Genomic DNA, 57,671 nt, shown 5'->3' on the forward strand with positions numbered 1-57,671 from the left:
AGCCGCCGAGTTGCGCACGGAGCACCGTCTGGAAGCCGATCAGGTTCGGGTTCGCGGAATTGCGGTCCAGCCAGGTCATGGTCACCGTCGTGTGCAGATCCGTGTCGCCGGCCTTCACCACGGCCACCTCGCCGCGGTTCGCCTGCTCGCGCACCGCTGTCAACGGCAGCAGCGCGCAGCCCATCCCGGCCGCGACGCATGCGCCGAGGGTGCCGATGCTGGAGACCTCCGCGACCGGCTCCTTCGCGGCCACGGCCCCGAAGGCGCTGTCGAACATCTCCCGGAAGCCGCACCCCCGCTCGGTGGCCAGGAAGGGCTCCCTCGCGAGCTCCTCCAGACCGGCCTCACCGCGCTCGGCCAGGTGGTGCCCCGGCGGCACGATGACCGCCAGCGGCTCCTCGGCCAGCGTCTCGGCGCGCAGACTCGCATCGGCCGGCGGATTGCCGAAGGTCAGACACAGGTCCAGGTCGCCCCGGCGCACCGCCTTGTAGAGCTCGCCCCGGTTGTCCTGCGCCACCCGCACCCGCGCCTCCGGGTGCAGCGAGCGGTAGTGCGAGAGCACCTCCGGCAGCAGATGCAGACAGACGGTCTCCAGCGCGCCGACGGCGAGTTCCGCGCCGGGCCGTGCGACCGCCCAGCGCGCCTCCTCCATCAGCTTGAGGATTCTGTCCGTGTACTCCGCCAGCGCCGCACCCTGCGGTGTGAGCCGCACCCTGCGCTGCGACCTGTCGAGCAGTTCGACACCCAACTCGCGTTCCAGCGCCTGGATTTGATCACTGACGCTGGACTGTGCGTAGTGCAGCTCCTTGGCCGCCTGGGTGATGCTCAGTGTTCTGACGACCGTTTCGAACGTCCGAAGATGCCGCAGCTCCACGACGTTGACGCCCCCCTCACTGACCCATCGGCTGAGCCGATGGTACCCATAGGGGATCCCCTTCGTCACCACCCGCAATTGCCCTTCCGGCTCCGGTTGAATGGATTCCGCTGCCCTCAACAGCTTGATCTCGGCGGCAATTTGAGGATTCCGACACGAAGGAAAGAAACATGACCACGCACGCAGAACCGGAGCGGGATTCCGTCGCCGCAAAAGAGCGGACCAGTAAGCCGTCGCGCACGCTATTGATCGGGCTTTCGCTCGGCTACTTCATGGTGCTGCTCGATATGACGATCGTCTCGGTGGCGCTGCCCGCCATCGCCGGCGACCTGCACACCGGCCTGAGCGGGCTCCAGTGGGTCACCAACGGCTACACCATCACCTTCGCCGCCCTGCTGCTCACCGCGGGCTGGCTGTCCGACCGCTTCGGCGGCCGCCGGGTCTTCCTGTGGGGGCTCATCGCGTTCGGCGTGCTGTCCGGCGTCTCGGCAGTCGCGACGACCCTCGGCATGCTGGTGATTCTGCGGCTGGCCCTGGGCGTCGCCGGCGCGCTGCTGCTGCCGGCCTCGCTGGCCCTGATCGTCCACTCCTACAGCGACCCCGCCGAGCGCGCCCGCGCGGTCGGGGCCTGGGCGGCGATCACCGGCGCGGCGCTCGCCGCCGGGCCGCTGGTGGGCGGCATGCTCACCGACACGGTCGGCTGGCGCGCCATCTTCCTGATCAACGTGCCGCTGGCGCTGGTCAGTCTGGCCATCACCGCGCGGCTGGCTCCGGAGACCGCGCGCAAGCAGCGCAGCGGGCTGGACCTGACCGGGCAGCTCAGCGCGGTCGTCGCGCTGGCCGCGCTGGTGTACGCGCTGATCGAGGGCCCGGAGAAGGGCTGGACGGGCGCCGGGGTGCTCGGCGGCTTCGCGCTGGCCGCGGTCGCCGCGGTGGTCTTCGTCGTCGCCGAACTGCGCTCCGGCGACGCGGCGATGCTTCCGCTGCGGATGTTCCGCAACCGCAGCTTCTCGTCCGCGCTCGCGGCCGGTCTGCTCGCCAACTTCGGCCTGTCCGGTCTGCTGTTCGCGCTGTCGCTGTTCTTCCAGGACAGCCGCGGCTACTCGTCGTTCGCCGCCGGTCTCGCGTTCCTGCCGCTGACCCTGCCCACCGCCTTCAACCCGATCTACACCGGGCGGCTGGTCGGCCGGATCGGGCCGCGGCGCCCCGCCACCACCGGCTTCGTCCTCATGGGTGCCGGAGCGCTGATCCAGGCGCCGTTCACCGGGAACTCCACCGGGGCGCTCGTCGCCACGGTGGTGGGCCTGCTGGCGTTCGGCTTCGGTGTCTCCTTCGCACTGCCCGCCCTGGTCGCCGGGGTCGCCGGCTCGGTGCCGACCGAGCTGGCCGGCATCGGCGCCGGAGCGCTCAACTCCGCCCGCCAGGTGGGCGCCTCACTGGGCGTCGCCGTGCTCGGCGTGATCCTCAACCTGTCCTCGTCCAACGCGATCGGCACCCGCTGGGCGCTGGTCGTCGGCGGTCTGAGCCTGCTCGCCGGTGCGCTCATCACCGGCTCGGGGCTGCGTGGCCGCCCCGCCGCGGCTCGCTGACCGCTTCCCGACAGCGCGGCCCACAGCCGCCCTGCCCATAGGAGGAGCATTGACCATCACCGCACCGTCCGCCCGCCCCCAGGCCGGTCCACCGGCCCCGCGGGTGGACGGGGTCGACCACCTGGCCTTCGTCACCTGGAGGCCGCGTGCGACCTACGAGTTCTACACCCAGGTGCTGGGGATGCCCCTCGTGCACGCGATCACCGCGACCGGCTGGGTCACCGAGGACTACCCGGACTTCGTGCACTTCTTCTTCGACATGGGCAAGGGCAACCGGATCGCGTTCTTCTACTACTTCGGACTGCCGGAGGAGGAACCGCCGAGCGACCTCATGCACCGCTCCCGGCACGTCGCCTTCCATGTGGACACCGAGGAGGAGCTGCTGGCCTGGCGGGACCGGCTGAAGGAGCACGGGGTGCGGGTCACCCCGCCGCTGCCGCACGAGCTGATCGAGTCGATCTACTTCGACGACCCCAACGGCATCCAGCTGGAGATCACCAGGCCGCTGCGCGCGATGTCGGGGATCGACTCCCGGGACGCCGAGCTGACGCTCCGCGCGCTCTCCGATGTCGCCGAGTCGCCCCGCCCCTCCGCGCAGGCCCTGTGGCAGCGGAAGGCCGAGCTCCTTCGGAAGGCCGGGCTGATACGGAACGAGACGGAGGTGGCCGGGTCGTGACGCTCGCCCTGTACGTGCTCGACGTACCGGAGTTCGTCCCCGTGGTGCGTACCGCGAAGGCCGCCGGGATGAAGATCCGCACGACCGGTGACTACGTGGAGCTGACCACCACGGCGCGCGAGGTGGTGCTGCGCCGGGAGGTGACCGGTATGCACACCGCGGTCTGGCACGCCGCGCTGACCGGCGGCCTCGCGGGCCGCATCGTCGCCTTCACCCCCCAGACCCTGCACCTCGCGACGGAGGAAGCATGAGCGCAACCGCTGCCGGGCCGACGACCCGCCCTCCCGTGCTCGTCGTCGGTGCCGGTCCGGCCGGGCTGAGCGCCGCGCTGGCCCTGCGCGCGGCCGGTCTGCCCGCGGTGGTCCTGGAGCGACGCACCCGGGACACCGTCCGGCCGGGCAGCCGCGCCGCCTATCTGCACGGCACGTCGCTGCGCGAACTGGAACAGCTCAGCCCCGGCCTCGGGCACGAGATCGCCGGCCGCGGCCTGATGTGGGCCACCAAGAGGTCGTTCTGGGCGGGCAAGGAGATCTACACCCGGACCTATCCGCCGGCGGGCCGCGACGGGCTGCCGCCCTTCACCAGCCTTCCGCAGGTGCACACGGAGGACCTGATGGCCGCCGCCTGCCGGGAGGGCGGTGTGCAGTTCCACTGGGGCGTGGAGGTGCGGTCCGCCGAGAGCTCCCCGGACGGGGTACGGCTCACGGACTCCACGGGCAGGGAGTGGGAGGCGGACTATGTGATCGCGGCGGACGGGTCACGCTCGGCGCTGCGGTCCGCCGCCGGCATCCCCCTGGAGGGACCGCGCTCCCGCAACACCTTCGTGGTGGTGGACCTCGACGACGATCCGGCCCACCCGCTGCTGCTGGAGCGGGTCTTCCACTACAAGCACCCGCGGGTCGGCGGCCGGAACGTCCTGCTGGTGCCGTTCGCGGGCGGCTGGCGGGTCGACCTCAACCTCCTCGTGAACGACGACCCGGACCGGTTCACCTCCCCGGAGGGGCTGCGCCGCTGGATTCCCCGGGTGCTGCCCGCGTCGTACGGCGAGCGGGTGCGCTGGGTGTCGACCTACCGGTTCGCCCAGCAGGTGGCCGCCGACTTCACCGACGCCCACCGCCGGGTGCTGCTCACGGGTGAGGCCTCGCACCTGTTCGCCCCGTTCGGCGCCCGCGGCATGAACTCCAGCATCCCGGACGCGGTCAGGGCGGTGCGGGCGGCACAGGCGGCGCTGTCGGCCGGTACGTCCCAGGCGGCCGATACGGAGATCGTCCGGTTCGCCGCCGAGCGGAAGGAGGCGGCCACGTACAACCGCGCCTGCGCCAGTGCCGCCCTGGAGCACATGCTGGCCCACCGGCCTTCGGTCTGGCTGCGCCGGCGTGCCGCCGCGGCCGTGGCCACCGCGGGGAACAAGGCGGGAGCGTGGCTGGACTCCGCGCCGTACGGGCCGAAGCTGGCGGCACCCAGGGCCGCCCGGAACACCTACTGACCGGGCCGTCCCCGCCGTGCCGGACGAGGGCACGCCGGCCTCACGGCGGCGAGAGCGGTACGTCCTTGAGCGTGGCGCGGGCCGCCGCCCGCGCCGCGTCGACGACGGGTTCGCGCACCGAGGGCGAGAAGGCCAGATAGACGGGCAGCGGCTCCGGGGCCGGGCCGAGGGCGCCGAGGAGCGCGGGGCGCAGCGAAGGGTGGTTGTGGTGGGCGTTGGCGGGCAGCGCCGTATACGCCAGTCCCGCCTGGATGGAGGCCCGGACCGCCAGCGGGTCGGAGCACCGCGGGGCGGAGCGCCAGGCGACGTTGCGCTCGGCGAGCGTCTCGATGATCCGGTTGCTCAGCGCCGAGTGCTCACTGACCAGAGCCACCGGAAGCCGTTCGCCGGGGCCGGGTAACGCCTGCCCGAACCACGCCAGGCGGAGGCGCCCCAGGATCTCGCTGCGGGGCGTCTCCGTCCCCAGGAGTATGGCCGCCTCCAGCTCTCCCTGGGCGAGCTTGTCGGCGAGTGCGGCGCTGAGGCCGGTCGCCATGGCGCAGCGGAGTTGCGGCCGTTCCACGGCGAGTTGGGCGAGCATGGTCCGCAGCCCGTCGGCGAAATGGACCGAGCAGCCCATGCTGAACCATTCCTGGCTGCTGAACGCCGAAATCTTGCTGAGTACCTCGTTGTTGAGCAGGATCACGCGGCGTGCGTGCGCCATGACCTCCCGGCCTGCGGGAGTGAGTTGTAAGGGGCGTTTGGTGCGCTGGAACAGCGGCGCCTGGATGATGGTTTCCAAACGCTTGATCTGCTGGCTCACGGTCGGCTGGGTCACGTGGAGCGCCTGTGCAGCGCGGGCAAAACCATTCTGGTCGACCACGGCGACGAAAGTGCGCAGGAGTTTCACTTCTATATCGCGCTGCAATATCAACATGTCTCACACCTGGTCCCGGTAGACGTGGCTAGGGAAGGGGCTGCGGGTGTGGGGGGGGAACGGGGCGCGTTGGGGGCGCGCATGAAGGTGCTGGGCGTAGACGGGCCTTGAGCGAAGCACACCGGAAAGGATGATTCCGGTTTCCGGAGAGTTCACTCCGGGTGTGGCGAACGGGCCAATATTTACCACGCAGCTTCATGATCATTCGAACAAGTGCGGGAAGGTGTCCCGCACACACGGGCGTAATGTCCCGCTTGTCCAGCGGACTTGACCATTCCCATACCGACCCCGTGGGCGGGAACGGTCCAGCAGAGACCTGATGCTCCGTCAAGGCCATGGGTGCTACCCGAAACTGGGCCGTTCCGGGGCAGGCGCAGAGTGTTGTGCGGGCGGATGGCGGAAGGCGCCGGAGCATTCGGCGGGCGCGCATGCGCGGGCCGGCGCAACCGGAAAACGCCTGGAGCCTCCCTATGCGCCTTCGCCACTGTGCGCGATGCCGTGGCGGCGACTTGACTCCGGTCATGGCGATTCATTCCCAGTTGTTGGGTAATGACCTGTCCAGTTCCGGTATCACTGGATATGCCAACGTGTCACGTTGGCGGCAAGTGCTTGGAGGCGCACCATGGCCGCCCGACCCCTAGTCGCGCGTCAGATCAATCAGAGACTGCGGTCGCTCATCCAGGAGGCCGCGGTGTCCAACTCCGGTCTGGCCCGCCAGGTGAACGTCCTGGGACAGGAGCAGGGGCTGGATCTGCGGTACGACAAGACGTCCGTGAGCAGGTGGCTGAGAGGTCAGCGGCCGCGCGGCCGGGTACCGGCCATCATCGCCGAAGCGCTCAGCAGCAGGCTCGGCCGTACGGTGTCGACGGAAGAGATCGGCATGGCGAACGGCAACAGCGTGACGTGCGGGGTCGGGCTGCACTTCGGGGCGAGCGTCGAGGACGCGCTGGCGCAGGTACGCGAACTGTGGCACATGGACGCCGAGTCCAGGGAGGCGCTGTCCGGCGCCGCGATGGGCACCTCGGCGCTGGTCGAGCCCAGCAGGGACTGGCTGATCAGCTCCGTGGACCCAGGGGTGGCGCGCAGTCGGCGACTGGGGCCGCAGGCCGGTATGGCCGAGGTGGAGCTGGTGCGGACGACCACCGACGCGCTGGTGGAGCTCGACCACCGGATCGGCGGCGGCTACGTACGGCCGGTGGTGGTGTCCTGCCTCAACAGCGTGCTGTCCGGACTGATGACCGGGAGCTACGGCGAGGCCACCGGGCGCCAGCTGTTCGCCGCGGCCGCCCGGCTGACCGAGTTCGCCGGCTACACGGCGCTGGACACCGGTCAACCGGGCCTGGCGCAGCGGTACTACATCCAGGCACTGCGTCTGGCGCAGGCGGCGGACGACCGTTGCTACGGCGGCTACGTACTGGCGGCCGGACTGAGTCATCTCGCCGTCGACGCCGGGTGTGCGCGGGAGGCGGTGCAACTGGCGCGGGCCGCACAGGAAGGGACCCGGGGGCAGGCGCCGCTCGCCGCGCAGGCGCTGTTCTTCGTGGCCGAGGCCCGCGGGTACGCCCTGCTCGGGGACGCGCGGATGTGCGGAATGCTGGGCGACAAGGCCATAGAGGCGATGGCGCACGCCGAGCCAGGCGACGCCCCCGACTGGATCGCGCACTTCGACCGGGCCTACCTGGCCGACGAGTTGGCGCACTGCTTCCGCGATCTGCGGCAGCCGCGCCAGGCGGCCCGCCGGGCCACCGAGGCGCTGGCCCGGCATCCGCGGACCCGGGTGCGGCGCCGGGCGATCGATCTGCTGCTGCTGGCCTCGGCGCTGGTGCAGGCCGGTGATGTCGAGGAGGCCTGCCGGGCCGGCGAGCAGGCGGTGACGCTGCTCGCCAGGCTGCGGTCGGCGCTCGGCGAACGGTACTTGGAGATGTTCCGCACCGAGCTGCGGCCCTACGGGGACACCAAGCCGGCCAGCGACTTCGACGTCCTGCTGGAGGAGAGCGAGGTGCGGGTGCCGCTTCAGCGCTCCTCCACGTGATGGCGGGCCGTGCAGCGCCGACGGCCAGGTGGCTCGTCCCGTCCCGCGGGGGAGGTGGCGCGGAGCAGGTGCTTCCTGGCCGTCGGCTGTCGGGAGGCGGCTCCGGGCGGTGCGCGGAGCCGGGGAGGCGGGAGCGCTCATCGGGCGGCCGTCACGGCGGCGTGGCGCGCTCGGCGAGTACGCCGGCGGTCAGCGGCACCGATGCCCAGACGGCGCAGCCGTTGCCGGTGTCGGCCCTGCGGCCCCACTGCGCGGCGGACTTGGCGACGAGCTCCAGACCACGGCCGTGTTCCTGCCCCGGGCCGGTACGGCGCATCCGCGGCACCCACGGGGTGCCCCCGCGGTCGTGCACCTCGATGTGCAGGAGGTCCGCCGATCTCCGCAGCCGGCAGGTGATGCGCATGCTGGCGGAGTGCTGGATGGCGTTGGTGACGAGCTCGGACAGGACGAGCAGGACGAGGTAGCGGGTGTCCTCGGCGTGGATCCGCTGGCCGTCGAGCCAGGTGCGGGCCAGGGTGCGGCAGACCGGCACCGCCCGCTCCAGTGGTGGCAGGCCGATCGCGAGGTGTCCTGCCGAGCGCCATCTGTCCGATGGGATCAGCCCGTTCTTCGCGTCGGGCCAGGTGTCTATGTGCCGGGCTGTCAGTATGACTTCGGCCCCCTGCATGGTGGGTAACACGGCTACCCCTTTCTCAGGCCTTGCGGACCCCCGGTGTTGCTTGTGGAATTCCCCGGAAAACCGATGTGTTCGGAGATTCCTCTTCCCACTTTTCCTCATCCATTCAAGCAGCACGGAGACCCTTCCGGAAGGCGTACTGCGAAGCACTCAGCGCGGCCAGGAATGTTGGGAAGTGAAATACTATCAGCGCAAGAAAACCGTTGCGCATTTATCGGCGAGCATTGCCTGGTCAAGGAACATTGCCGAGTTATTGGTGCCAGGAATTGAATAATTGTGCCCGAACAGCGCTGCGTTCGGCGGGCACCCCCCTCGGGTGCCCGCCGAACGTCGGATGATGCGCGCCGGCCCGTCGGCGTTTATGTCGCGGTCAGCTCCAGCCCCAGCTGGTCCGCCACACCTGCGGTGAGCGCCGCGAGGGTGGGGTGCTGCCATACGAAGTCCCGCGACAGGGTCACGGCGAGCGAGCGCTCGATACGCGCGCGCAGCTCCATGGCCAGCAGGGAGTCGAACCCCAGTGATTTCAGGGGGGTCTGCGGGTCCAGGGAGCCGTTGCCCAGCCGGAGGACGGCGCGGACGTGCTCCGCCAGATGCTCCTCCAGTGCGGCCCTTCGTGCCAGGCCGGCGGGCAGGGCGTCGAGCCGGGCGCGCATGTCCTCGTTCTCGTCGGGGGCGGCGGCCCGCTCCGTCGTACGCCCCTCCCCCGCGACCGCGCTGAAGAACGGCAGATGCAGGCCCGCGGACGGCAGCCAGGTCTCCGGCGCCCCGGGAAGGACGCCGGTCTGCACCCGCCGGTGGGCCAGCAGACTCGCCAGCGCGGCCATGCCCTGATCGGTGGGGATCGTGCGGTAGCCGCGCCGGCTGAAGTCGGTGGCGACACCGGTCTCGCCCCAGGGGCCCCAGTTGACCGCGAGGGTGGGCAGGCCCTGGGCGGAGCGCCAGGCCGCGAAGCCGTCGAGCCAGGAGTTGGCCGCGGCGTAGGCGCCCTGACCGGGGTTCCCCAGCAGCGAGGCCATCGAGGAGAACGCCGCGAACCAGTCCAGCGGATGCCCCTCGGTGGCGCGGTGCAGATGCCAGGCGCCGACGGTCTTCGGCAGCCACACCCGCTCCAGTTGCTCGTCGGAGACGTTCGCGATGACCGCGTCGTCCAGGACCATGGCGCAGTGCACCACACCGCGCAGCCGGAACCCGTCCGTCGCCGCGGTGGCCACCAGCCGTTCCGCGGTGCCCGGTTCGGCGATGTCACCGAGTACCACCGACACCTTGGTGCTGTCGTCGTTCAGCGCGGCGAGCTGCCGTGCGGCCTCCGGGGAGGGCGCGGAGCGGCCGTTGAGGACGAGGTGTCCTGCGCCGTGCTCCGCGAGCCACTGTGCGGTGGCCAGCCCCAGGCCGCGCAGCCCGCCGGTGACGATGTAGGCGCCGCCCTCCTGTACGGGCAGGTCCATCTCGGGCAGCACCGCGGGGGCGTCCCCCGCGTGGGGCACGGTCAGCACGATCTTGCCCACGTGGTCGGCGGCCGCCATGGTGCGGAACGCCTCGGTCGCCTCCGCCAGCGGATACTCCGTGCAGTGCAGGGGCTTGAGCCGCTCCTCCTCGAACTCGTCCAGTACCTCCTGCCATACCGCAGCGAACACACCGGGGCGGCGGCGCCGCAGCTCGATCAGGTCGACGGTGCGCAGGGTGACGTTGTGCCGCAGCGGCAGCATGCCCAGCGGGGCGTCGGAGAGGATGTCGCGCACCCCGAGCTCCACGAAGCGGCCGAACGGGCGCAGCGTCTCCAGACCGGTCCGGATGGCCGCTCCGGACAGCGAGTTGAGGACGACGTCGACGCCTTCGCCGGTCACCTCGCGGGTCTGCTCGCCGAAGTCGAGTGACCGGGAGTCCATGACGTGGCGGATGCCCATGCCCCGCAGATAGCGGCGCTTGTCGTCGCTGCCGGCCGTGGCCAGCACCTCGGCGCCCAGCGAGCGGGCCACCGCGATCGCCGCCAGACCGGTGCCGCCGGTGGCCGAGTGGATCAGCACCCGTTCGCCCGTGGTGAGCCGGGCGACATGGCGCAGCGCGTACCAGGCCGTCACGAAGGCGATCGGCAGTCCGGCCGCGGCGACCGGGTCGACACCGAACGGGACCGGCGCCACCGTCTCGGCGGGAACGGTCAGGAACGACCCGAACGCACCGCCGCGCAGATCGACGGCGATCACTTCGTCGCCGACCTGGAGCCGGTCCACCCCGGCGCCGACCGCGCTGACGACACCGGAGCATTCGAACCCGATCCGGTAGCGGACGTCCTCGTCACCGGGGAGCAGGCCCATCGCCGTCAGCACGTCCCGGAAGTTCAGGCCGGCGGCGGTGACCCGCACCTCCACCTCACCCGGCCGGGGTGAGCGCCGCCCGGTGACCGCGTACTCCAGGCTCGACAGATCGCCCAGGCGGCCCGCGCGCAGCCGGAATCCGTCCACGCCGTACCGCACGGTGCAGGGGGTGGCGCCGCGGTCCTGCGCGGCGACCGGCGCGTGCTGCAACCGGGCCACCCACCGGCCGCCGGCGCGCAGCGCGACCTCGTCGTCGTCCGCGTCCGCCAGCAGTTCCAGGGCCACTTCCGTGGGGTCGGCGTCCTGCGGATCGGCGTCGACCAGCACCGGGCGCAGCTCCGGGTGCTCCAGCGCGCCGACCCGCACCAGCCCGCGCAGCGCGCTCTGCCCCACGTCGACGGTGTCACCGGCCTGCACGCTGCGGGCGCCACGGGTGACGACGTACAGCCGCGGCGAGGCGGCGGAGTCGGTGACCGCCTGGAGCACGGCGAGGAGTCTTCGGGTGCGCCGCAGCGACTGCTCGGCCGGTTCCCCGCCGTTCGTCCGGCCGGACACCAGCACCACCCCGCGCGGCGGTTCGAGGCCGGCGGCCAGCCGCTCGGTGAGGGCGTCGCGGAAGGTGTCCAGGGAGGTCTCGTCCAGCGGCACGTCCCACACGCTCGTACGGGCGCAGCGGGTGCGCAGCGCGGAGGCCAGCACCCGGGCCGCGCCGTCCTCCTCGCCCAGGATGAGCCAGCTGCCCGGGGTGTGGCCGCGCTCCGGCTTCGGACGGGGCGCGGACTGCCAGCCGACCTCCAGCAGCCAGTCGTCGACCACCGGGGCAGCGCGGACCGCCCGCCGGGCGAAGCGCACGCCGTTGACGGCGAGCACCACCGCGCCGCTGTCGTCCAGCAGCCGGACGTTCGCCACGACGGCGTCCGGCGCCAGCTCGCTGATGTGCGCATGGCAGTACGCGGCGCTCGCCGGGTCGCCCAGGACCCGCACCGCCTGCATGCCCACCGGCAGCACCAGCGCCTGGTCGTCCTCGTGCATCAGGGGCGCCACCGCGAGCTGGGCGCACAGGTCGATCAGCACGGGGTGCACCGGGAGGCCGGGCGCCGGGTCGGTCGCCTGCGGCGGCAGCACGATCTTGGCGAAGTAACTGTCGTGGTGGCGGACCGAGTGCAGCTCGGTGACGCCGGTGAAGGCCGGGCCGTGTTCCAGGCCCCGTTGGCGCAGGCTCGCGTAGAGATCGGCCGGTTCCAGCGGCAGCGGATGCCGCACCCGCAGCGCGTCGACGGATCTCGCCCGGGCCTCCGGCCGGACGCTGAGCCGGTGCAGCACCGCATCGGCCTGCCGCTCCCAGGCGCCGTTCCGGTCCCGGGTCAGGATCTCGCAGTGCGCCCGGTCCGGGGCCGTCATGGTGACGACGGTGCTGACCTCGGTGTGCGCCTCCAGCCGCAGCAGCTGCTCGAAGTGCAGGTCGGTGACCTCCACTTCGTCCGGAGCCGCCCCGAAGACCTCACAGGCGGCCGCGAGCGCGATACCGCAGTGGGCCGCTCCGGGAAGGACCGGGTTGCCGTGCACGCGATGGTCGTCGAGCCACGGCAGCGCCGCCGTACCGGCGTCGGCCCGCCAGCAGTGCCGCGCGGGCTCGCCGGGCACCTCGGTGTGCCGCCCGGGCAGCGGCGCCGCGGGAGCACCGGCCGCTTCCACTGGGCGGGTTGCGTCCGCCCAGTGGTCACGCCGGTCGAAGGTGAGGGTGGGGGCGTCGACGAGGGTTCCGCCGTCGTAGAGGCGCCGCCAGTCCACCGGTACGCCGGCGCAGTGCAGGGCGGCGAGCTGGGTGCGCAGCGTGGTCTGTTCGTCCTCGTCGCGGCGCAGCGTCGGCAGCACGACGGGGCCGGTGACCAGCCCCTCCAGGCTCCGTTCGACGGAGTGGGTGACCACGGGGTGCGGCGAGAGCTCGACGTAGACCTGGTGCCGGTCGGCCGCCGCGGCGGCCACCGCCTCGGCGAACCGGACCGGGCGGCGCAGGTTGTCGCACCAGTAGTCGGCGTCGAAGGCCGGGGTGGTGCCGGCCTCGACGACGGTCGAGTAGAACGGCACCTTGGACGGCCGGGGCGAGAGCCCGGACAGCGCCGTGCGCAGGGCCGGCAGGACGGGGTCGACCAGCGGGCAGTGGGAGGCGACGTCCACGGCGATCGGGAAGACCGGGATGCTCCGCGCCTCCCAGGCGGCGGCCAGCCGGCTCACCTCCGCGGTCCGGCCCGCCACGACGGTCGAGCCGGGCGAGGAGATCACCGCGACCGACACGGTCTCGGCCACGCTCTGCGCCAGCTCCTCGCGCACCGCGTCGGCGCTCAGACCGACGCTCAGCATGCTGCCCGTACCGGCGATATCGCTCAGCAGACCGGAGCGGCGGCAGATCACCCGCACCCCGTCGGCCAACGACAGGGCCCCGGCGACCACCGTTGCGGCGACCTCGCCCATGGAGTGGCCGATCACCGCGGCGGGTTCCACCCCGTACGCGCGCCAGGTGGCCGCGAGGGCGACCTGAAGGGCGAACAGCACCGGCTGTACGGTGCCGCAGCCCTGGATGGGTTTGCCGCCCCGCAGCGCATCGAGCACCGACACCTCGCTCTGCGCGCGGATGAGTTCATCGAGCTCGGTCAGCGCGTCGAGGAAGGCCGGCTCGGTCTTCAGCAGTCCGCGCCCCATGCCGGGCCACTGGGAGCCGTGGCCGGAGAACACCCACACCGGCTGCCGCTCCACCGCCGCGCCCACGGCGCCGGTGACCAGTGCCGCCGGCCGCTGCCCTTCGGCGAACGACCGCAGCGCACCGACGAGTTCGCGGCGCCCGGACGCCACCAGCCCCAGCCGGCCGCGGCCCGTGCAGCGCCGCAGGGCCAGGGTGTGCGCGAGGTCCCGCAGCGGTACGTTCGCGCCCTCGCCCTCCACCCAGTCCGCGAGCCGGCCGGCCGCGGCGGGCAGCACATCCGCCGATCCGGCCCCGACGAGGAAGATGTCGGGGGCCGCCGGGGCCGTCCGCCCGGGGCGCCGCGGGGGCGCCGGCTGCGGGGCCTGTTCCAGCAGGACATGGACGTTGGTCCCCGAGAAGCCGAACGAGGACACCGCGGCGAGTCGGGTCGGCGTCGGCAGGGGCCACGAGGTCAGCTCGGTGGGGACGAAGAAGCGGGTGTCCCCGGCCGAGATGGCCGGGTTCCAGCGCTCGAAGTGCAGGTTCGCCGGGATCGCGCCGCGCTGGAGGCACAGCACGCTCTTGATCAGCCCGGTGACACCGGCGGCCGGCTCCAGGTGGCCCACGTTGGTCTTCACCGACGTCAGCGCGCAGCGGCCCGGCCCCTGGCCGTAGACGTCGGCCAGGCCGGCGAACTCGATCGGGTCCCCGACCGGCGTACCGGTGCCGTGGGTCTCGACCATGCCCACGTCCCGGGGGTCGACCCCGGAGCGGGCGAGGGCCTCGCGGTACAGGGCCCGCTGGGCGTCCGCCGAGGGCGCCGCGAGCCCGTCGGACGAGCCGTCCTGGTTCGTGGCCGAGCCCCGCAGCACCGCCAGGATCCGGTCGCCCTCCCGCAGCGCGTCGTCGAGGCGCTTGAGCACCACGACACCGCAGCCCTCACCGCGGACGAACCCGTCGGCGCCGGCGTCGAAGCTCCGGCAGCGCCCGCTGGCGGACAGCATGCCCATCCTGGCGAAGGAGCGGGTGATCCGCGGGTGGAAGGTCAGTGTGACGCCGCCGGCCAGGGCCAGATCGCACTCGCCGGCGGCCAGCGCCTGGCGTGCCATGTGCACGGCCACCAGCGAGGAGGAGCAGGCGGTGTCCAGCGCCACGCACGGCCCGTGCAGCCCCAGCAGGTACGAGATCCGGCCGGCCGCGACACAGTGGCCGTTGGTCAGGATGGACCCCTCCAACTCCTGGGGCGAGCCGGCCAGATGGTCCATGTAGTCGCCGTAGCTGAGCCCGGTGAAGACGGCGGTCGGGGTGCCGTGCATCCGCTCCGGCGGGAGGCCGGCGTGTTCCAGCGCCTCCCAGGTGACCTCGAGCAGCAGCCGGTGCTGGGGGTCCAGGACGTCGGCCTCGCGGCCCGCGACGCCGAAGAAGGCGGCGTCGAACCCGGTCACCTCGCGCAGATAGCCGCCCTGCCGGGGGGCCGATGCCTCGGGGTCGCCGCGGCCGAGGGAGCCCCCGGGGGCGAGCCGGCGGCGCTCGGCGGGCAGGTCGCCCACCGCGTCGCGGCCTTCGGCCAGCAGCCGCCACAGGGCCGCGGGCGAATGGGTGTCTCCGGGCAGCCGGCACCCCATGCCGATCACGGCGATGTGCGCGGAGTCCGGGGTGGCGCCCGGCTCTGCGGCCGGGTCGTGTGTGTGGTTGCTCATCGCGTCTCCGTACGTTGCGTGGTCCGGCCGGGGTCACACGGCTCGCGTGCTGCCGAGGAGCATCGCGTTCTTCACTCCGCCGACCTGGTAGTTGAAGGTCAGCGCGTGGTCGAAGTCGAGCGGACGGGTCCGCACGCCGGGGACGGGGTCGAAGGGGAGCCCGTCGGCGGGCTGTTCGCAGTTGGCGGTGGGGCACACCTCGCCGCGCTCCATCATCATCAGCGTCAGGGCGACACCCACACAGCCGGCCGGTGCGCCGTTGTGGCCGAAGCAGCCTTCCTGGGACGTCATCAGCGGACGCCGGTCCCCGTAGAGCGCACGGATGGCGTTGGACTCGAAGGTGGTGACCACGATGTTGCCGTCGCTGCCGCCGTGGACGTACGGGATGTCGTCGATGCTCCACCGGTCGCCCAGGCAGCGGCGGACCGCGGAGACCAGCTCGCCGCCGGTGTCGTCGCACGCGAGCGGATTGGCCAGACCGTCCCGGGTCATGGCGGTGCTCAGCACCTGGCCGTAAACGTGCGCACCGCGCCGGACGGCGTGCTCCCGGCTCTCCAGGATCAGGGTGGCCGAGCCCTCGCCGTGGTTGATGCAGTCCGCCCTGCGGTCATAGGGCCGCATCAGGGAGAGGAAGGACGGCACCTGCTCCGGCATGTCCGGTGTGCGCAGCGCGTCGTAGGTCTGCTGGGCGCCGTGCAGCAGCCGCTGGATGTTCTGGATGAGCTGCATGTCGAAGACGTCGACGCCGGTCACGACGGCGATGTCGATCTCACCGCGGGCGATCATCCGCCGGGCGTTGGCGATCTGTACGGCGGACGAGGCGCAGCCGCACGAGACCGTGTAGACGGGGCCGTTGGAGCGGGTCACCGCGCCCTGGACCAGGGCGACGTCGGAGGGCGTCACGGCCTGCTGGGCCGCGACGAACAGCTCCATGGCTTCCGGTGCGGTGGTGGTGGCCGGATCGGCGCTCAGCACCGACAGGTAGCTGTCGACGTTCGCGTCGACCCCGCCGCGTCCCACCAGCACCGCGGCTTCGCTCAGCGCGCCGTCCCGGAAATTCAGCCCGGCGTCCTCACACGCGTGCGCCAGCGACACCAGGCCGTATCTGTGCGCCGAGGTGTAATGCCGGGAGAAGAATGGCGGAAGATCCGGGAAGTGCTCGTCGAACATTTCCTGGGTGAGCTTGACGGAGCCGTAATAGACCTCGTCGTACTCAAGGCAGGACTGGCCGTTGGCGGCGACGTCCCAGACCTCTTCGGCGGTGAAGACCGGCTTGGTGCGGCCGGGCAGACAGAATCCGGCGCCGGTCACCACGGTGCTCCGACCGGAATCGTACTCTCCGGAATTTTCAGCTTCTCGGTTCACGACAGGACTCCGTCCCTCATGAGGAAGATCATGTTCCCGCTCCTCTGGCGAACTGTTCTCTTCTGGGGCCGCACGGCGCCTACTCGGCGATGCTCGTGCGGTAATGCCAGCGATAGACGGGAACCGGCTCTCCGTCCAACTCCGCGTACTCGCCGTAGAATTCGAATCGCTCGTAGCCATTGCCGCGTACGAGCCTTACCGGGTCCCGGACGTCCTCGCGCGAGTTCTGCGGCAGGGCATTTCCCTCGGGCTCGTCGACGAGAATCACGATGCTTCTTCGCGCCATGCTGCACTCCGGTGTTCTGTGGGGTTTCTGAGCTCAGCCGGTTTTCCGGCCGATCCGGATTCAGAGGTGCGGCGGGGGAACCTGCGGGGAGGTCACCGCGGAGCGGCGGCTGCCGGGGGGGAGCAGTGCGGGCGGCCGGGGGGAGTGAGAACGGGCGGGCCTGCCGCACCCGGCAGGGCGGCCCCGGCGAAGTAGCCGTCGTCGGCAGCGGGTCAAGCGGCGGCCGCTGCGCTCGTGGGGGGGGAGAGTGGGACGGTCACACGAACCGCGACCGCCTGCTGGCGGCCGCGGCGGGGATCATGAATCGTGGGGCGGTACGGACTCGGCCGGCGCCGTCATGGCGCCCTGGCCGCCACCGCCGGACCGCGCGGGCTTCTGCGCTCTCCCGGCGGTGTCTCCGGCCGGGCGCCGGGCCTGCGGACTCCTGCGGCCGCTGCCGGGCCGGGCACTTGGCCGTGCGGCGCCACGGGCCGGGATCAGGGCACAGACGCCGCTGCCCCAATGGATGGCGGAAGTCGTTCGCATGACGCCCCCTCGCTCGAATGGTGGGGGGCCGATCAGCCGGTGCCGAAAACCGGCACCGGCTGACGGATCCAAAACCCTCTGCCGGGGACGCCCATACGGCATCACGGTCTGACCGCAACCAGGCACTGGGCCGGGCCAACGAGTAGGCCAGATGCCGCTCCCCGGAGAGGGTGGGCGGCCCACCGGTTGGATGCGACCAGTAATTCATGCACCACTGACGGGCTACAACAGTCAACCGATAAGGCCACCCGTTCGGAGCAGCGCGAAAAATGAAATCTCGTACCAACTTGCGCAGCAGCATTGGTCGATGCTTTTAATTCGCTCATGACTGATGAAGCGCCGACTTGCTCACTTCTCCTGCTCCGCCGCGAAATGGAGGCGTGTTCTCCGCAGCGAGCTGGCCGCTTGACATTCACGTACGGGGAGCGCAGCGCCGTCCGGTGATCCACCGCCGGACGGCGTTTGGCCCGCGGACGACGCCGCCACGATCCAACTCTGCCACATAGCATGCCCATTGAAGTGACCGCCGGCCCTCGACCGGTTCCGCGCGCACGAGAGAATCGCGCCCTCACTGACCGGACGGCCGATAACTCCCCCTCAGACAAGGGCTATTCGAGAATGAAGTTTGATTCCGTGTGCCGGTCTTCCGTTGCGGTCGACACCCACACGATGTCACTCGCCGAGTACGGGGAATGGCGGTGGTCGGCCGCGATGCACGGTCTGGACCCCATGACCATGTCCCCGTATCAGGCCGGGTGGCGGCTGCGCGTCCTCCCCAGCATCGGGCACATCCTCGTGCGGAAGATAGCCCGCCGGGTCGTCAACCGGGCGCTGCACTGCTGGATCGCCGACGAATGCGGTCTGTCGACGGTGAAGAACAGCCTCGCGGTGCTGGTGCGCGTCCTGGAACAGGCCGTACGGGACGGGTTGCTCGACGCCAACCCGGCCCGGGTCGCCGGCTGGCAGCAGGAGTTCCAGCGGGCCCAGACCGAACGCGCGGCACCGCGGTCACTGGCCCTGCCCGGCCCGGAGGCGCTGGACCGTCTGGCGGCCGCGCTCGTCCAGCGGTCCTCGGACGGCTACGAGGGGTGGGGGGACATCGTGCGCTTCGCTGCGTGGACCGGCACCCGCTTCGGCGAGGTCTCCGGTCTCCGGGCGCAGGACATCGACACCGACAGCTGGACCTGGCAGGTGCGTCACCGCACGGTGTCCGACCCGGGCGGCCTGACCGACTGCGCATGCCGGGGCCGGAGCCTGCGCGCGGTGCCGCTGCGCCCCGCGGCACGGATGCTGGTGTCCAGGCGGCTGGAGGCGGCGCGCGGCGCCCCGCAGGCACGGCTGTTCACCGGTCCGTCCCGGCGCCGGTTCTCCACCGCGGTCCTGCGGGAGGCGACCGACTGGGAGGACGTCGTGGTCGAACTCGGTCATGAGTACCTGCTGCGCCACGATCTGCGGCACACCGGGCTGTCGTGGATGGCGGACGCCGGACTTCCGCTGCCGGTGCTGTGTGACGTCGCCGAGCACCCTTCGGTGGACGCCGTCCGACGCTATCTGCCCCCGGGCGCCGTACCCCGTCAGTCCTCGGGCTCCGGCGTGCCCCGCCCGGGGTCCGGCCCCTACCCGTGAACGGGGCGGGGGCCGGACGGTCTGGCGGGCTCTCCTGCGGGGCGACGGCACCGTGCCGTTCGGTCAGGTCCGGTCAGGGCAGGACATCCCAGCCGCCCTGGAACCTGACGTTCCGGACCCGGGCCGCCGGCCCGGAGAGCCTTCCGTCACCTCACAGGTAGGTGAAGGATCCGGCGCTGGCCGTACCGCCCAGGGTCTGGACGGTCACCGCGACGTTCGACCCGGAGACGCCGGGCGGAACGGTGCCGGTGATCAGGGTGCCGCCCCCGCTCACCGTCACGGTGGCCGGTGTGCCCCCGAAGAGCACGGTCGCTCCGGAGAGGTTGGTGCCGGCGATGGTGAAGGTGGCACCTGCCGCCGCGGTGGCCGGCGACACCGGGACGGTGACCACCGGGACGGGCGGGAGGTAGGTGTATCCGCCGGGCACGGTGGCGGTACCGCCCGCGGTCGCCACGGTGACCGGGACGTTGCCGCCGCCGGCCGGTCCGGCCGGGGCGAGCCCGAACAGGATGGCGCCACTGGGGTCGGTGCCCAGCACGGTCGCCGCGCTGGTCCCGAAGGTGACGGTGGCGTTCTGAAGAGCCGAACCGAGGATGGTGAACGGGTTGCCGGCGGTGTTCGGCCCCGAGGAGGGAATGATCGCCGTGGCGGTGGGCGAGGCCGGCGTGGGCGCCGCCACGTAGACGTAGGTCACCGGGTTGCTGGTGCCCACCCCGGTGGTGGCGGTGACCTGCACGGCACCCGCGGCGTGGTTCGGAGCCTGCACCGTGACCGTCAGCCCGAGGGGGTCCTGCGCGACGATGGTGGCGTTGCTGCCCCCGAACGAGACGCTGGTGGTGCCCGCCAGGCCGAGCCCGACCAGGAGCACATTGTTCCCGCCCGTGGTCGGCCCCGAGCTCGGCACCACGGCAAGCAGAATGGGCCCGGGCAGCGCGAGATTCGGCTGCACGCCGGGCGGAGTCAGTTGAGGTGTGGGTGTGGACATGCAAGTCCTCCTGCTGTCTGCGGCTTGTTGCCCGGCTCCGCTCGCGACAGTCGCGGTCTACAAGCCGGAGTCCGAGCACTGGCAGCAGCCGGCCGTACGGGAGGACGGCGCAGACGGCGCACACTCCTGACCTGCTCGCACCTGGGAGGCACGAGGGGCCGTCGCGCTGCTGGGTCGTCCTTCACAGCCCCGTGCACAGAGGGCTGGCGGGCGGACCGGCTACCGAAGCCCGAGGGGGATGGACGGCCCACCGACCAGGCACGACCAGTAACCCAGACGAGTTGTCGCCGGACAATGCCCTTGACCCGAAGGCACCCGTTCGGCCCAGCGCGCGGTGCGGCGGAATCACAACCGTTATCCACAGGCTCCGCGGCGGGTCCCGTGGAACTCGTAGGCTTTCGGAATGGCTCAGGCGGACGTGGAAGTGGTCGTGGACATGGATGAGGAAGGCGCTTCGGAGGCGAACGAGGCGGTGCAGGTGCTGCGCCGGGTGTTCGGGTACGAGGCGTTCCGCGGCAGTCAGCAGGAGATCATCGAGCACGTCATAGGCGGCGGGGACGCCGTCGTCCTGATGCCGACCGGTGGCGGCAAGTCGCTGTGCTATCAGATCCCCGCGCTGGTCAGAGGCGGTGTGGGGGTGGTGATCTCGCCGCTGATCGCCTTGATGCAGGACCAGGTCGACGCCTTGCGGGCGCTCGGGGTGCGGGCCGGATTCCTCAATTCGACGCAGGACCTGGAGGAGCGGCGGCTGGTCGAGGCCGAATTCCTGGCGGGCGAGCTGGACCTGCTGTATCTGGCGCCCGAGCGGCTGCGGGTGGAGCAGACGCTGAGCCTGCTGGACCGGGGGAAGATCTCGCTCTTCGCGATCGACGAGGCACACTGTGTCGCCCAGTGGGGGCATGATTTCCGGCCGGATTATCTGGCGCTGTCGATGCTGCACGAGCGCTGGCCCGACGTCCCACGGATCGCGCTGACCGCCACCGCGACCGACGCCACCCATGCCGAGATCACCACCCGGCTGCGGATGGCGGAGGCCCGGCACTTCGTCGCCAGCTTCGACCGGCCGAACATCCAGTACCGGATCGCGGCGAAGAGCGAGCCCAAGCGGCAGCTGCTGGAGCTGCTGCGCAGTGAGCACGCGGGCGACGCCGGCATCGTCTACTGCCTGTCGCGGGCCTCGGTGGAGAAGACCGCGCAGTTCCTGGTGGACAACGGCATCGAGGCGGTGCCGTACCACGCCGGGCTCGACACCCGTACCCGCGCGGAGAACCAGGCGCGCTTCCTGCGCGAGGACGGGCTGGTCGTGGTGGCCACGATCGCGTTCGGGATGGGCATCGACAAGCCGGACGTGCGGTTCGTGGCGCATCTGGATCTGCCGAAGTCGGTGGAGGGCTACTACCAGGAGACCGGACGCGCCGGCCGGGACGGCCAGCCGTCGACGGCCTGGCTGGCGTACGGCCTCCAGGACGTGGTGCAGCAGCGGAAGATGATCGACGGCTCGGAGGGCGACGAGGCACACCGGCGCCGGCTGTCGGCCCACCTCGACGCGATGCTGGCGCTGTGCGAGACGGTGGACTGCCGCCGGGTCCGGCTGCTGGCCTACTTCGGCCAGCAGGGCACCGCCTGCGGCAACTGCGACACCTGCCTGGCCCCGCCGCAGACCTGGGACGGCACGGTCGCCGCGCAGAAGCTGCTGTCCACCGTCGTCCGGCTCCAGCGGGAGCGGGGGCAGAAGTTCGGGGCGGGCCAGATCATCGACATCCTGATGGGGAAGAAGACCGCGAAGGTCATCCAGTTCGATCATGACGCGCTGAGCGTCTTCGGCGTCGGCGCCGACCTCCGGGAGGCCGAATGGCGGGGCGTCGTACGGCAGTTGCTGGCCCAGGGACTGCTCGCGGTCGAGGGTGACTACGGCACGCTGGTGCTCACGGACACCAGCGGCGAGGTGCTCGGCGGCCGGCGCGAGGTGCCGATGCGGCGCGAGCCCGAGAAGGCCGCGCGGGCGGCCAAGGCCAAGGCCAAGGGCAAGCGGGCACCGGTGGATCTGCCCGAGGAGGCGCTGCCGGTCTTCGAGGCGCTGCGCGGCTGGCGGGGCCGTACGGCCAAGGAGCAGGGCGTGCCCGCGTATGTGATCTTCCACGATGCGACGCTGCGGGAGATCGCCCTGCTGCGGCCGGCGACGATCACCGAACTGGGCACGGTCAGCGGGGTCGGCGAGAACAAGCTCGCGAAGTACGGGCAGCAGATTCTCGATGAGCTGGCGGGGCGGGGCGAAGCGGGCGGCCTCGACGGGCCCGCGGCCGAGGCGGCCGGCACGGCGCCCGCGGGCGGCCGCCCGGCACAGGATCCCGGCCCCGGCCCGGCGGACGAAGAGCCGCTGCCGGAGCCACCGGACGACATCGACTGGTAAGGGTCCGTCAACACCGTGCAGGCGTACGGGGCGGGGCCGTTGGCCGTCTTTGCGGCCTTTGGGCGCCCCGCACCGGACGCTTCGTCACAGGACCGATCCCAGAGATCTTGCTGACTGTTACACAACGTACGGATCGTCGTTAAGGACGCTCCGTAAGGTGCTGTCGCGTACCGCGCCCCTATTGGCGGCCCGAGCCGCCCTCGACGAGGAGTACCCATGCGGGCCCAGCACCGCTCCGTGATCCGTACCGCCGCCGTCGCCGCCGGCGCGCTGGCCGCCCTGCTGCTTCCCGCGGGCGCCGCCTCCGCCGCCGATTCCACCGCGCCCACGGAGAGCCGGACGTCGATCATGCTGCCCGACGACGGGCTGGCCGGACTGGCCCAGAGGGCCGGCCATCTGCCCAAGGCCGGGCTGATCGGCGGCGCGGGCGCGCTCGGCGTGGCGGGCACGGCCCTCGCGGTGCACCGCCGACGCCACGGAAACCGCGGCGGACAGCGGGCCTAAGGGGTGCTTTCCCCTAGCAGCGCCTACTCCCCCAGCATCATCCGCTGCACGTCCTCGTACCCCATCACCTCACCACCCGCCCCCGTCACATCCGGCAGCTCCTGCCCCGCACGGATGGCCTCCGCCGCCCCCAGGGTGGCCTGAAGGGCCGTACGGAAGAGCAGCGACCCGGTGCTGATGCGGCGTACTCCGAGCTCCGCCAGCCGGCTGACGGTGTGCCGCCCGGGGACGAAGAGGATGTTCAGCGGCGCCGGAACCTCCGCGACCAGCACCGATACGTCCTCGTCGGCGACCACTCCCGGTACGAAGACACCGTCCGCGCCCGCCGCCAGATAGGTCTCGGCGCGCGAGAGCGTCGCCGACAGCGGCGGTGGGGCGTCCACCAGCCAGTGGGTGTCGATCCGGGCGTTGAGGAACAGCCCCGGCGCCCGCTCCTTCGCCGCGCTGATCAATTCGGCCTGACGCACCGGATCCTGTAGCCCCTCCCCGCCGGGCAGCCCGTCCTCCACGTTCAGCCCCGCGGCCCCCGCCTCGGCCAACTCGCCTGCCAGGTTGGCCACTTGAGCCGGGTCGCCGCCGAATCCACCCTCGATGTCGACGGTGTACGGGCAGCTCAGCCGGCCGTTGAGGCGCAGCGCCAGGGCCAGCGTCGCATCGCGGGCCTCGGCCAGGGCCCGGCCGTCCGGATAGCCGTGGGCGGCGGCGACGCCCAGGCTCGAGGTGCCGACCGCCGCGAATCCGGCCCCGGCGAGCGCGACGGCCGAGGCGACATCCCAGGCATTGGGCAGCAGCAGCGGCTGGTCGGCGTGGTGCAGCGCATGGAAATGGAAGGTGGCGTACTCCGGGGAGGTGCTCATACGGGCACCGTAGGCATGTCCCCCTTCGGTAGGCACCGAAGACTCGCGGCGAACAACGGACTCATGACCACTCCGGCGTACAGCTCCGGGCTCACACGGCCCGCCGCACCGCTCGCGGACCGCCCCCGCGCAGGCCCCCGCCGGCCGCGGCGCCGCACGGCCTGCCACGCCCGGCGCCGGACCCGCCGCCGGACCCATGACGGCCATCCGGGCGGACCGGCGGCACCTCGGCCGGACCGGGCCCCGCCCCAGCTCACCGGCACGGCAGCCGAGGCCGGAAACCCCGTGACCCCACGTCACCCGCCCCCGTACGGTGCGCACATGAGCGACACCCCGCAGCGCGGCCGGAAGTCGCCCGCCACCCGCACCCCACCCCGTGAGCATGTCCGCGGAGCCCGTTGGCAGCCGCCCGGCTACTCGTCGTCCGCGGCGCAGGCCCCCGGCTGCGCGTACAGCGTGATCCGGGCGCCGTGGACCTCCGTGCTGCCGCACACCTCGAACGCGTCGTGCAGGGTGGTGCGTTTGGCGATTTCCTGGTCGTTGTCGTCGGTGGGCTGGCCGTCGGGGTCGCCGGCGACGACGATCCGGCGGGCGGTGAGCATACGGGCGCGGATGGCGTCGCCGGAGCGTTCGGTGCCGTAGAGGGTGTGGGAGGCCAACGGGCTTTTGGCCAGGGCGAGGTCGTCCAGCCCGCGGAAGTCGTGCGGGGAGGTCGCCGTCCAGATCCGGCGGCGGGCCGGCATGAAGAGCAGGCCGTCGCCGGGCTCGGACACCTCACGGACCGCGTGGGCGATGGCGGTGACGTCGTCGACCCGGCTGTCGGGGCTGCGCAGATGGACGTTGACGGGGAGGAGCGCGGCCAGCGCCGCCGCCACGGCGAGGGTTCTGCGCAGTCGCCGGGCGCGGGTCTGGCCCCGTTCACCGGCCGGGCGCAGCAGCCGGGCCAGGGCGGCGCCCGCGAGGAGCGCGAACCCGACGACGTAGTAGAGGACGTAGCGGTCCACGTAGGCCGGTTCGACGTGGGAGAGGAGCAGCAGCAGGAGGGTGGGAAGGAGCAGGAGGGGGACGGCCAGGGCGCGCAGGCCGATCGGGCCGCGCGAGCGCACCCGGACCCGGGCACAGGCGATACCGAGCACCGCGAGCACCGCGAAGGTCAGCAGCTGGAGCGGGTCCGGCCACATCAGCCAGCTGATCTGCGCGGACTGCCGGGTGCTGAAGACCGCGAGCGGCGCCAGCCCGGCGAGGACGGTGAGGGCGGCCAGGGCCCAGGCCCGCAGGACGCGGCGTGGCAGCCGGGCGAGGATCAGCGCGGCCGCGTGCACGGGCAGCGCCAGCGCCGCGAACTCGTGCAGCAGACAGGCGAACAGCATCAGCGCCGTATACCCCAGCCACCGCTTCGCCCGAGGGCGGGCAGCGGTCAGCACCAGCAGGTAACTCGCCCATACGACCAGGGCGCAGACCAGCGCATAGGAGCGCCCTTCCTGCGCGTACTGCTGCACGACCGGGATGAGCGCGAAGGTGAGGCCCGCGAGCAGACCTGCCCGCCGCCCGACCAGTCGCTGCCCCAGCAGGGCGACGCCCGCGGCGGCGGCGGTCATCGCGGCCGCGGACGGCAACCGCAGACCGATCACCTCGCCGAACGTGCCGCCGAGGGTGGGGTCGTAGAGGCGGAACCAGACGTGCATCAGCGCGTAGTACAGGCCGTGGACGACATCCACGTGCAGCAGCGTGGACCACAGGTCGGCCAGGCTGCGGTGCGCCATGTCGTAGGTGACCGCCTCGTCCCGCCATATGGCGTCCTGCCGGCGGATCCCCCACGCCCCCAGCAACAGCATCAGCCCGGAGGGCATCAGCACCACCGCGCCCCGCGCCACCCACACCCCACGGGCGGCTACGGCGGACGCGTACGCCTTCTGTGCTTGCGCTACGTCGATGACGGGCTCCGGTCACATGCGGGACGGAGAGGCAGGCGGGCAAGCGCACTGCCGGGGGTGACCGGGGCTCCGGTGCGGCACACGGGGCTGATGCCCACCGTCCGCACGGAGCCCCCGGCAGGCTCACCCGAGCCGGGTCAGCTTCGCTCCGAAGGAGGGCTCGACGAGGTCTTCCTTCAGGGCCACCGGCACCTTCTGGCTGCTCTCACCGTTGCCGACCGTCAGCACACCGACCTTGGTGCCGGCCTTCGCCTCGTGCGGGAGGGTCTTGCCGCCGGTGCTCATGGAGAAGGTCGCCTTCATACCGGGCCAGCCGACCGCCGACAGGTCCTTGGTCGCCACCACCGGCGTCTGGCCGCCGAGCCCGTCGTCCACGTAGCCGACGACCTGGCCCTTCTTCACCACGGTGTCGGAGACCAGCGCGTTCCGGGCCGCCGTGATCACCTTCTCGGTGTTGTTCAGCACCAGGTCGAGCTGCGCGTTGGGGTCCGGGCTGTTGGTGTGCTGGTCCATCGTCACACCGAGGATCAGCTGGTCCTTGCCTCCGACGGTGCGGTAGCCGGCCCACATGAACGTGCCGCCGGCCGGCGTGCTCGATCCGGTCTTGATGCCGACGACCTGGCCCGCCATCGTCGTGAGCAGGCGGTTGTTGTTGTAGAGCCTTTCCGGAAGGCCCGGGATCTGGACGTTCTCGATGCGGACGACCTCGCGGAACGCATCGTTCTTCATGACCTCCTCGGCCAGCTTGAGCTGGTCGACGGCGGTGCTCACGGTCGCCTTGTCCAGGCCGCTGGGGTCGGTGTACGTCGTCTTGGTCATCCCCAGGTCCTTGGCGGCCGCGTTCATCTTCTTCACGAACGCCTCCTGGGACCCGGAATCCCAACGTGCGAGCTGCCGCGCGACGTTGTTGCCCGAGGGGATCATCAGCATCTGCAGCATCTGGTACTGCGTGAACTGCTGATCTTTCTTGAGCGGAACGCGCGACTCGTCCTTCTTCTGGGAGTCCGCCTCACCCTGGGCGTCGATCGTGATCGTCTCGCCCTTCTCGCCCTTCTTGAGCGGGTGGTCACGGAGGATCACATACGCGGTCATCGCCTTGGCGACGCTGGCGGTCGGCACCGGCTTGGCCTCACCACGCGTCCCCAGGGTGCCGACGCCGACGACCCCGACCGCGGCCTGCCCCTGGTCGGGCCACGGCACCGAGGGCTGACCGCCCTTGAAGGTGTACGCGGCCGAGCCGCCGACGGCGAGCGTGGGGTTGGGCAGCGGGCGGACGCCCTGGGCTACCACGTAGATGAGCGCCAGCAGGGCGACCAGCGGGGTCCAGATCTTGAACCGGCGGACGACCGTGCGCAGCGGGGTCTCCGGCGGCGGCGGGGTGTTGGTGAGCTTCGCCAGCAGGTCCAGCGGGGGCAGCGGCTGCTGCTTGGTCCGCTCCGCCTCGGGCAGCTCGGCGGGGGCGACCTCGGGCGTGGCACCCGTGGACGCGGCAGCGGGCGGCTGGTCACCGGGCCGGGCCGGCGTCCTCGGCTTGGCGGGCGCGGCAGACGGCAGCGGACCGGCACCGGCGGCCTTACCGGCCGCCGGCGTGTCCGCGCCCTTCTCGGCAGACTTACCGGCAGCCTTCTCAGCCGCCTTCTCAGCCGCCTTTTCCGCCGCCTTCTCCGCTGCGCTTTCGACGGCCTTCTCTGCCGCCTTCGCGGACTCCTTGCCGGGCGAGCGGACCGGCGTCCTGGGCGCCGTCTTGCCCAGCGACTTGCCCGCCGTACCGTCGTCCGCCGACTTCAGCGCGACGAACTGACTCGTCCGCTCGGAGTCCCGCTCGGGCGCGGAGCCACCCTTGGCACCGGCCTTCTCGCCGCCGGTGTCCTTGCCGCCGCCGGTGTCCTTGCCGTCACCGGTGTCCTTGTCGCCGCCGGTGTCCTTGTCGCCGCCGGTGGCCTTCTCGTCCTTGCCCTTGCCCGTGGACTTGTCCTTGGCCGTGGACTTGTCCTTGGCCGTGGACTTGTCCTTGGCCGACTCATCCTTGCCGGGCGCACCCTTGGCCGACGTGTCCTTGGCCGCGGGCTTGGCCGCGGGCTTGTCGTCGGCCGGGGGCTTCCCCTGTGCGGGCGGGGCAATCTTGAACGCGGTGGTCGCCTGGTCGACGGCCCCGACCGAGGCCGCCTTCCCCTTTGCCTTCGCGATGGCAAACACCCGGGTGGCATCATCGACCGCCGACTCTTCGGCCTCGGCCTCGCCACCCTCCTTGCCGTCACCCTCGCCGCCGGCCTTCTCGCCAGGCTTCTCGCCCGCCTTCTCGACGGGCTTGCTCTTCTGTGCGCCGATGGTCTTGAACACGGCGGTCGGCTGATCGACAACCTTGGGCTTGGACTGCGACTGGGACTGAGCCTCAGGCTCGTCCTCGACCTCGGCCTTCGACTCGGGCTCGACCTCGGACCCCTGCGCGTCCTTGGCCTTGGACTCGTCCGCAGCCGTGGAAGCGACCGCAGCCTTGGACTCGCCCTTCGACTCCACCCCGGCCCCGGCCTTCGCCGCGCCCTTCGCCACATCCTTCGCAGCGGGCTTCACCGCAGGCTCAGTCGCAGCCTTCGCGTCACCCTCGGCCGCCTCCGACTTTGCTCCCGACTTTGCGGCGGCATCAGCGGCATCATCCGCAGCCGCATCCTCATCGACGCCCCCGTCGGCATCCGCGTCGGCGTCCCCGTCAACATCCCCGTCGGCATCCGCATCGGCATCCGCGGTCGCCTCAGAGCCGCCGCCGTCCGCCTCACCGTCGGCACCCTCGCGGCCCTCGCCGCCCTCGTCACCGTTCCCGGCGACCCAGGCGGCCACAGCGTCGCGCAGACGCGCGTCGCCGCCCTTGCCGCCCGCGCCGTCCTCCGCGGCCTCCTGAGGCGCGTCAGAGGCCTCGACAGCCTCACGCTCCCCGGACTCCTCGGAAGCCCCGGAGCCCCCGGGCTTCCCAGAGGACTCGGACGCCTCAGCCGCTCCGGGCTTCCCGGACGCCTCAGCGGCTCCGGACTCCTCTGCCGTGGCCACAGCGCCCGGCTTCTTAGCCGGCTCGTCCGGCTCCCCGCGGAGGGCCGACAGGCGCGGATCGCGTTTGCTCCGCGCCGTCTCCCCCGACGACTGCTTCTTGTCCGACTTGTCGGGGGACTCGCCCGCCACCGATGTCTCCTTCATACGTCGCGCTGCCTGCCTGGCCCAGTGTTCCCAAGTGTCCTGTGTCCGCACGCGCCCACCTCGCCGCCACGCGAACAGGGACGCACCGCACCCCACGGATAGATGTCGCCGACGTGCAAGACGAGAACGACATACCTACCGGTTCCCTACCGAACCCCCCACGCACTCTCGACAGATGAATGTGAGAGGGGTCACCCTGTCATTCATCCACGCGGGGAGGCATGGATGGGCAGGAGCCGCAGAACAATTCCGGAGGAGCTTCTGCTGCTCGCTTTGGACCCGACGACGGGTACCACAGCGCAGCCGCAGTCGCTCGACCTCGGCCTGGCCGGGGCCCAGCTAGTAGAGCTGGCTCTGGCAGGACGGATAGCCCCAGACGGGGATCGTATCGCCGTGGTGATGGCACGGCCGACAGGAGATCCGACTCTGGACTCAGCGCTCGAACTGCTGCGCCGACGCGGCAGTCCGGTGCGCGCGGTCCACTGGATCGGCGGGCCCCGGCTGGGGCTGCGCCAGACGTACCTCACGCATCTCGAACGGTGCGGCATGGTCCATGCCGTGGCGGGACAGATGTGCGGGGTGCTGCCGACGACGCGCTACCAAGCGACGGAGACGGCCATCAGCCGGGAAATCAGGGCCCGGCTGGACAACGCGATCCGCACCGGCGTACCGCCGGACCCGCGGACCGCGGCGCTCGCCGCGCTGGCCCATGCGGTCGGACTCGGCAAGCACCTCTACCCCGGGAACGAAGGGCGGTCATCGCGCTCCCGTCTCCGGGATCTGATCCGGCACGACCCGATGGGCGGGCTGGTCGCACACGCCGTCATGGATGTCCAGAACGGCGCCGCGGCACAGCCCCGGCGGTCTCAGGCCGCCGGCCCGGGAACCGTACGGCAACCGGCGTCCCGTGCCACGGCGGAGCCGGCCGGCGCGCCGGGTCAATCGCGGCACGGCCACGGCAGGATGGCTCGCGTGGGCGCCCGCTGACGCCGTAAAGCGCCCGTACGCGTCGCACGCGCCGTACCACCGGTGCGCGCGTATGACGCCCGTACCACCGGGGCACGACGCCCTACGCCCCGCTCCGCCGGGGCGCGATACACCACGCCCGCACCACCGGCACCAGAGCATATCCGCACCACTCGCACCGCTCGCACCACCGGTCCCACAATCCCGTTCGGGAGCCGCAGCAAGGAGCGTGGGGTGGCGGGCCGGCCGTTCTGGACGACGGCCGCCCCGCCACCCCACGCATATGACCGCTCGCCTTCTGTATGCATTTCACTGCGCGGCGTCACTCCGGAGTGGCACTCTGCTGGACACGAACCAACAGCAGTACGGAGCCGGAGGTGCACGTCCCGTGGCGTCCAATGTCAATCCCACCGTCAGACGACGCCGGTTGGGCCAGGAGCTGCGCAGGCTCCGCGAGCTCAAGGGCATGACGGCGGAGGAGGTGGCCGAGCGGCTGCTGGTCTCCCAGTCGAAGATCAGCAGGCTCGAGAACGGCCGCCGCAGCATCAGCCAGCGCGATGTCCGTGATCTGTGCGGGGTCTATGAGGTCGAGGACCACCGCATAGTGGAATCGCTGATGCAGATGGCGAAGGACTCACGCCAGCAGGGCTGGTGGCACGCCTTCGGCGACATTCCGTACAGCGTCTACATCGGCCTGGAGACCGAGGCTGCCTCACTGCGGATCTACGAGTCCCTGCTGGTGCCCGGCCTGCTGCAAACCCCCGGCTACGCCGAGGCGGTGATCCCCGGTACGGTCCCCGAGCTGGCGCCGGACCACCTGGAGAAGCGGATCCAGGTACGGATGCGCCGCCAGGAGCGGGTCAACGATCCCGACCGTCCGCTACGGCTGTGGGTGGTGCTGGACGAGAGTGCCCTGCGACGGGTGGTCGGCAGCCATCTGATCATGCGCGAGCAGCTGGATCATCTCGTCGAGGTGAGCAATTTGCCGCATGTGACCGTTCAGGTTCTTCCCTACGACACCGGCGCCCATGCCGGAATGTCGGGAACGTTCTCCATCCTGGAATTCGACGACGCCTCCGATTCCAGCGTGGTGTACATCGAGGGGGTCACCAGTGACCTCTATCTGGAGAAAACCAACGATGTGCACAAATACACGATCATGTACGAGCATTTGCGTGCGCAGGCGCTGAGCGCGGAAGCGAGCCGGGAGTTCATCGCCGATGCGGCGAAAGCCCATGCGGATGCGATGAGGTGAGGCCTGAGCGTGACGAAAATGAGGCGGAATCCGGGATTCCGGAGAATGGGTTCGCACGGTACACCCGCCCCCGCCTCCATGAAAAGAGATCAAGAAATATGCCCTTCGGACGGGTGAACGGCCTCTGCGGCTGGTGATGTTGGCGCGTAGCGTCATCTCTACCGAATCCGCGGTAACTCAGAGTGAGTTGGAGTGAACATGGCCGTGCAGCCGAATTCCGCATTCTCCTGGACCAAGTCCTCGTACTCCGGTGGTAACGGCGCCTGCGTGGAAATCGCTGTGCCTACCACCGCAGCCATCGCGGTGCGCGATTCCAAGGACCCCGAAGGACCGCGTCTGACGTTCGACAACTCCTCCTGGAGCCGCTTTGTGTCGGACGTCGCCGGTGGCGCGTTCGACATGGCGTGACCTGAACCCGCGCGCTCCGCAATCCGCAGATACGAGCCCTCTCGACTGGATCGCCGTCCCGGCCGAGGGGGCTCGGCCATGCGCAGACCCATAAGCCCTGCGCACGCCCCGTAAGCAGATTTCAGCGCAATTCGGCCATGAGCCGGGCCTCACGCATCCGGATGCCGGGGTGTAGCTGACAGGTCGTCAAGAGGGGGCGGTCGAAGGCCCCGGGGCGGGGGCGGCGCCCCTCGCGCACGTTCACCATGCGGGCACCCCTGCACACCACCGTCCGCCCCGCATAAGCTTCCTGCCCTCTGCAGCTAACGCCGGTTAACCGCAGACCTCGAGTGATGGGAGCCGCTGTGCCGGACGCGATCCTTACTGATGCCCACGCCCCCGTTCCCGGGCTCGCCGCGCGTGCGGCGCGGACCGGTAGCTCCCCCGTACGCGACATCCTGGCGCTCACCGCCCGGCCGGAGGTCATCTCGTTCGCCGGCGGGCTGCCCGCGCCCGAGCTGTTCGATGCGGCGGGTATCGCCGACGCCTTCCGGCACGTGCTGGCGGAAGCCCCGCGGCGGGCGTTGCAGTACTCGACGAGCGAGGGCGATCCGGCTCTGCGCGCCGCCGTCGCGGCCCGTTACTCCGCACGCGGACTGGCCACCGAGGCCGACGATCTGCTGGTGACCACCGGCTCCCAGCAGGGGCTGTCGCTGCTGGCCACCGTGCTGCTGGAGCCGGGCGATGTGGTGCTGGTCGAGGACCCGTGCTACCTCGCGGCGCTCCAGATCTTCTCCCTCGCCGGCGCCCGGGTGGTGCCGGTGCCGACCGACGACGAGGGTCTGGACCCGGCGGCGCTGGACGAGATCGCCGCGCGGGAGCGGCCCAAGCTGCTCTATGTCATACCGACGTTCCAGAATCCGACCGGCCGCACCCTGTCCGCCGAGCGGCGGGCCGCGGTCGCCGGGGTCGCCGCCCGGCGCGGCCTGTGGATCGCCGAGGACGACCCGTACGGGGAGCTGCGCTTCGAGGGCGAACCGATGCCATGGGTGGCCTCCTTCCCCGGGGCCGAGGACCGTACGGCGCTGCTCGGCTCGTTCTCCAAGGTGATGGCGCCCGGGCTGCGGCTGGGCACACTGCGCGCGCCGGCCGCGCTGCGCCGGGCCTGTGTCATCGCCAAGCAGGCCGCCGATCTGCACACCTCGACCGTCGACCAGGCCGCCGCGGCCCGGTACTTGGCGGCCGCGGACCTGGACGCCCATCTGGCGCGGGTGCGCGACGCCTACCGTGCGCGGCGGGACGCGCTGGTCGACGGACTGCCCTCGGCGCTCCCCGAGGGCTCACGGTGGAACCGTCCGGCGGGCGGCATGTTCGTGTGGGCGACGCTGCCCGAGGGGTACGACGCGACGGCACTGCTGCCCGAGGTCGTACGGCATGACGTCGCGTACGTTCCCGGGGCGCCGTTCTTCGCCGGGACACCGGACCCCACCGCCGCCCGGCTGTCGTTCGTGACGCACTCCCCGGAGGAGATCCGCGAAGGGCTGGGCCGGCTGCGGACGGCCCTGGAGGGCGCGCGCCGGCAGAAGTGAGCGCGCGGAGGCGGGACGTGCGCCAGGATGCCTGGTGCGGCGGAAAATGCGCTACCGGCCGGCCGTCGTGGTGGCGGAAACTGGAGGTCTACGCCGCGTGGACCTCCAGTGAACCTGCCAGGAGGCCGGATGACCCAAGGCGCGGGCAACCCGGAACCCGGTACGCCGGAACCCGAAATTCCCGTCGACCACCCGCAACTCGACCCTCCCGCCGGCAACCCGGAACCCGACCCGCCTATGGGCGACCCGGAACCCCGTTCCGGCCTCGACGACCCCGCAGATCCCCCCGAGCCACCGCCCTCCCTCCTGCGTCGCGCCTGGGCCCGCGTCTGCGGCGCCTGGGTCCGGCTCCGCGCCGGCGGGCGCTGGCTGCGCGCGCACGCCCGGCACGCCTTGGTGGTGGGTGTCGTCACGGCCGTCGTCGGCGCGCTCGCCACCGTCGCCGCCGATCAGCTCCCCAAGCTCTTCGAGGACCCGCCGCCCGGCTGCCCCGGAGCCGGCTGCGACAACAAGGATCCGAACAAGAGCGGTGGGTGCGCCGAGGACGCCACCACCTGGGAGCCCAAGGAGGGCAACCCGGTGCGCGTACAACTGCGGTACAGCAAGGAGTGCGGCGCCGTATGGGGCCGGATCGTCAATGGCGTTTCCGGGGACATGGTGACCCTCCGGGTGGCGGGCGGAGCGGCCCGCAGCGCCTCCATCGACTACAACCACGACAAGTACACGGCCATGGCGACCGTCGGCGAGACCTTCCGGGTACGGCTGTGCGCGGTGCCGTCGACCAGCCCCAACCGCACTGCCACATGGGTCAAGTACTGCTTCGAGGGGACGGAGCACTCTGAGTGGGAGTGACGTGAGTGGTGGGAGTGACGGGGGTGGTGGGAGTGATCCGATGCCGTCGCAGCTGACCAAGTCGACTGGGCCGGCTAAGCCCGCGGGTACCGGGCCAGCCATCCCGGCGAGGATCCGGCCGGGCCGTGCAACGCGGCGCCCTGCGTCATCTCCATCGAGAAATCGTCGGCCAGCTGCAAGATCGTCTCCCGGCCCTCCAGCTCGACGATCCACACCGGCGGCAGCGCCGTCTCGCCGTGCAGCGTGCCCAGCAGATTGCCGCAGATGGCGCCGGTGGAGTCGCTGTCGCCGCTGTGGTTGACGGCGAGCAGCAGACCGTGCCGCATGTCCTCGGCGACCAGCGCGCAGTACACACCGATCGACAGCGCCTCCTCGGCCGTCCACCCCTCGCCCAACGACTCCACCCGCGCGGGAGTCGGCATGCCCTGCCGTACGGCGCCGAGCGCGCGCTTGAGGGCGTCGGTGGTCTCCTCGTGGCCGGGGCGGGTGGCCAGATGTGCCAGCGCCTTCTGCACGGCGCCGTCAAGGTCCTCGCCTCGGGCCAGCGAATGGCTGATGACGGCGAACGCGCCGGCCGCCAGATAGCCGGTGGGGTGGCCGTGCGTCTGCGCCGCGCACTCGACGGCGAGCTGGAAGACCAGCTGCGGCTCCCAGCCGACCAGCAGCCCGAACGGCGCGGAGCGCATCACCGCGCCACACCCCTTCGAGTCGGGGTTCTTCGGCTTGTCGAGGGTGCCCATCACCTCGTCGCCGAGGCCCGTCAGGCAGGCCCGGCCGGGCGCGCGGCGCGAGTAGAGCCACTCCTCGCGGGCGAGCCAGCCGTCGTCCTTCTTGCGCTCGTCCGGGCCCCAGTCGCGCTGGGTGGCGGCCCAGCGCAGATAGGCGCGGTGGACGTCGGTGGGCGGATGCCAGGCGCCGGTGTCACGACGCACCTGGGCCCGGATCAGCCCGTCCACGGTGAACAGCGTCATCTGGGTGTCGTCGGTGACCGCTCCGCGTCGCCCGAAGGCGGGCACGAAGTCCGTCACGCCCTCTTGGCCGTGCGCCTCACGGATCGCATCGAGCGAGTCGAATTCAATACCGGCGCCCAGTGCGTCGCCGATGGCGCCGCCGAGCAGACAGCCGCGTACCCGACTGCGGAAGTCCTGCTGTTCCGCGCGCCCCCAGATGGCGCCGCCTCCCGCTGCGCTCACTGCGCCCTCCCGAAGCTCACTACGTCCAGGGGCCTTACGAGGGCCCCTGGCGCAGCACTGTAATCGACCAGGATTGATCAATTTCGGGGCCGGGTGAGTATGTGAATAGTCACTGGCTAGGCGGCTTTTGGACGGTACGGTCCTGATGAATAAGGGGGTTTTCCCTGTCCCGGCTCACCTTCCGTACTGCCACCCACCACCTCATTCACCATCTGCCCTTTACCCCTTCACCTCTTCTCCTCCTTTACCCCTTCACCCCCTCGCCGTCCGCTACCTACCACCTGCCGCATCCTTCGGGAGATTCCGCATGACACCGCGCTGCGCCGTACTCGACGACTACCAGGGCGTCGCCCTCTCCATGGCCGACTGGTCCCCCTTGGCCGGCGCCGTGGACGTCCGTACGCTGCGGCAGCCCTTCCGCTCCGAGGACGAGGTGGTCGCGGCGATCGGCGACTGCGAGATCGTCGTCGCCATGCGCGAACGCACACCCCGTTCCCCGCCTCCCTCTTCGCCCGGCTTCCCCGTCTCCGGCTGCTGATCACCTCCGGAATGCGCAACGCGGCCATCGATCTGGCGGCCGCCGCCCGGCACGGCGTCACCGTCTGCGGCACGGCCAGCAACACCGAACCGCCCGTCGAACTGACCTGGGCCCTGATCCTCGGCCTCGCCCGCAACGTCGTCACCGAGAGCACCGCGTTCCGTGCCGGTGGCCCCTGGCAGAGCACGCTCGGCGCCGATCTGCACGGCCGTACGCTCGGACTGCTCGGCCTGGGCAAGATCGGCACCCGGGTCGCCCGGATCGGGCAGGCCTTCGGCATGGACGTGGTGGCCTGGAGCCGGAACCTCACCGCTGAGCGCGCCGCGGAGGCAGGCGTACGCGCCACCGCCACCAAGGAAGAGCTCCTGGAGACCAGCGACTTCGTCTCCGTACACCTCGTCCTCAGCGATCGCACCCGCGGCCTGCTCGGCGCCGGCGAACTCCGCCGGATGCGGCCCACCAGCTACCTCATCAACACCTCCCGCGCCGCCATCGTCGACCAGCCCGCATTGCTCCAGGCGCTGCGTGAGAACTGGATCGCGGGCACCGGTCTGGACGTCTTCGAGCAGGAACCGCTGCCCGCCGACCACCCCCTGCGCACACTCCCGAACGTCCTCGCCCTCCCGCACCTCGGCTATGTCACCCGCCGCAACTACGAGGGCTACTTCCAACAGGCCGTCGAGAACATCACCGCCTTCCTGGCCGGCAGCCCGGTCCGCCAACTGGGCTGAGCCAATGGATGAGTCGATGAGGACGAGTCGATGGGGACGAGCCAACGGGGGCGAGCCCATGGGGCAACGGCACCCGGAGAGGCCCCAGGAGAGGCCGAGCCGTCAGCTTCTTTGCCCCATTTCGCCTCCTTCTCCGCCCTATTCGCCATCGGCGGGGCGCTTATCCGTTCGATGATGGCGACGCCCCGTGCTGGGCATGCTCTCCCCATGTCCGAGTACGAGTGGGATCGCACCACCATGGCCGTCGTCGCCTCCGCGCTTTCCGGAGACAGCGACGGCGCGGTGGAACTCCTTCGGCCGCTCCCCCAGAGCGATGTCTGCCATATCGCGGTACGGCTCGCCGCCATGGCCGCCGATGCGCTTATCGTCGCCGCCCAGGACAGCGGAGGCGACCGCGAAGAGGCCCTGTCGCAGTGGCAGCAGTGCATCTTGCAGCACGAGGCCGAGTACGACGGCGAGTGAACCTCCGCCCGCCCCGCCTGTCAGTCGGGTCGGCCGGCCGCCGCTGCCCTCCTGCGTATCAGGCCGTCGCGTATCGCCTCCAGCCGTTCGGCGTCGGCGCCCGGAAGTCCCGCCAGATCGCGTACCCCCAACTCGCTCTCCGCGAGGGCCTCCCATGCACCCCCGCCCAGCAGCCGCGCCATCGCGTCCTCGGCACCCGACCAGTCACCCAGGGCGCAGCAGCTGACGATCCCCACCACGGCCGCGCCTGCCGCCATCAGGTGAGAGAGATCGTCGGCGCAGTCTCCGCCCCCGTCCACGCGTCCCTCGTTCTCTCCTTCTCCTTCGCCGGCGTCGCCTGCCCCGTGGAGGCATAGTGCCTCGGCCCGCAGCGCCTCCCAGGCGGAGACGGACTCGGCCGCCCGCACACCGCCGTGGGCTCCGGCCAGCAGCGCCGCCTCGTACCGGACCATCAGGCCCACGGCCGCCGCACCCGCCGGTCCCGTCGCCGCAACGCTTCGGCGTCGTCCGTCCTCCGTCTCCCGTGCGGCTTCGGCCGTGTGCCGTTCGTCGGCAAGTGCGCGCCGTGCCGCCTCACTCGCCTCTCGTGCCGCGTCCAGACGCCCGAAGCGCCGTAGACAGCCGGCCTTGAGTGCCAGGAGAGCGGCCCTCGGACCGCCGTCGGCGAGCGCGCGGTCGAAGTCGGCCAGTGCTTCCGTCGGCCTGCCCGTGAGCAGGTTGGTCCTGCCACGGGCCACCATGGCCCGCCGGGAGTCCGGGGCGAGTTCCAGGGCGGCGGAGAGTGCGGTACGGGCTTCCTCGGTGCGGCCCAGCGCGCGCAGGGCGAGCCCGCGGGCCATGTGGGCCCAGGCGTAGGAGGGGTCGAGGGCCAGGGAGCGTTCGGCGGCCGCCAGCGCCTGCTCGTAGCGCCGCAGGTCCAGGAGGGTGCTGCACCGCTCCCCCCACACCAATGGGTCGTCCGGGCGGAGTTCGGCCGCGCGCCCGAGGGAAGCCAGTGCCTCCTCGTGACGGCCCAAGGCACGCAGGGTGAGACCGCGGCGGGCATAGGCCCAGATGTACGCGGGGTTGACCGCCAGGGCCCGGTCGAACTCCGCCAGGGCCAGGTCGTACTGCCCCACCTCGCGGTAGGTCGCGCCCCGTTCGGCCATCGCCCAGGCGTACTCCGCGTTGACCTCGATGGCGCGCTCCAGGCCTGCCAGCGCTTCCTCATGGCGGCCGAGGCGACGGAGACAGACGGCGCGGCTGGCGAGGCTGAAGGCGTGCCGGGGCTGCCGGGCCAGGACCCGATCGAATTCGGTGACCGCCTGCTCGAATTGGCCCATGAGGCGGTAGACCTCGCCGAGTTGGGACGCGGTGTCGACCGAGTCCGGGGTGATGTCCAGGGCCTGGAGGTAGTCCTCGGCGGCGCGCTCGAAGGAGCGCATATAGCGGTGCGTCAGCCCCCGGTCGAACAGCGCCGGCGCGTTGCGCGGCGTCAGCTCCAGGCATCGGTCGAAGTCGGCGAACGCCTGCGGCCAGGCTTCGGCCTTGCGGTACTCGCGGCCTCGGAGGCGGTGGATACGGGCCTGGTCGGCCACCTCCAGGCCCGTGCGGGCGAGCAGCGCCGTGAGTACCCCGGTCAGCCCCTGGCCGCCCTCCGTGAGGGCGCCCACCAGCCGGTCGCCCCACTCCCTGACCTCGGGAGCGTCGGCGTCCTCCCCGGCCTGCCGGACGGTCTCCGCGGCCCTGCGCACCACGGCCCGCTCGTACTCGGCCGCGTCCAGCATGTCGGCCAGCGCCCGGTCGAGGGCGGCCTGCGGGTCCGCGCAGAGCGCGTGGTAGGTCTCCCGCAGGCGGTACTCCACCCAGCGTTCGTCGGTCCAGGCCCGCGCCGGCTCAGCGTCGTCGGCGCATTCCGTACGACGGTCCCGCGCCGCCTCGGCCAGGCGGCGGTGCCGGGCCGTCCAGGTCTGCGGTGATCTGCGGCGCTGTAGGCGCAGCATCGCGGTACGCACGACCTCGTGGTACTGCCACCGCCCGCCCCGGTGGGCGACGAACGGCAGTTGGCACAGCCGGGCGAACTGCCCTGCGGCGGCCGGGTCCACCGCGGTCCGGAAGATGTCCTCGTCGAGATGGCGTGGCAGGGCAGCGGCCAGCGCCGCCTCCCGGCGGACCGGGTCCGTCTCCCACTTCAGGAAGCGCTCGACGGCCGTGTCGCTGGGATCGTCGACGGCGTCCACGGCCTGCGGGCGGTTCTCGGCGAGGGTGGAGACCAGCACCGGCAGCCCGCCGGACAGCCGCAGGATCACCTCGACGATGCGCTCGTCGACGATGTCCTTGGTCGCCAGGTACTGCCGCGCCTCGGCCTCGGTGAAGGCGTCCAGGGGCAGCTCCGCCACACAGTCGAGGTGGTCGGCCCAGCAGCGGCGGTCCAAGGCGGTCTGCCCGGCCAGCGTGACCACCACATTGGGCGCCAGCGGTCCGTACCGGTCGCTGACCAGGACATCGCGCAGCCAGATGTCCAGCAGCGGGCCGGTCCGCTCGTAGGTGTCGAAGAAGAGGGTCAGCCAGGGCACCTCGTCGGCAACGGCGTTCACCTCACGGACGAATACGGGGGTCAGGGCCTCCAGCGGCTCCATCACCAGCTCGACCTCGTCGTGGCTGCGCAGCCGGGCGCTGAGCAGACCCCGCAGCCGGTCCGCGCCGCGTGCCACCTGGCGGGGGTCCAGCGCTCCGGTGACGGCACCCACGCCGGGCAGCAGACCGAGACCGGCGAGCCCGGCCTGGGCCACGATCATGCTGCCGGGCGAAGGGGCGCTGCCCTCGGCGCCGCCGCCCGGATCCGCCTCACCGCTCGGCCCCCCGGCGGCGACGGCCGCCGCCTCGGCCTCGTGCCGACGCTCCCGGTAGGTGGCGAAGAGCTTGTCGAACACCTTCAAGGGGCGTCCCTGCGCGGCCAGTTGGCTGCTGATGGCGGCCATGGCGTCCGGCACGTCGTGCACCGCCTCGTCGACGTACGCGGTCGGCGCGCCCTGCTCGCGGGCGGTGTTCTCGAACTGCCGGATCAAGGACGTCTTGCCGACGCCGGCCTGGCCGTGCACATGGAACAGGAACTGTTGCGCCGGATCCTCCACGTCCCGGGCGAAGTTGGCACGGAAGGCTTCGATCTCGCCGCGTCGCCCGACGAACCCTTCCCGTCGCCGCAGCCGGATCAGCTCCTGCCGCGAAAGCCTGCTGCGGTCCACGCCTTTCACCCCCTCCGCGCCGGCGCCTTTGCCGTCCGCCGGCGTTTCTGCCTGCTCAAGCAGATTAGCCTTCGGCGGAGTTGCGCATCGGAGCCTGTGGATAACTTCGCGGAGCCGCGGAACGGCCGGGCCGGACGCGGACGGTCAGACGGACCCGGGCAGGTGGCAGGAGGCACCGCCCGGCCGCCGCCACCTGCCTCCTGCTGCCCTACTCCACCACCGGCAGCAGCTCCGGCAGATGCCCGTCCGACGCCAGGGCAGCGGCCTGACGTTCCTCCGACACCAGCCCGTAGGTGGTCGTACGGGGACGGGCGGGCCGGCCGGCCTGCTCCGCGATGGCGATCAGATCCTGGATGGAGCGGTAGGAGCCGTAACTCGACCCGGCCATACGGGAGATGGTCTCCTCCATCAGGGTGCCACCCAGGTCGTTGGCGCCCGAGCGCAGCATCTCGGCGGCGCCGTCCGTGCCGAGCTTGACCCAGCTGGTCTGGATGTTGGTGATGTGCGGGTGGAGCAGGACCCGGGCCATGGCCGTCACCGCGCGGTTGTCGCGGGTGGTGGGGCCGGGGCGGGCGATACCCGCCAGGTAGACGGGGGCGTTGGTGTGGATGAAGGGAAGGGTGACGAACTCGGTGAAGCCGCCGACGTTGTTGGCCAGCGCGGTCTGCTGGATCTCGGCCAGCAGCCGGAGGTGGCCCAGCCAGTGGCGCGGCTGATCGACATGGCCGTACATCATCGTCGAGGACGAACGGATGCCCAGCTCATGGGCGGTGGTGATGACCTCGACCCAGGTGGCGGTGGGCAGCTTGCCCTTGGTGAGGATCCAGCGGACCTCGTCGTCGAGGATCTCGGCGGCCGTCCCGGGAAGGGAGTCCAGGCCGGCGGCCTTGACCTCGGTCAGCCACTCGCGGATGGACAGACCGGTGCGGGTGGCGCCGTTGACGACCTCCATGGGCGAGAAGGCGTGCACATGCATCCCGGGGACGCGCTCCTTGACGGCGCGCGCGATGTCGAAGTACGCCGTCCCGGGCAGGTCCGGGTGGATGCCGCCCTGCATGCAGACCTCCACCGCGCCCACGTCCCAGGCCTGTTGGGCACGGTCGGCGACCTGGGAGAGGGAGAGGGTGTAGGCGTCGGCGTCCGTACGGCGCTGGGCGAAGGCGCAGAAGCGGCAGCCGGTGTAGCAGACGTTGGTGAAGTTGATGTTCCTGGTGACGATGTAGGTGACGTCGTCACCAACCGTGGCGCGGCGCAGATCGTCGGCGATCCCGCAGAGGGCGTCCAGGGCGGGGCCGTCGGCGTGCAGCAGCGCCAGCGCCTCGGGGTCGGTGAGCTTGGTGGGGTCGTCGGCGGCCTGCGAGAGGGCCTGCCGTACGTCCGCGTCGATGCGCTCGGGCGCCATACCGGGCGCGGCGGCCTCACGCAGCGCCTCCCAGTCGCCGTAGACCTCGTCGAAGTCCTCGCGGCGGTCGGCGGTGCGGCCCTCGGTGTCGATGGTGTGGTGCAGGTCCGTACGGCCCGCTGCGCTCATCGTGAAGCCCTCGTCGGGCTCCTGCCAGGGGCGGCCCACCACCGGGGCGTCCTCGACGGCCAGGCCCGTCCCGGGGTCGGCGAGGGCGCGGACATGCGGCAGCAGACGGGGGTCGAGCCACGGCTCGCCGCGCTGGATGAACTCCGGGTAGATGGGGAGCCGTTCACGCAGCTCGAAGCCCGCGGCGGCGCAGCGCTCGGTCAGCTCGTCGATCTGCGGCCAGGGGCGCTCGGGGTTGACATGGTCCAGGGTCAGCGGGGAGACGCCGCCCCAGTCGTCGATCCCCGCCTCGATGAGCAACTCATATTCGCCGTCGACCAGGTTGGGCGGCGCCTGGAGACGGGTCGAGGGGCCCATGATGTGCCGGGCCACCGCGATGGTCGCGGCCAGCTCCTCCAGTTCGGCGTCCGGCATTCCGCGCATCGCCGTGTCCGGCTTGGCGCGGAAGTTCTGCATGATCAGTTCCTGTATGCCGTGGTAGGCGCGCTGGATGCGGCGCAGCGCGAACAGGGATTCGGCGCGCTCCTCATAGGTCTCGCCGATGCCGATCAGCAGCCCGCTGGTGAAGGGGACGTTGGAACGCCCGGCGTCCTCCAGGACGCGCAGCCGGACGGCCGGTTCCTTGTCGGGCGACCCGTAATGCGGACCGCCGGGCTCGCTCCACAGCCGCTCGGCGGTCGTCTCCAGCATCATCCCCAGGGAGGGGGCGACGGGCTTGAGCCGCTGGAAGTCCGTCCAGGACATCACCCCGGGGTTGAGGTGCGGCAGCAGTCCGGTCTCCTCCAGGACGCGGATGGCCATGGCGCGGAGGTACGAGATCGTGTCGTCATAGCCGTGCGCCTCCAGCCACTCGCGGGCCTCGGGCCAGCGGTCCTCGGGCTTGTCCCCCAGGGTGAACAGGGCTTCCTTGCAGCCCAGTTCGGCGCCGCGACGGGCGATGTCCAGCACCTCGTCGGGCGACATGAACATCCCGTGGCCCGCCCGGCGCAGCTTGCCGGGGACGGTGACGAAGGTGCAGTAGTGGCACTTGTCCCGGCACAGGCGGGTCAGGGGAATGAAAACCCCCTTCGAGTACGTGATGACGCCCGGGCGGCCCGCGGCTTCCAGGCCGGAGTCCCGCACCCGGGCCGCCGAGGCGCACAGGTCCTTGAGGTCGTCCCCGCGCGCCTGGAGGAGCACCGCGGCCTCGCCGACGTCCAACGCCACGCCGTCGCGAGCCCGCTTGAGCGCACGGCGCATCGCATTCGCCGTGGGGCGGCCCTGGGAAGCGGGCGGGGCGCTCGTCTCGCGGTCGGTCCCTTGGTCGGATGCCTGGTCAGGTCCCTGCGCGCTGGAAGTCATCCTCTGAGCATACGAGCGTCCACCGACAGCGCCGCCGCTGTAGATCGGGCCGCCTGTGTGCCACTGATCACTGCGGACGGAGGTTACGTCCGGGCTCAAAGGGGGCAATTCCCCGGCTGCGGCTCGGGACATGCTCACAAGCCGGCGCTCAGGCGCCGGCACTCACACGCCAGCACTCGCAGACCCACGCTCACAGACCCACGCTCACAGAGGGCGTTCACATGCTGGCCAGCAACTCGTCGGAGTACGTCCGGGTCAGGAACTCCATGTTGTGACCGTCCGGGTCGTTTATGTAGAGGCCGCGACCGCCGTCGTGGGTGTTGAACTCCTGAGGCTTGGTGTGCATGGGGTCGGCCCAGTACGGGAGGTCACGCTCCTTGATGCGGCCAAGGATCGCGTCGAACTCCTCTTCGCTCACCAGGAACGCATAGTGCGTGGGGACGAAATCCTTGCCCCCGGCGACATGCTCGGCATAGTCGAGCGTCACTCCGTTGTCGAGCTTGAGGGCGGCGAACGGACCGAAGGCCTTGGGTTCCGGCGCACCGAGAATCCCGGCCAGGAACCGGGCGGAGGCGAAACGGTCGGCGCTGTGCACGATGGTGTGGTCGAGGCTGGGCATGGGATCTCCTTGATCTCTTGGGTCCCGCGGCCGGCGCAGCCTGCGAGCCCTGCGAGCCCTGCACCGGCTCGGAGCACCGCTTGCACCGCTCCCGCTGGGACCGTTGATCTGCGGGTCCTACACCTTCGACGCTACGACCGACGGGGCGTTCGCGGATCGGTCTGCGGTACCGGCCCGGGCCGACGGGCCATACGCCGATGGTCCTAGGCGCACCGGGGCCCGAGAGCTCCCCGCGCCTCTCTCGTCTCCCCGCGTCTCCCTCGCCTCCCTCGCCTCCCTGCGTCTCTCCAGGCCCACGCAGTCCACCGCACCGCCCCCTCACGCAACGGACACGCCCCACTCCCGTACGTCACACGTACGCGCCCGTCACGGGTATCGCGCCGTCACACGTACGCGCCCGTCACGGGTACGCGCTCGTCACAGGTACTGGGCGTAGTCGTCCAGCGTCCGCAGCACCTCCGCCTCCCCGGCCGGCGGTAGCTGTAGCACCGCCTCCGCCAGGCCCAGCTCGCGGTAGTGGGCCAGCTTTCCGGGCGATGGAAGGACCGCGTACGGCACGACGGCCGGCTCACCCGGGCGCCCGGCGTCCGACCAGACCTGCCGCAGCACCGGGAGGGTCTCGGTCAGCCCTCTTCCGCCGATCGGCAGCCAGCCGTCCGCGTACTCGGCGATCTGCCCGAAGAGCTTGGGGCCGGCCGCCCCGCCCAGCAGGGTGCGCGGGGCGCCGTTCGCCGGCTTGGGATAGGCCAGGGAAGCCCGCACCGACCCGAATTCGCCCTCGTACGCGGTGGGTTCATCGGCCCATAGGGCACGCATCAGGGCCACCCGGTCGCGAACCAGCTCGCGCCGGGTCGTCCACTCCACCCCATGGTCGGCGGCTTCCTCGACGTTCCAGCCGTAGCCGATGCCGAGTGTGAAGCGCCCGCCGGAGAGGAAGTCGAGGGTCGCGATCTGCTTGGCCAGGTCGACGGGGTCGTGCTGGGCGACGAGGGTGATGCCGGTGCCCAGTGCCAGCCGCTCGGTGACCGCGGCGGCCTGGCCGAGGGCGATGAACGGGTCGAGAGTGCGGCCGTATTCGCGGGGCAGCGGTTCGCCCATGGGGGCGGGGGTGTCGCGGCTGGCGGGGATGTGGGTGTGTTCGGGGAGGTAGAGGCCGGCGAATCCGCGCTGTTCCAGCTCACGGGCCAGCCGGTCCGGCCGGATCGTCTCGTCGGTCAGGAAGATCGTGGTCGCGATCCGCATGCTGTGGATACCTCCATCACGCGTGTGGGTGACCGCATGTTGCCCTCAGCGCCCGACGGTTATCCACAGGCCTTTCCCTCCGCGTCACGGCCGCGTACAACAGTTTTCACACGGCGCAACGAGCCGGACGCACAGCGATACGAACACCGTGTTGCGCATGGCATTGCGCACGCCGCGACACACGGCGGCATTGCACACGGCATTGCACACGGCGAGTCATTGCAGGACTGGGGCACGGACAGGACCCGGACACGACAAGACCAACACGGCACTACGCAGCACGGGGGCGGGGATGGAACGACGAGATGTACTGAGACTTTCGGCGGTTGCGGGCGCGGCGGGCGCGCTTACGCTCGGACGTGTGAGCTTCGCCGACGCAGCACCGGCGGCCGGGCAGACAGGCAGCAGCGGACCGGGCGAACAGACCCGGCGCGTCACCGGTCATCTGCCCACGGGTGCACCGGACTTCGTCTATCTGCCGGTGGAAGTTCCGCACGGGGTAAGGGAGCTCGCCGTCTCCTACACCTACGACAGGCCCACGGTCCCCGAGGGAACGGCCGGCAACGCCTGCGACATCGGCATCTTCGACGAACGGGGCACGGAGCTCGGCGGGGCCGGGTTCCGCGGCTGGTCGGGCGGGGCCCGTACCGAGTTCTTCCTGCGCGCCGACGATGCCACCCCTGGCTACCTCCCGGGGCCCGTCAACGCCGGCACCTGGCATATCGCCCTCGGCCCGTACACGGTCGCACCGCAGGGACTGTCCTACGACGTCACGATCACCCTGAGACACGGCCCGCCGGGGCACACTCCGCATCCCGTCTATCCACCCGAGCGCGCCCGGGGCCGCGGCCGCGCCTGGTACCGAGGCGACAGCCACCTGCACTCCGTCTACTCCGACGGCAAGCGCACTCCCGCCGAGATCGCGGCGCTGGCTCGGGCCGCCGGGCTCGACTTCATCAACACCTCCGAGCACAACACCACTTCCGCACACCGCGCATGGGAGGGGCTGTGGGGTGACGACCTGCTGATCCTGACCGGCGAGGAGGTCACCACCCGCAATGGGCACGTGGTGGCGATGGGAACCGACCCCGGCGTCTTCATCGACTGGCGCTACCGTGCCCGCGACAACGCCTTCGGCTCGTTCGCCCGCGCCATCCGACGGGCCGGTGGTCTGGTCATCCCGGCGCATCCGCACGCCACTTGCATCGGCTGCAACTGGAAGTTCGGGCTGAACGAAGCCGATGCGGTGGAGGTCTGGAACGGTCCGTACACCCCGGATGACGAGGTCACCCTCGCCGAGTGGGACAACACCCTCGTCGCGCACACCCAGGGCCGCGCGGACTGGCTGCCGGCCGTCGGCCACAGCGACGCCCATCGCGACCCGGATGTCGTCGGTCTGCCGCAGACGGTGGTGCTCGCCGAGGATCTTTCGCGACGCGCGCTACAGGACGGTATACGGGCGGGCCGGGTCTGGATCGCCGAGTCCTCGAAGGTCGACCTGGCGTTCTGCGTCACCGGCGAGCGCGGCGAACACGCCGGGATAGGCGAACGCCTGGAGGCCTCCCGTACGGCAAAGGCCACCGCCCAGCTCAAGGTCTCCGGCGCCCCGGGCTGCACGGTCTCCTTCGTCACCGACCAGGGACGGCTGTATTCAACCCCGTTGCCGCCCTCGGGCGCTGGCACCGTCAGCTGGCAGACCACGCCCGATTACGCCGCTTACATACGGGCGGAGGTCCGCCACCCGTCCACGACGGCCGGCCTCCCGGGGCCGATGGCGGCGATGACCAACCCGATCTTCCTGGGGAGGCGAACCACGTGAGGGTGGCCTGAGGCGCGTACCCCGTGGCGGGAGGGTGAGGCAAGTACCCCGCGGCGCAGGGCTGCGCCGGGGCAGGCGGAGAGCGAGGCGGGAGGGGGAGGGGAGGGGGAGGGGGAGGGGGAGGGGGAGGGGGAGGGGGAGGGGGAAGCCCCTCCTGCTCCCCGCCCGCTCCCCGCCCTCCCCGCCCTCACCCCCTCACCCCCTCACCCCCTCACCCCCTCACCCCCTCACCCCGCCCAAACGATCGCCTGCATTTCGCTGTACGCATGCAGGGCGTAGGAGCCCACGTCCCGGCCCACGCCGCTCTTTTTGAAGCCGCCGAAGGGGGCCTCCATGTTGCGGCCGACCGTGTTCACCCCGACTCCGCCGGCCCGGAGTTGGCGGGCGACGCGGAAGGCGCGCGCCATATCGCCCGACCAGACGTAGTCGATGAGGCCGTAGTCGCTGTCGTTGGCGAGGGCGACGCCCTCGTCCTCGTCGTCGAAGGGGACGACCGCGACGACCGGGCCGAAGATCTCCTCCCGTACGACGCGCATGGCGTTGGTGCAGTCGGCGAGCAGGGTCGGTGCGACATAGAAGCCCCGCACCAGGTCCTGCGGGCGCTCGCCGCCCGCGACGATCCGTGCGCCCTCCTCTCTGCCCAACTCCACATACGACTCGACCCGGTCGCGGTGCGCCGCCGAGATCACGGGGCCGACGACCGTGGCCCGCTCCCTCGGGTCGCCGATTCTCAGATGGCCGACGTACCGGGCGAGCCGGTCGACCAGCGCCTCGTAGATGCCGCGCTGCGCGATCACCCGCGTCGGCGCCGTACAGATCTGCCCGCTGTAGAACGAGAACGTGGTGCCGATGCCGGCCACCGCCGAGTCCAGGTCCGCGTCCTCGAAGACCACCGCGGCGCCCTTGCCGCCCAGCTCCATGAGCTGGCGTTTCATGGCGCGCCCGCAGACCTCGCCGATGCGTTGCCCGACGGCCGTGGAGCCCGTGAAGCTGACCATGTCCACGTCCGGCGCGTCGACGGCCGCCTCACCGGCCTCCGCGGAGGCCCCGCCGACCACGTTCACCACTCCCGGCGGCACCCCGGCTTCGTCCAGGGCCGCCGCCATCCGGTAGACGGAGAGGGGGTCCTGCGGGGCCGGCTTCACGATGACGGTGTTTCCCATGGCGAGGGCCGGCGCCACCTTGCCCGCGGGGTTCGCCCAGGGGTTGTTGTACGAGGTGATGCAGGTGACGACGCCGACGGGCTGGCGTACGGCGAGGGCGCCGATCACCCCGGCCTTGCCCATCGGGCCCGCCTCGTTGACCTGCGGTGGCAGCCCCTGCTCCACGGGTTCCAGGGCGCCCTTCGCGTACCGCCGGAAGCGGGCGATGCCCACCGCGACCTGCATGCCCCGTGCCGTCGCGGTCGTCGCACCGCTTTCGGCCTGCGCCAGTGCGGCATGGGCGGCGAAGTCCCGTTCCATGAGGTCCGCGGCCCGGTCGAGGATCGCGGCGCGTTCCCCGGGCGGTGTACGGGACCAGGCGGTGAAGGCGTCCCGGGCCGCGGTGGCCGCCTGGTGGACCTGCTCCCGCGAGGCCTCGGGGGCGAGTCCGACGACGGCCTCGGTGGCCGGATCGATCACCTCGTAGTGGCCGCCGGCGGATTCGATCCACTCCCCGCCGACGAACAACCTGCCCTCGACATACGTCACTTGCCGCTCCACCAGCACACTGGCCAACAGCACACCGAACACAACGCGCCGCCCCCGGCCCCCGCTGGGCGCGCGCTCACCTGGTGCTCACCGTCCTGGTGTCGCGGCCGGACCGCAGCACCTTGCCCGGTACGGCGCCGGTCACCACGTCGTCGCGGATCGCCTCGACCCCGTTGACCCACACCGCATGGACGCCGAGGGCCTTGGAGTCCAGGCGGGGGCTGTCGCCGGGCAGGTCATGGACGAGCGTGGCCTTGTCCGCGTCGATGGTCTCCGGGTCGAAGAGGACGAGGTCGGCGTGCCAGCCTTCCTGGATGCGTCCTCGTTCGCGCAGGCCGAAGAGGTGTGCCGGGTCGTCGGTCAGCATCTTCACGGCCTGTTCGAGCCCGACCAGCTTTCGCCCGCGCAGACAGTCGCCGAGGAAGCGGGTGGTGTACGGCGCCCCGCACATCCGGTCCAGGTGCGCGCCCGCGTCGGACCCGCCGAGCAGTACGTCCTCGTGCTGCCAGGTCTCGGCGCGCAGGGCCCAGGAGTCCGGGTCGTTGTCGGTGGGCATCGGCCAGAGGACGGTCCGCAGACGGTCGTTGGCACAGATCTCCACCAGGCACTCGAAGGGCTCCTGGCCGCGTTCGGCGGCGATGTCCTTCACGACCCGTCCGGTGAGGCCCTGGTTGGCCGCGCTGTAGGTGTCGCCGATGACGTACCGGCCGAAGTTGGCCAGGCGGCGGAAGACGCCGGCCTCCTTGGAGGCCGCGTGCCGCAGCATCTCGGCGCGTACGGCCGGGTCACGCAGCTTGCTGATGCGTGCGTCCACCGGGAGGCCGAGGATGTCGCCCCAGCCGGGGATCAGGTTCAGGGCGCAGAAGGTGCCGAGGGACATGTTCATCGGGGTGAGGATCGGCATCGTGAGGGCCACGATCCGTCCGCCGGCCTTCCGGGCCCGCTCGCTCGGCACCAGCTGGCGCGGTACGCGCTCGGGGACGGCGGCGTCGATCGTCAGGACGTTCCAGTTCAGCGGTCGTCCGGCCGCGGCGCTCATCTCCACCAGCAGATCGATCTCGTCGTCGCTGAACTGGTCGAGACAGCCGGCCACGATGGCTTCGAGCTGGGTGCCCTCGTGTGCGGCGACGGCCCGGGACAGGGCGATCAGTTCGTCGGGTCGGGCGTGGCGGGAGGCGACCGGCTGTCCGTCGCCGTCGGAGTGGGTGGAGGACTGGGTGGTGGAGAGGCCCCAGGCGCCGGCGTCCATGGCGTCGTGGAAGAGCGCGAGCATCTGCGTCATCTGCGCTTCGGTGGGCCGGCCGCCTATCGCGTCCGCGCCCATCACGTACCGCCGCAGCGCGCAGTGTCCCACCATGAAGCCGGCGTTGACGGCGATCCGCCCCTCGAGGGCGTCGAGATAGTCGCCGAACGAGCTCCACGACCAGGGCGCGCCTTCCTCCAGCGCGACCAGCGACATCCCTTCGACCTTGGACATCATCCGGCGTGTGTAGTCGGCGTCGCCGGGCCGGTCGGGGTGCAAGGGGGCCAGGGTGAAGCCGCAGTTGCCACCCGCGACCGTCGTCACGCCGTGGTTGAGCGAGGGTGTGGCGTACGGGTCCCAGAAGAGCTGGGCGTCGTAGTGCGTATGCGGGTCGACGAAGCCGGGCGCAAGGATCAGGCCGCGGGCGTCTTCGCTGGTCGTGGCCTCCTCGGCCACCGTCCCGGGCTCGGCGATGACGGCGATGCGTCCGTCGCGTATTCCGACGTCGGCGGGGTGCGCGGGCGCGCCGGTCCCGTCCACGACGGTCGCGCCCTTGATCAGATGGTCGAGCATGACGAAGTGCCTCCCCTCAGTTGCTCCGTTGCCGGCTGTGTCAGCTGCCGGCCGCCTGCCGGAACCGGGTCGTCCGGTGCACCGGATCCGTGTCGATCTTCGGGATGACGTGCTCACCGATGAGCTTGATCGTGTTCATGGTGTCCTCGTACGGGATCCCGATCGGCAGTCCGAAGCTCAGCTGGTCGGCGCCGGCCTGCTCCCAGCGTTTGCACTGCTGGAGCACCTCGTCCGGATCGCCGCAGATCATCAGCTCCTCGGCGATCAGCAGCTCGATGATCTCCGTGGTGTAGTCGGGCAGCAGCTCGGGCCACTCGGGGATGCCGTCGGGCCGGGGGAAGGTGTCGTGGTAGCGGAACACCAGTGACTGGAGGTAGTTGAGTCCGCCGTTGACGGCGATCTCCACGGCTCTGTCGTGGGTGTCGGCGCAGATGGCGGTCGAGGTGACCATCACGTTGTCGTTGACGAAGTCGCCGACCGGTTCGGCGTCGCGGATCGCGGTCTTGTACTGCTCCAGCACCCATTCCATGTCGGAGACCTTCTGGACGCTGAAGCCCAGCACGCCGAGGCCTTTCCTGGCCGCCATGGCGTACGAGGTGGGTGAGCCGGCCGCGTACCACATCGCGGGGTGCGAGGCCCCGTACGGCTTGGGGAAGATCTTGCGCGGCGGCAGCTGCCAGTGCTTGCCCTGGAACCCCGGGTACTCCTCCTGGAGCCACATCTTCGGGAACTCGGCGATGGTCTCTTCCCAGATCTCCTTGGTGTGGTTCATGTCGGTGATGCCGGGGAGGAAGCCGAGGATCTCGTGCGAGCCGGCGCCGCGCCCGCTGCCGAATTCGAAGCGGCCTTCGGAGAGGTGGTCGAGCATGGCGACCTTCTCGGCCACCTTCACCGGGTGGTTGACCTGGGCGAGCGGGTTGAAGATCCCGGATCCCAGGTGGATCCGTTCGGTCGCGTGCGCCAGGTAGCCGAGGAAGACGTCGTTGGCGGAGAGGTGTGAGTACCCCTCCAGGAAGTGGTGCTCGGATGCCCAGGCGTACTTGAAGCCGGAGGTGTCCGCCTGGATGACGTACTCGGTCTCCTCCATCAGCGCCTTGTGCTCGGCGAGCGGGTCGGTCTCGGCCCGCTTGCCCACGTATCCCTGTACAAAGAGCCCGAATTCCAAGGTGGTTCACCGTCCCGAGCTTTTCTGACGTACCGTCAGATTCAGTGTGTGTGCCGACTGTTCCATCGCACCCCGGGACCGTCAAGAGCCGGGACCGTGGGTAGCTGACATACCGTCAGCTCACAGCACGCTCACCCCTGCCAGCCACCCCCCGTCGATCACGAACGGCTGCCCGGTGATGTACGACGAGTCCTCGCACGACAGGAAGAGCGCCAGCCTGGCGACCTCCTCCGGACGCCCGACCCGCCCCAGCGGCACCAGCTTCCGGTACAGCTCGTCGAGGGCCTGCGCGGCCGCCTCGGTGTCCGCCTCGGGGTCGAGCTGGGCGGGGTTGCTCATGGCGGTGTCGACGGCGCCGGGGCAGACGGCGTTCACCCGGATCTTCTTCGCGGCGAGCTCAAGGGCGGCGACCCGCGTCAGGCCCACGATGGCGTGCTTGGTGGCGGTGTACGCACCCACGTACGCCATCCCCGTCACGCCCGTGTACGACGCGGTGTTGACGATGGTCCCGCCGCCCGCCGCCGCGATCTCGGGCGCGACGGTCTTGATGCCGAGAAAGGCCCCGACCTGATTGACCTCGACGACCTGCCGGAACTCCGTCAGCGGGGTGCTGGTCAGCTCGTTGAAGCGCAGGATGCCGGCGTTGTTGACCAGCCCGTCGACCTTCCCGAAGGCCTGCTTGGCGGCGGTGACGGCGGCCTGCCAGTCGTCCTCCCGGCTCACCTCCAGATGGACATACACGGCCCGCCCCTCCCCCACCTCCTCCGCTATCTCCTCCGCAAGCGCCTCCCCCTGCCCGTCGAGCACATCGGTGAGGACGACCCGCGCCCCCTCGGCGACGAAGAGCCGCGCCTCCTGCTCGCCCTGACCGCGCGCCGCACCGGTGACGATGACGACCCGCCCGTCCAGCTTGCCCATGTCAGCCTCCCGGCTGCTCGTGACGTCCCGGATCCGGTAACCGGCCTCCGCACCGATCACTCGGGTTCACATACGGCCACGCGCCCCACCACGCAGCTCAGTCCAGCTGCGGCGCGACCTGGTCCGCGAACGCCGCCATCTGCTCCACCAGCTCGCCGCGGCTACGGCTGCGGAACCGCACCTGGAGCTGGGTCACGCCCATCGCCCCGTACTCCCGCAGGGACGCGGCGATCCGCTCCGGCTCCCCGGCCAGGGTCCGTCGCCCGACCTCCCACCCCGGTTCGCCGACGTACAACGGCTCGGCGATGGCACCGATCACGGCCGGCTCCTCGATCCCCGCCGCCTCCCTCAGCCGCCGCAGCCTGGCGATCTGCCCGGGCAGTTGCTCGCGCCGGTCGCCCTGCGGCAGCCAGCCGTCCCCGCGCTCGGCCGCCCGGCGTACGGCGGCGGGCGAGGAGCCGCCCACCCAGACCGGCGGACGCGGCGTCTGCGCGGGGCGCGGGCGCTGCCCCAGCCCCTCGAACGCAAACCGCTCCCCCGCGAACGCGGGGAACTCCTCCGGCCCCAGTGCCACTTTCAAGGCGTCGACAGCCTCGTCCAGCACCGCCCCACGGCGCGCGAAGTCGACGCCCAGCGCCTCGAACTCCTCCTGCACATGGCCCGCCCCGACCCCGAGGATCAGCCGCCCGCCGGAGAGGTGGTCGAGCGTCGCGTACTGCTTGGCCGTGATCAGCGGATGTCGCAGCCCGACCACGGCGACATGGCTCAGCAGCCGCACCCGCTCCGTCACGGCGGCCAGATGCGCGAGGGTGGCGACCGGGTCGTACCACACGGTGCCCATCGCCTCGGCCAGCCGCCGCGGGATCGCGATGTGCTCACAGCAGGCGAGGTAGGCGAACCCGTACCGGTCGGCGGCCCGCGCGACCGCGACCAGATCGGCGGGCCCCGCGGCAGCTTCCCAGCTCTCCGCGAACAGCGTGCTCTGCGACTGCACCGGCAGCTGTATCCCGTACCCCAGCCGCCCACCCTCGGGCCGCCATACGGCATCCCCCGGGCCCCTGCCTACGCCGTCCGTGCCGTCCGTACTGTCGGTACCGCTCGCGCCGTCCGTACCGCCCGTACCGTTCGCGCCCTCCACGCCGTCCGTGCCGTCCATACGCGCCCTCCAGCCCGAAGCCGTACCTGACGCAGTGTCAGGTAGCTCAGCCGGGACATGGTCTTACCTGACGCACCATCAGGCAAGGGCGGCGGTGCGACGCGGGCGGGAGGGGATCACCCCGTCGTCCGGCGGGCTACGGCACCCAGAGCCCGTCCTCCGTGAGCCCCAGCAGCTCGATCGCATTGCCGCGGACGAGGCGTTCCACCACGTCGTCGGCCAGGTGCCCCATCTGGGACTCGGCGACCTGCCGCGACCTGGGCCAGGTGGAATCGGAGTGCGGATAGTCCGTTTCGTACAGGACGTTGCCGACGCCGATGGCGTCGAGGTTCTTCAGGCCGAAGGCGTCGTCGAAGAAGCAGCCGTAGACGTGCTCGGTGAAGAGTTCGGACGGGGGGCGGTGCACCTTGTCGGCGACGCCGCCCCAGGCGCGGTTCTCCTCCCAGACGATGTCCGCGCGCTCCAGGATGTACGGGATCCAGCCGATCTGGCCCTCGGCGTACATGATCTTCAGGCGGGGGAAGCGGTCGAACGTGCCGCTCATCAGCCAGTCGGTCATCGAGAAGCAGCAGTTGGCGAAGGTGAGGGTGGAGCCGACGGCGGGCGGGGCGTCGGCGGAGGTGGACGGCATCTTCGACGAGGAGCCGATGTGCATGGCGATGACCGTGCCGGTCTCGTCGCAGGCGCGCAGGAAGGGGTCCCAGTAGTCGGTGTGGACGCTGGGCAGGCCCAGGTGGGGCGGGATCTCGCTGAAGCAGACCGCCCGTACGCCGCGGGCGGCGTTGCGCCGTACTTCCGCGGCGGCGAGTTCGGCGTCCCAGAGAGGGATGAGGGTGAGGGGGATCAGCCGGCCCTGCGCCTGGGGGCCGCACCACTCCTCGACCATCCAGTCGTTGTAGGCGCGTACGCCGAGGAGGCCCAGTTCGCGGTCCTTGGCCTCGGTGAAGGTCTGGCCGCAGAAGCGGGGGAAGGTGGGGAAACAGAGGGCGGACTGGACGTGGTTGACGTCCATGTCGGCCAGCCGGTCGGGCACGCTGAAGGAGCCGGGGCGCATCTGTTCGTAGGTGATGCCTTCGAGCCTGATCTCGTCGCGGGAGCAGCCGACGGCGGTGTCCAGGCGGGTCAGCGGCCGGCGCAGGTCCTCATAGACCCACCAGTCGGCTATCGGCCCGTCGTCAGCTGATGTGCCCATCTTCGGGGCGAATTTGCCCCCCACGAAGGTCATCTCCTTCAGGGGGGCGCGGACGATGCGCGGGCCGATGTCGTGGTACTTCGACGGGAGCCGGTCCCGCCAGACGCTGGGGGGCTCCACCGTGTGGTCGTCCACCGAAATGATCTTGGGGAAGGTCTCCATGCTCGTTACCGTAGCGCCGATCTGACGATCCGTCAGTAAAGCGGGAGAGTCGACTGGACAGGAGGGGGCGCACGTAACTCGCCACTCCGCGCCCCCTCTGTGCGCCGCACCCGCCCCTGCCCGTCATCAGGCGGGGAGGCTTTGTGCACGGTCCGGACCCCTACTGACGGAAGCGGCCGTGACAAGGCAGACTGACCGTTGCACACAGCGAGAGGGCGCATACAGTGCGGTCAACTGGCACAGGGCAGGGGGACATGATGGACAACGCTACGGGGCAGGGGCAGGAGCGGCTCCGCTTCACCGTGCTCGGTCCCGTACGGGCCTGGCGCGGCGAAACGGTGCTGGCAACGGGCTCTCCGCAGCAACGCGCGCTGCTCGCCGCCCTGCTGCTGCGCGGCGGCCGCAACGCCACCGCGGCCGAGCTCGTGGACGCCCTGTGGGGTGACGAGCCGCCGCATGCCGCGCTGGCCGCAGTGCGTACCTACGCCTCCCGGTTGCGCAAGGCGCTCGGGTCGGACGCCAATGCACTGGTCAGCGAGTCCGGTGGGTACGCGATCCGCTCGACCGACAACCAGCCGCTCGACCTCGACCACGACCACGCCGAGCAGTACGCCGCCGAGGCCGAGAAGGCCAGGACCGCCGGCGACCTCAGCCGCGCCCGCGAGCTCCTCGACCGTGCGCTGGACCTGTGGGACGGCGAACCGCTGGCCGGCGTCCCTGGCCCGTACGCCGAATACCAGCGCACCCGCCTCAACGAGTGGCGGCTGTCCCTGATGGAGACCCTTCTCGAACTCGATCTGGAACTCGGCAGCCACGCCGAGGCCGTCTCCGAACTGACCGCCCTCACCGCCGCCCACCCCCTGCGCGAACGGCTGCGCGAACTGCTGATGCTGGCGCTCTACCGCAGCGGACGGCAGGCAGAGGCCCTGGCGGTCTACGCCGACACCCGCAAATTGCTCGACGACGAACTGGGCGTCGATCCCCGCGCCTCGCTCTCCGACCTCCAGCAGCGCATCCTGCGCGCCGACACCGACCTGGACGCGCCGCCCGCCGTCACCGACGGCCCGGACGCAGCCGGCCGCGCCATCGTGCGGCCCCATCAACTCCCGGCCACCGTCGCCGACTTCACGGGCCGCGCCGCCTTCGTCTCCGAGCTCGGCGATCAACTCGCCACCGCCGAGGGCAGCGTGATGGCCGTCTCGGCCCTGACCGGCATCGGCGGCGTCGGAAAGACCACCCTCGCCGTCCATGTCGCACACGCCGCCCGCGACCACTTCCCCGACGGGCAGCTCTATGTCGACCTCCAGGGTGCCGGGGACAACCCCACCGAGCCGGTGGCCGTCCTCGGTGCCTTTCTGCGCGCCCTGGGCACGCCCGATGCCTCCATCCCCGATGGCCTGGAGGAGCGCTCCGCCCTCTACCGCTCCACCCTCGCCGGCCGGCGGGTGCTGGCGCTCCTGGACAACGCCCGGGACGCCTCCCAGATCCGGCCCCTGCTGCCCGGCACGGAGGGCTGCGCGGCCCTGATCACCAGTCGTGCCCGCATGATCGACCTGGCCGGGGCGCACCTCATCGACCTGGATGTGATGAGCCCGGAAGAGGCCCTTGCGCTCTTCACCCGCATCGTCGGCGAGGAGCGTGTCACTTCGGAGCGGCAGGCCGCCATGGCCGTCGTCGGGGCCTGCGGCTTCCTGCCGCTGGCCATCCGCATCGCCGCCTCCCGGCTGGCCGCACGCCGTACCTGGACGGTCTCCATCCTGGCCCGCAAACTCGCCGACGAGCGCCGCCGCCTGGACGAACTGCGGGCCGGCGACCTCGCCGTGAAGGCCACCTTCGAACTGGGCTACAAGCAGCTGGAGCCCACGCAGGCCCGTGCCTTCAGACTGCTGGGTCTGGCGGACGGTCCGGACATCTCACTCGCCGCGGCCGCCGCCGTGCTCGACATGGACATCGATGACACCGAGGAGCTCCTCGAATCCCTCGTGGACACCTCTCTCCTGGAGTCCGCGGCCCCGGGGCGCTACCGCTACCACGATCTGGTGCGACTCTACGCGCGTGCGTGCGCCGAGCGTGACGAACACCCGCCGTCGGAGCGGGATACGGCGATGTCGCGGCTGCTGGACTTCTATCTGGCAACGGCCGCGGGTATGTACGCGCTCGAGCGTCCTGGTGACCGTTTGATCGACCACCTGGAGAGCACCAGCTACCCCGGCCTCACCTTCGCCGACCGCGCGACGGCCTTGGAGTGGCTGTTCAACGAGGCCGCGTGCCTTCTCGCCTGTGCACGGCAGTCCGGCAGCCCGGCGACCCTGCGGCGGGCCGCCGATCTATTGCTGCTCACCAAGGATCTTGCCGAGTCCGGTGCCGACGCGCTCCAGTACGAGCAGGCGAACGTCGCGTTACTGTCCGCTGCCCGGGAGTCCGGCGACCAGCACGCGGAAGCACGTTTCCACCTCGCCCTCACCTACGTCCGGACGCTGTCGGGACGACTGGACCAGGCCGATGAGAACGCCAAGTCCGCCATGCTGCTCGGACTCGCCTCCGAGGATCCCTATGTGGTGTCGTCCGCACCCAACGACCGCGGCATCATCGCCAACGCCCAGCACCGGCACGCGGATGCCGAGGGCTACCTCCGCCAGGCCCTGACCGCCTTCCGCGACGACAAGAACCGGCAGTCCGAGGCCAGCGCGCTGTGCAATCTCTCCCGCGTCCACCTGGACACCGGGCGGGTGGACAGCGCCATCGAACTGGCGGAAGAGGGCCTCGCCATATACCGGCAGCTGGGCGCCAGGCGCCGGCTCGCCAACGGCATGTACGCCCTGGCTCTCGCGTACACCCAGGCCATGCGGCTGGACGAGGCGACCGCGCAACTGACCGCGGCGCTGGCCATTTTCAAGGACAGCCGGCAGCGCTTCTGGGAGGGCATGACCAACTTCCGGCTCGCCGAGGTCGAGCTCACCGCCCGCCGCCCGGCGACCGCCGCGAACCATGCCGAGCAAGCGCTGACCGCGCTGCGGGGCATCGGCGGCGACTCCTGGCGTGCGACGGTTCTGACCACGCTGGGGCGCGCCCTTCATGAACTCGGGCAGACCGGCCGCGCGCGGGTGTGCTGGCAGGAGGCGCTGGCGACGTTCGAGCGCCTGGGATCCTCCGAGAGCAACGTTGTCCAGGCACTTCTCTCGCCCGCCCCGGTCGCATAAGCG

At 71.2% G+C, this 57,671-nt stretch carries 38 protein-coding genes and 1 pseudogene (1 of these 39 cut by a window edge); 18 read left to right on the top strand and 21 right to left on the bottom strand.

Annotated elements, in window-relative coordinates:
* Positions 1-874, bottom strand: the 5' portion of a protein-coding gene (locus ACZ55A_RS13385) for a LysR family transcriptional regulator (protein ID WP_468838600.1). 2 nt of this gene lie to the left of the window's left edge; the window shows 874 of its 876 coding nt (coding positions 1-874); its start codon is at positions 872-874; the stop codon is cut by the window's left edge — 1 of its three bases falls inside, at position 1.
* Positions 875-1,044: 170 nt separating this feature from the next.
* Between ACZ55A_RS13385 and ACZ55A_RS13390 the strand changes: the two genes are divergently transcribed.
* From ACZ55A_RS13390 to ACZ55A_RS13405, 4 genes are read left to right on the top strand one after another with little or no spacing between them, the layout of a single operon-like run.
* Complete coding sequence (locus tag ACZ55A_RS13390; RefSeq protein ID WP_468838603.1) at positions 1,045-2,463, top strand: DHA2 family efflux MFS transporter permease subunit; 1,419 nt, start codon at positions 1,045-1,047, stop codon at positions 2,461-2,463.
* A 49-nt stretch (positions 2,464-2,512) separates the two neighbouring features.
* Positions 2,513-3,139 (top strand): VOC family protein, encoded by a 627-nt coding sequence (locus ACZ55A_RS13395; RefSeq protein ID WP_468838606.1) that lies wholly within the window; start codon positions 2,513-2,515, stop codon positions 3,137-3,139.
* Positions 3,136-3,390 carry a hypothetical protein gene (locus ACZ55A_RS13400; RefSeq protein WP_468838609.1) on the top strand — a complete coding sequence of 85 codons (255 nt, stop codon included), beginning with the start codon at positions 3,136-3,138 and terminating at the stop codon, positions 3,388-3,390. The genes ACZ55A_RS13395 and ACZ55A_RS13400 overlap by 4 nt, the downstream gene beginning before the upstream one ends.
* Positions 3,387-4,625 (top strand): FAD-dependent monooxygenase, encoded by a 1,239-nt coding sequence (locus tag ACZ55A_RS13405; RefSeq protein ID WP_468838611.1) that lies wholly within the window; start codon positions 3,387-3,389, stop codon positions 4,623-4,625. Before ACZ55A_RS13400 ends, ACZ55A_RS13405 begins: the two co-directional genes overlap by 4 nt.
* Before the next feature lie 40 nt (positions 4,626-4,665).
* Here ACZ55A_RS13405 and ACZ55A_RS13410 read toward each other — a convergent pair whose 3' ends face one another.
* Positions 4,666-5,541: a LysR family transcriptional regulator gene (locus ACZ55A_RS13410; RefSeq protein WP_468838614.1), complete on the bottom strand. Its 876-nt coding sequence runs from the start codon at positions 5,539-5,541 to the stop codon at positions 4,666-4,668.
* A gap of 622 nt (positions 5,542-6,163) precedes the next feature.
* On the opposite strand from ACZ55A_RS13410, the gene ACZ55A_RS13415 reads away from it, so the two are divergent.
* Positions 6,164-7,573, top strand: coding sequence for a transcriptional regulator (locus ACZ55A_RS13415; RefSeq protein WP_468838616.1), 1,410 nt, complete (start codon positions 6,164-6,166; stop codon positions 7,571-7,573).
* Between the two features lie 151 nt (positions 7,574-7,724).
* Here the strand turns inward: ACZ55A_RS13415 and ACZ55A_RS13420 are convergent, their stop codons facing one another.
* The 4 genes from ACZ55A_RS13420 to ACZ55A_RS13435 all read right to left on the bottom strand — a co-directional run bounded on the left by ACZ55A_RS13420 (position 7,725) and on the right by ACZ55A_RS13435 (position 16,592).
* Positions 7,725-8,252, bottom strand: a complete 528-nt coding sequence (locus ACZ55A_RS13420; protein ID WP_468838618.1) for an ATP-binding protein — start codon at positions 8,250-8,252, stop codon at positions 7,725-7,727.
* 356 nt (positions 8,253-8,608) lie between these two features.
* The gene (locus ACZ55A_RS13425) at positions 8,609-14,941 is read right to left on the bottom strand and encodes an SDR family NAD(P)-dependent oxidoreductase (protein WP_468838621.1); all 6,333 of its coding nucleotides are present in this window, start codon (positions 14,939-14,941) and stop codon (positions 8,609-8,611) included.
* A gap of 33 nt (positions 14,942-14,974) precedes the next feature.
* Entirely contained in the window at positions 14,975-16,255 is a 1,281-nt protein-coding gene (locus ACZ55A_RS13430) for a beta-ketoacyl synthase N-terminal-like domain-containing protein (RefSeq protein ID WP_468838624.1), read from the bottom strand.
* A gap of 130 nt (positions 16,256-16,385) precedes the next feature.
* Positions 16,386-16,592: a DUF5988 family protein gene (locus tag ACZ55A_RS13435; RefSeq protein WP_468838627.1), complete on the bottom strand. Its 207-nt coding sequence runs from the start codon at positions 16,590-16,592 to the stop codon at positions 16,386-16,388.
* A gap of 1,143 nt (positions 16,593-17,735) precedes the next feature.
* On the opposite strand from ACZ55A_RS13435, the gene ACZ55A_RS13440 reads away from it, so the two are divergent.
* Positions 17,736-18,743: a tyrosine-type recombinase/integrase gene (locus ACZ55A_RS13440; protein ID WP_468838630.1), complete on the top strand. Its 1,008-nt coding sequence runs from the start codon at positions 17,736-17,738 to the stop codon at positions 18,741-18,743.
* A gap of 151 nt (positions 18,744-18,894) precedes the next feature.
* Here ACZ55A_RS13440 and ACZ55A_RS13445 read toward each other — a convergent pair whose 3' ends face one another.
* The gene (locus tag ACZ55A_RS13445) at positions 18,895-19,728 is read right to left on the bottom strand and encodes an IPT/TIG domain-containing protein (protein ID WP_468838633.1); all 834 of its coding nucleotides are present in this window, start codon (positions 19,726-19,728) and stop codon (positions 18,895-18,897) included.
* On the opposite strand from ACZ55A_RS13445, the gene ACZ55A_RS13450 reads away from it, so the two are divergent.
* The 3 genes from ACZ55A_RS13450 (at position 19,721) to ACZ55A_RS13460 (ending at position 22,642) form a co-directional block, all read left to right on the top strand.
* Positions 19,721-19,858, top strand: a complete 138-nt coding sequence (locus ACZ55A_RS13450) for a hypothetical protein (RefSeq protein WP_468838635.1) — start codon at positions 19,721-19,723, stop codon at positions 19,856-19,858. The genes ACZ55A_RS13445 and ACZ55A_RS13450 overlap by 8 nt on opposite strands.
* A gap of 306 nt (positions 19,859-20,164) precedes the next feature.
* The gene (recQ, locus tag ACZ55A_RS13455; RefSeq protein WP_468839136.1) at positions 20,165-22,138 is read left to right on the top strand and encodes a DNA helicase RecQ; all 1,974 of its coding nucleotides are present in this window, start codon (positions 20,165-20,167) and stop codon (positions 22,136-22,138) included.
* Between the two features lie 216 nt (positions 22,139-22,354).
* Positions 22,355-22,642, top strand: a complete 288-nt coding sequence (locus tag ACZ55A_RS13460; protein ID WP_468838638.1) for a hypothetical protein — start codon at positions 22,355-22,357, stop codon at positions 22,640-22,642.
* Between the two features lie 23 nt (positions 22,643-22,665).
* Here ACZ55A_RS13460 and ACZ55A_RS13465 read toward each other — a convergent pair whose 3' ends face one another.
* The 3 genes from ACZ55A_RS13465 to ACZ55A_RS13475 form a co-directional block, all read right to left on the bottom strand.
* Positions 22,666-23,499 (bottom strand): isocitrate lyase/PEP mutase family protein, encoded by an 834-nt coding sequence (locus tag ACZ55A_RS13465; RefSeq protein ID WP_468838641.1) that lies wholly within the window; start codon positions 23,497-23,499, stop codon positions 22,666-22,668.
* Between the two features lie 413 nt (positions 23,500-23,912).
* A complete protein-coding gene (locus ACZ55A_RS13470; RefSeq protein WP_468839139.1) occupies positions 23,913-25,349 on the bottom strand; it encodes a glycosyltransferase family 39 protein in 1,437 nt (478 codons plus the stop codon).
* 207 nt (positions 25,350-25,556) lie between these two features.
* Positions 25,557-28,604 carry a D-alanyl-D-alanine carboxypeptidase gene (locus tag ACZ55A_RS13475; RefSeq protein ID WP_468838644.1) on the bottom strand — a complete coding sequence of 1,016 codons (3,048 nt, stop codon included), beginning with the start codon at positions 28,602-28,604 and terminating at the stop codon, positions 25,557-25,559.
* A 240-nt stretch (positions 28,605-28,844) separates the two neighbouring features.
* On the opposite strand from ACZ55A_RS13475, the gene ACZ55A_RS13480 reads away from it, so the two are divergent.
* The 5 genes from ACZ55A_RS13480 (at position 28,845) to ACZ55A_RS13500 (ending at position 33,668) form a co-directional block, all read left to right on the top strand.
* Positions 28,845-29,606, top strand: coding sequence for a GOLPH3/VPS74 family protein (locus tag ACZ55A_RS13480; RefSeq protein WP_468838647.1), 762 nt, complete (start codon positions 28,845-28,847; stop codon positions 29,604-29,606).
* 367 nt (positions 29,607-29,973) lie between these two features.
* The gene (locus ACZ55A_RS13485) at positions 29,974-30,840 is read left to right on the top strand and encodes a helix-turn-helix domain-containing protein (protein ID WP_468838650.1); all 867 of its coding nucleotides are present in this window, start codon (positions 29,974-29,976) and stop codon (positions 30,838-30,840) included.
* A gap of 198 nt (positions 30,841-31,038) precedes the next feature.
* On the top strand, positions 31,039-31,248 hold the full coding sequence (locus ACZ55A_RS13490) for a DUF397 domain-containing protein (protein ID WP_468838653.1): 210 nt from the start codon (positions 31,039-31,041) through the stop codon (positions 31,246-31,248).
* Between the two features lie 332 nt (positions 31,249-31,580).
* Positions 31,581-32,816 (top strand): aminotransferase-like domain-containing protein, encoded by a 1,236-nt coding sequence (locus ACZ55A_RS13495; RefSeq protein WP_468838656.1) that lies wholly within the window; start codon positions 31,581-31,583, stop codon positions 32,814-32,816.
* A gap of 129 nt (positions 32,817-32,945) precedes the next feature.
* Positions 32,946-33,668 carry a DUF2690 domain-containing protein gene (locus ACZ55A_RS13500; RefSeq protein WP_468838659.1) on the top strand — a complete coding sequence of 241 codons (723 nt, stop codon included), beginning with the start codon at positions 32,946-32,948 and terminating at the stop codon, positions 33,666-33,668.
* Between the two features lie 74 nt (positions 33,669-33,742).
* Here the strand turns inward: ACZ55A_RS13500 and ACZ55A_RS13505 are convergent, their stop codons facing one another.
* The gene (locus ACZ55A_RS13505; protein WP_468838661.1) at positions 33,743-34,861 is read right to left on the bottom strand and encodes an ADP-ribosylglycohydrolase family protein; all 1,119 of its coding nucleotides are present in this window, start codon (positions 34,859-34,861) and stop codon (positions 33,743-33,745) included.
* A gap of 307 nt (positions 34,862-35,168) precedes the next feature.
* On the opposite strand from ACZ55A_RS13505, the pseudogene ACZ55A_RS13510 reads away from it, so the two are divergent.
* A pseudogene (locus ACZ55A_RS13510) lies at positions 35,169-36,130 on the top strand (D-2-hydroxyacid dehydrogenase family protein).
* Between the two features lie 207 nt (positions 36,131-36,337).
* Positions 36,338-36,592: a hypothetical protein gene (locus tag ACZ55A_RS13515; RefSeq protein ID WP_468838664.1), complete on the top strand. Its 255-nt coding sequence runs from the start codon at positions 36,338-36,340 to the stop codon at positions 36,590-36,592.
* A 20-nt stretch (positions 36,593-36,612) separates the two neighbouring features.
* Here ACZ55A_RS13515 and ACZ55A_RS13520 read toward each other — a convergent pair whose 3' ends face one another.
* From ACZ55A_RS13520 to ACZ55A_RS13535, 4 genes are all read right to left on the bottom strand, one after another.
* Positions 36,613-39,816: a tetratricopeptide repeat protein gene (locus ACZ55A_RS13520; protein ID WP_468838667.1), complete on the bottom strand. Its 3,204-nt coding sequence runs from the start codon at positions 39,814-39,816 to the stop codon at positions 36,613-36,615.
* Between the two features lie 208 nt (positions 39,817-40,024).
* The gene (locus ACZ55A_RS13525) at positions 40,025-42,688 is read right to left on the bottom strand and encodes a bifunctional FO biosynthesis protein CofGH (RefSeq protein ID WP_468838670.1); all 2,664 of its coding nucleotides are present in this window, start codon (positions 42,686-42,688) and stop codon (positions 40,025-40,027) included.
* Positions 42,689-42,905: 217 nt separating this feature from the next.
* Positions 42,906-43,307 carry a VOC family protein gene (locus ACZ55A_RS13530; protein WP_468838673.1) on the bottom strand — a complete coding sequence of 134 codons (402 nt, stop codon included), beginning with the start codon at positions 43,305-43,307 and terminating at the stop codon, positions 42,906-42,908.
* 417 nt (positions 43,308-43,724) lie between these two features.
* Entirely contained in the window at positions 43,725-44,549 is an 825-nt protein-coding gene (locus ACZ55A_RS13535; RefSeq protein WP_468838676.1) for a TIGR03619 family F420-dependent LLM class oxidoreductase, read from the bottom strand.
* 292 nt (positions 44,550-44,841) lie between these two features.
* On the opposite strand from ACZ55A_RS13535, the gene ACZ55A_RS13540 reads away from it, so the two are divergent.
* Positions 44,842-46,368, top strand: a complete 1,527-nt coding sequence (locus ACZ55A_RS13540; protein ID WP_468838678.1) for a CehA/McbA family metallohydrolase — start codon at positions 44,842-44,844, stop codon at positions 46,366-46,368.
* A 227-nt stretch (positions 46,369-46,595) separates the two neighbouring features.
* On the opposite strand, the gene ACZ55A_RS13545 is transcribed toward ACZ55A_RS13540, so the two are convergent.
* The 6 genes from ACZ55A_RS13545 to ACZ55A_RS13570 form a co-directional block, all read right to left on the bottom strand.
* Positions 46,596-48,059, bottom strand: coding sequence for an aldehyde dehydrogenase family protein (locus ACZ55A_RS13545; protein WP_468838680.1), 1,464 nt, complete (start codon positions 48,057-48,059; stop codon positions 46,596-46,598).
* A gap of 76 nt (positions 48,060-48,135) precedes the next feature.
* Entirely contained in the window at positions 48,136-49,875 is a 1,740-nt protein-coding gene (locus ACZ55A_RS13550; protein ID WP_468838683.1) for an N-acyl-D-amino-acid deacylase family protein, read from the bottom strand.
* Positions 49,876-49,915: 40 nt separating this feature from the next.
* On the bottom strand, positions 49,916-51,040 hold the full coding sequence (locus ACZ55A_RS13555; protein ID WP_468838685.1) for an LLM class flavin-dependent oxidoreductase: 1,125 nt from the start codon (positions 51,038-51,040) through the stop codon (positions 49,916-49,918).
* Between the two features lie 120 nt (positions 51,041-51,160).
* Positions 51,161-51,958, bottom strand: coding sequence for an SDR family NAD(P)-dependent oxidoreductase (locus ACZ55A_RS13560; RefSeq protein ID WP_468838688.1), 798 nt, complete (start codon positions 51,956-51,958; stop codon positions 51,161-51,163).
* Between the two features lie 97 nt (positions 51,959-52,055).
* The gene (locus ACZ55A_RS13565) at positions 52,056-53,114 is read right to left on the bottom strand and encodes a TIGR03619 family F420-dependent LLM class oxidoreductase (RefSeq protein ID WP_468838691.1); all 1,059 of its coding nucleotides are present in this window, start codon (positions 53,112-53,114) and stop codon (positions 52,056-52,058) included.
* A gap of 136 nt (positions 53,115-53,250) precedes the next feature.
* The gene (locus ACZ55A_RS13570) at positions 53,251-54,468 is read right to left on the bottom strand and encodes an amidohydrolase family protein (RefSeq protein WP_468838694.1); all 1,218 of its coding nucleotides are present in this window, start codon (positions 54,466-54,468) and stop codon (positions 53,251-53,253) included.
* A gap of 257 nt (positions 54,469-54,725) precedes the next feature.
* Here ACZ55A_RS13570 and afsR point away from each other — a divergent pair, with 257 nt between their 5' ends.
* On the top strand, positions 54,726-57,668 hold the full coding sequence (gene afsR / locus ACZ55A_RS13575) for an SARP-family global regulator AfsR (protein ID WP_468839142.1): 2,943 nt from the start codon (positions 54,726-54,728) through the stop codon (positions 57,666-57,668).
* Positions 57,669-57,671 lie beyond the last annotated feature (3 nt).

The organism is Streptomyces sp. NPDC034111 (assembly GCF_055575375.1).

Coding starts and splice junctions, on each gene's coding strand:
- ACZ55A_RS13495 (WP_468838656.1), top strand. CDS start 31,581: ATGGGAGCCGCTGTGCCGGACGCGATCCTTACTGATGCCCACGCCCCC.
- ACZ55A_RS13465 (WP_468838641.1), bottom strand. CDS start 23,499: ATGAGCACCTCCCCGGAGTACGCCACCTTCCATTTCCATGCGCTGCAC.
- ACZ55A_RS13470 (WP_468839139.1), bottom strand. CDS start 25,349: ATGCCCTCCGGGCTGATGCTGTTGCTGGGGGCGTGGGGGATCCGCCGG.
- ACZ55A_RS13460 (WP_468838638.1), top strand. CDS start 22,355: ATGCGGGCCCAGCACCGCTCCGTGATCCGTACCGCCGCCGTCGCCGCC.
- ACZ55A_RS13415 (WP_468838616.1), top strand. CDS start 6,164: ATGGCCGCCCGACCCCTAGTCGCGCGTCAGATCAATCAGAGACTGCGG.
- afsR (WP_468839142.1), top strand. CDS start 54,726: ATGGACAACGCTACGGGGCAGGGGCAGGAGCGGCTCCGCTTCACCGTG.
- ACZ55A_RS13390 (WP_468838603.1), top strand. CDS start 1,045: ATGACCACGCACGCAGAACCGGAGCGGGATTCCGTCGCCGCAAAAGAG.
- ACZ55A_RS13570 (WP_468838694.1), bottom strand. CDS start 54,468: ATGGAGACCTTCCCCAAGATCATTTCGGTGGACGACCACACGGTGGAG.
- ACZ55A_RS13500 (WP_468838659.1), top strand. CDS start 32,946: ATGACCCAAGGCGCGGGCAACCCGGAACCCGGTACGCCGGAACCCGAA.
- ACZ55A_RS13425 (WP_468838621.1), bottom strand. CDS start 14,941: ATGAGCAACCACACACACGACCCGGCCGCAGAGCCGGGCGCCACCCCG.
- ACZ55A_RS13515 (WP_468838664.1), top strand. CDS start 36,338: ATGTCCGAGTACGAGTGGGATCGCACCACCATGGCCGTCGTCGCCTCC.
- ACZ55A_RS13565 (WP_468838691.1), bottom strand. CDS start 53,114: ATGGACGGCACGGACGGCGTGGAGGGCGCGAACGGTACGGGCGGTACG.
- ACZ55A_RS13445 (WP_468838633.1), bottom strand. CDS start 19,728: ATGTCCACACCCACACCTCAACTGACTCCGCCCGGCGTGCAGCCGAAT.
- ACZ55A_RS13410 (WP_468838614.1), bottom strand. CDS start 5,541: ATGTTGATATTGCAGCGCGATATAGAAGTGAAACTCCTGCGCACTTTC.
- ACZ55A_RS13440 (WP_468838630.1), top strand. CDS start 17,736: ATGAAGTTTGATTCCGTGTGCCGGTCTTCCGTTGCGGTCGACACCCAC.
- ACZ55A_RS13560 (WP_468838688.1), bottom strand. CDS start 51,958: ATGGGCAAGCTGGACGGGCGGGTCGTCATCGTCACCGGTGCGGCGCGC.
- ACZ55A_RS13530 (WP_468838673.1), bottom strand. CDS start 43,307: ATGCCCAGCCTCGACCACACCATCGTGCACAGCGCCGACCGTTTCGCC.
- ACZ55A_RS13405 (WP_468838611.1), top strand. CDS start 3,387: ATGAGCGCAACCGCTGCCGGGCCGACGACCCGCCCTCCCGTGCTCGTC.
- ACZ55A_RS13435 (WP_468838627.1), bottom strand. CDS start 16,592: ATGGCGCGAAGAAGCATCGTGATTCTCGTCGACGAGCCCGAGGGAAAT.
- ACZ55A_RS13540 (WP_468838678.1), top strand. CDS start 44,842: ATGGAACGACGAGATGTACTGAGACTTTCGGCGGTTGCGGGCGCGGCG.
- ACZ55A_RS13490 (WP_468838653.1), top strand. CDS start 31,039: ATGGCCGTGCAGCCGAATTCCGCATTCTCCTGGACCAAGTCCTCGTAC.
- ACZ55A_RS13525 (WP_468838670.1), bottom strand. CDS start 42,688: ATGACTTCCAGCGCGCAGGGACCTGACCAGGCATCCGACCAAGGGACC.
- recQ (WP_468839136.1), top strand. CDS start 20,165: ATGGATGAGGAAGGCGCTTCGGAGGCGAACGAGGCGGTGCAGGTGCTG.
- ACZ55A_RS13535 (WP_468838676.1), bottom strand. CDS start 44,549: ATGCGGATCGCGACCACGATCTTCCTGACCGACGAGACGATCCGGCCG.
- ACZ55A_RS13550 (WP_468838683.1), bottom strand. CDS start 49,875: ATGCTCGACCATCTGATCAAGGGCGCGACCGTCGTGGACGGGACCGGC.
- ACZ55A_RS13480 (WP_468838647.1), top strand. CDS start 28,845: ATGGGCAGGAGCCGCAGAACAATTCCGGAGGAGCTTCTGCTGCTCGCT.